The organism is Arthrobacter sp. Y3223166, from assembly GCF_059090935.1.
This window is the reverse complement of record NZ_JBNHGE010000005.1, coordinates 56171-112992: the sequence shown is the minus strand read 5'-3', so window position 1 is coordinate 112992 and position 56822 is coordinate 56171. Positions and strand designations below refer to the sequence as shown.

The following is a 56822-nucleotide window of genomic DNA, read 5'->3' as shown; positions in this document are numbered from 1 at the left end:
TCGCCCTCACCGATGACGACCACCCCGTTGAAGCTGACGGTGGACAGGAACGCGCGCATGGCGTCCACGGCGGCGCCGTCGGCACCGTTCTTGTCCCCGTAGCCGACCCAGTGGCCGCCGGCGATCGCCGCGGCTTCGGTGACGCGCACCAGTTCCAGCGCCAGGTTTCGGTCCGGCTCGTTGTCGCCGACGCGCATGGACGGCGGAAAGTTGGAAAAGGGGTCAGCCTGGGCTTCGTGGGACACTTCGACCTCATCTTCGAGTAGCTCTTCAGACAGCACCGGCTGCGGTGCCGTGATGGATGCATCTGCGGTGCGGACATCTTCCATTGCTTTCGATCATAGTCGTCGCCGCCCCGGGGGCCAGCGCGCGGACCGGCCGACCCGCGCTCCGGCGTCGCGGGCGTGTGCGCGCAGGGGCGGGCATCTGAGATCATGGAACCGTGAGTGAAGCGCTTCCCGAAGAATCGACCGAGTTGCCCGTCAAGCCAGTGCTGACGGCCAAGCAGGCCAACCGCGCGAAGGCTCCGGTGGTCGGCATGCTGATGGCCGTGGGGCTCTCCCTCGCCGTGCTGCTGCCGGTGATGTTCCTGAATCCGGGCAGCAAGCCCGGAGTCTACGAACGTAATATTGATGTCCCGGGGGTCGCCCTGCAGACCGAGTCCACGGCCGGTTACCTGCCGCTCGCCGTCGACCTCCCGGCGGGCTGGACGTCCAACTACGCCCGGTGGAATACCGGGGGAACCGCGCAGGTGGCGGCGTGGGAGGTCGGCTACATCACGCCGGGCGAGGAGTACATCGGACTGATCCAGACCGACAAAGCCAACCCCACCTGGGTCGGCCAGGCAACCGACAACGCGCCGGTCACCGGCGAGCGCGAAGCGGGTGCCACCTGGGAACTGCGCGACGCCGGCGCGGGCGAGCGCAGCCTCGTGCTGGAGCACGGCGGATTCACCGTCATCCTGACCGGCACCGCGGAGCTGGACGAATTCGATGTCCTGGCCACCGCGATCGTGGAAGACCTGGACAGCAAGTAAACCCGCCCCGACACGGAAACCGGTGCACGGGCAGGGACGCACGAAGCAGTAAGGTTGCTTCGTGCCCACCTCATTGACTCCCGCCCAGGCCTGGCAAAAACTCATCGACGGCAACGCCCGCTTTGTGGCAGGTACGTCAGTCCACCCGAACCAGGACGCCGCCCGGCGCAGTTCGCTGGTCAACGAGCAGCATCCGTTCGCCATCATCTTCGGCTGTTCCGACTCCCGGCTGGCCGCCGAGATCATTTTCGACCTGGGACTCGGCGATGCCTTCGTGGTCCGCACCGCCGGCCACGTCCTCGGTGACGCGGTGATCGGATCGCTCGAGTACGGCGTGGATGTGCTCAACGTTCCGTTGATTGTCATCCTGGGCCACGACAGCTGCGGGGCCGTGACGGCGGCAAAGAACACGATTGACACCGGCGAAATGCCGCGCGGCGGCCTGCGGGACCTCGTGGAACGGATCACCCCGTCGGTGCTGGCCGCCCGGCGTGCCGGCCTCGAGGACCTCAACGACATGGTGATCGAAAACGTCCGGCAGTCCTCCGAACGCCTGCTGGACAGTTCGCGGGCCATTTCCGAGGCGGTCGAGGCCGGCCGCACGGCCGTCGTCGGCGTGGCCTACCGGCTCGCGGACGGCCGCGCCGAGCTCGTCGCAGGGCACGGGGCCCTCTAGCCGCGCACCGGGGGCGGGACGCCCCGCCCCGGGGGCCGCAGGCCCGCTCGGCGCCGCCTCAACCAAGCCGCCGCCGTGCCGCAACACAATTCGGAACCGGTGCGCCGCAGGCATAAGCTTGGAGCCATGACTTCTGCTGATTCTGCTGAATACCGCATCGAACACGACACCATGGGCGAGGTCCGCGTTCCGGTCAACGCCCTCTACCGTGCGCAGACCCAGCGCGCCGTCGAGAACTTCCCGATCTCCGGCAAGACGCTGGAGCGCGCCCACATCGAGGCCCTGGCCCGGATCAAGAAGGCTGCGGCCACCGCGAACGCCGAACTGGGCGTGCTAGACGGCGAGCTGGCCAAGGCCATCGCCGCGGCGGCGGACGAAGTAGCCACAGGCAAGTACGACGGCGACTTCCCGATCGACGTTTTCCAGACCGGTTCCGGCACCTCGTCGAACATGAACACGAACGAGGTCCTGGCCGAACTGGCCACCCGTGCGCTGCGGGATGCCGGCAGCGACAAGACGGTTCACCCGAATGACCACGTCAACGCCTCGCAGTCCTCCAACGACGTCTTCCCGACCTCGGTGCACGTGGCCGCCACCTCGGCCTTGATCAACGAGCTGATCCCCGCGCTGGACTACCTGGCCGCGTCCCTGGAGCGCAAGGCCGAGGAGTTCAAGGATGTGGTGAAGTCCGGCCGCACCCACCTGATGGACGCGACGCCGGTCACCCTCGGGCAGGAATTCGGCGGCTACGCCGCCCAGGTGCGCTACGGCATCGAACGCATCGAGGCATCACTGCCGCGCGTGGCCGAGGTTCCGCTGGGCGGCACCGCCGTCGGCACCGGCATCAACACCCCGGCCGGCTTCCCGCAGCGCGTGATCGAACTGCTGGCCGCCGACACCGGCCTGCCGCTGACGGAGGCCCGCAACCACTTCGAGGCCCAGGCCAACCGCGACGGCCTGATCGAGGCCTCCGGGCAGCTGCGCAACATTGCCTACGCGTTCATGAAGATCAACAACGACCTGCGCTGGATGGGTTCGGGCCCGAACACCGGCCTGGGCGAGATCGCCATCCCCGACCTGCAGCCGGGTTCTTCGATCATGCCGGGCAAGGTCAACCCGGTCATCTGCGAGGCAGCCATCATGGTGGCCGCCCAGGTCGTCGGCAACGACACCACCATCGCCCTGTCCTCCACCAACGGCGCCTTCGAGCTGAACGTGGGCATCCCGGTGATGGCCGCCAACCTGCTCGAGTCCATCCGCCTGCTGGCGAACACCTCGCGCGTCATGGCGGACAAGATGATCGACGGGCTGACCGCCAACGTGGAGCGCGCCCGCTTCCTGGCCGAGGCCTCCCCCTCGATCGTGACCCCGCTGAACAAGTTCATCGGCTACGAAAACGCCGCCAAGATCGCCAAGCACTCGGTCCAGGAAGGCCTGACCGTGCGCGAGTCGGTTGTGGCCCTTGGCTTCCTGGAGCGCGGCGAACTGACCGAAGAGCAGCTGGATTCTGCGCTGGACGTGCTCTCGATGACCGTCCCGCCGCAGGCCAAATAGCAGGCGGGTCCATCGCGGATCCTGAAGGGCGCTCTTGCTTCGGCGGGGGCGCCCTTCAGCGTGCACGGCGTCCCGGTCGCCGCTCACCCGGGCCGGATCGGCGTCAGGGCGGGGCCCTGCTGCCTTTTTTGGCTCCGACCGGCTGAAACGATTGCCTGGAGCTTGAACCGTCGGCCTCCGGGACTAGGATGAGGCGCACACGTCCCCGTGGACGGCGGGTGAACGGCCCAGCCAGGGCCGCCGGCCGGCCCGTCGGGGACCCGGTGGAAGAGCGTCCAGGAGGTCTCCGTGATTGGCGATTCGCAGCCCCCGTCCCTGGCGACGGCCGACTATTCCGTGCCCGGGCAGCCGAAGACCACCGGACGCTTTATCGTCGTCTTTTACGGCCCATCCGACGAGTGTGCCGGCCTCCTGGCCGACGCCGCCGGCCTGTCGAATGTCGCGGACAGCCGCGATTTCGGCACCCGCGGGGTGGACCCGGACGCGGCCTCCGGCGCCGACGCAACGGTCTTCGCAAACCTGGGCATCGCCGTCGTCGCCGCCGGCCCGGACCAAATCAGCTCGCTCCAAGTCAGTACCGCTGCCCGGCACCGTGTCCTTTCGGTCTCGCCGGAACTCATCCACGACGTGCTCGGTCCGGCCGATGACTACGCCGTTGGCTACCGCGACGGCGTGACCGACCTGTCCGGCAGGCTCACCGCGCGACGGCACGAACGCTACGAAGCGGGCCCCGCACCGGCGGGCTTCGCCGACAACAACAATTTCACCTGGGGACAGCAGGCCACCAGGGCCGTCTCGTCGCCCTATTCGGGGCAAGGCGTGCGCGTAGCCGTGCTGGACACCGGGTTCGACGAGACGCATCCGGATTTCGCCGGACGCAGCATCACCAGCGCCTCCTTCATCCCGGGCGAGCCGCCGCAGGACGGACACGGCCACGGCACGCACTGCATCGGGACCGCGTGCGGCCCCAAGTCCCCCGGCACCGGCCCGCGCTACGGCGTGGCCCACGAAGCGGAGATCTTCGCCGGCAAGGTCCTCAGCAACGCCGGTTCGGGGACCGACGCCGGCATCCTTGCCGGGATCGACTGGGCCGTGGGCAACGGCTGTGCCGTCATCTCCATGTCCCTGGGAGCCGACGTCGCACAAATCCACCCGCCCTACACGGCCGCCGGGAGCCGGGCGCTGGAGCAGGGTTCCCTGATCATCGCCGCCGCGGGAAACAATGCCGACCGCCGGAAGGGCGAGTTCGGGTTCGTCGGCGCCCCGGCGAACAGCCCGTTCATCATGGGGGTGGCCGCGCTGGACCAGGCCCTGGAGGTCGCGTTCTTTTCCGCCCGCAGCCTCCCCCTGCGCGGCGGGCAGGTGGACTGTGCCGGTCCCGGGTTCCAGGTGTATTCGTCCTGGCCCATGCCGAAGCGTTACAACACCATCAGCGGCACCAGCATGGCGACGCCCCACGCCGCCGGCGTGGCGGCCCTGTGGTCAGAGGCTACCGGCCGGCGCGGCCTGGAACTGTGGGCCACGCTGGTGCAGGAAGCGGAGCGGCTGCCCGTGCCCTCCGTCGACGTCGGGGCGGGGCTGGTTCTTGCCCCGCAGTGACCCGCTTCCCCCGGGAGGGGCCGCCGGACCTATCATGGGGGTATGCAGATCACCGTGACGGTGCGCCACGACTACCTCTCCGATACCGGGCGGATTGCCGAGCAGTTGGCAGCCGGCGGCATGCGGGTGGAAAACGTGTTGTCATCCCTGGGCATGATTACGGGTTCATTGCCGGAGGGACAGCGTGCCGCTGTTGCCGGAATCGAGGGCGTCGAGTCCGTGGACGAAGACCGGCAGTTCGTCCTGCCCCCTCCCGACTCCGATATCCAATAGGCTCGGCGGACAAATTCCGGGACGCCGCGCGTCGTTGGCCCGCGCTTCGCGGCTACGTCGGCAGCAGCAGCGCCGCCCACGTGCCGGCGATCATGAACGGCCCGAATGGAATGTCGCTGTGCAGCGTTCCGCGCCGCAGTACTACCAGCAACACCCCGTACGCGCCGCCCAGCAGGAAGGCCGCGAACGTGCCCAGCAGCAGGTGTTCAAACCCCAGGTAGCCCAGGTACATCCCCAGCACCCCGGCCAGTTTGACGTCGCCGAATCCCATGCCGGCCGGATAAATAAGCCGGACGGCGAAATAGAAGACCCAGAGCAGAGCGCCGCCGGCCGGCACCCGCCAGAACATGCCGGCTTCGTAGCCTGCGAGGGAGGCCGCGAGCAGCAGCACTCCGGACACCGCGTAGGCCGGGAAAATGATGCGGTTCGGCAGCCGGTGCGTCCTCAGGTCGATCCAGCTGAGCCGGGTTCCGATTACCAGCAGATAGCCGCCGGCAACCAACAGCATCCAAAACGCGAATGCATGGCCGGGCCACAGCAGCGCCAGTTGCTCGACCATGGACCCAACCTACTGCACTCGCCTGATCCTCGGGAGCCGGCGGCTACACTGTGCATATGAACGGCGGGAGCGTGCTCAAGGCCGGCGACGCCGCCGGCAACGCGGAGACCTTCAGGTGCCTCTGCCGTTCTTCCCCGTGGAAGTGGGAATCGCTGCGGTTTGAGCTCCGGGCCGTCCACCCGGATGCGCCGGAGCCGGACGCTTCCGGCGGCATGCTGCGTGCGTGGACCCGGCGCCCCGGAGCGCTTCGGGTCGAGTCGGCCGACGGCAGGCTGCTGTACAGCACCACCGGCATTAACGACTCCCGGGACGGTTTCTACGTCAGCGCGACACGCAAGTCGTGGCTGTTGCCTCCGCATCTGGTCACTCCGGTATTCAACGACATCCATCTGGTGCGCCGCCGGCCCGAGGCCGCCTACGGTGAGCCGGTCTTCGGCAACGGGCGCTGGTCCGCGATGCTGGATCCGGTTGAGCTGGCCGGCAGCGCGCCGGTGGCCTATGAGGCGCCCTTCGCCAATCCCGTGGAGATCCATGAACTGCGGGAGGTCGAGCACCAGGGCCGGAAGGCGCTGGAGGCGGTCGTCTCGCCCAACCAGACGTATGTACCGTACGACGCCGGCCATCCGCTGCTTCCCGAGGGCCGCACCGAGGTGCGGGTCGACTGGCGGACCGGCGTCTGTGTTTCCGCGGTTGCCATGGACGGGCCTCAACAGGGCGGCGGTCATTCGTTGACCATCCTCGGAGTGGACGAATACATGCTCGACGACCTGTTCCTCGAGGTCAGCATGAACCTCACCGACGTGCGGGAGCACATACCCTGGCCGGTGCGCCCGCATCCCGCCTGAGGGCGCGGCGGAGCGCGCCGGTGTGCACCGGCGTCACCACGCCCGGCCGCCTGGGGTGCAGCACGCCCGGTGGCTCTCCGGTCGTCCGGACGGTGCAGGGCGCGCGGCCGGGCCCTGGCGTTGAGGGGTGGGGCCAGGGCCCGGCGGCGTGCGCCCGGCCGGCCGTGAGGTGCAGCGCCGAAGCCACCGGGGTCACGAGTCCAGAGTCCCCATTCATCCTTGGAAAAAGCCGGTGCCGTCCCGGTCCCCCTCACATTAGGGGTATCGGCACCCCTCAGGCGAGGCTGTCCCGCCGTCGGGGAGTCAGCGCACGATGGTAGTGCACTCATTGGGGGGTGCGTGCTGCGAGGGGGAATCGTGGAGCAATTGAGTGGATGGGCCATGCCCATGGCCGTGCAAATGATCGGAAACTTACGGATTCGTCGCGGCGGGACCGTGTTGACCGCCGACAAACTGGGTGGCCCGAAGCCGCGTCAGGTGCTGGAAATCCTGCTGTTGCACGTTGGTTCGCCGATGTCGAAGGACCGGCTGGTGCACCTGTTGTGGGGCGGCCGCGCCCCGGGTGAAGCGCTGGCCACGTTGGAGAGCTATGTCAGCATCCTGCGGCGCAACCTGCAGCCTGGCTGCGCAAAGACGGGGCCGCTGCGCACAGCCAACGGCGGTTACATGATCGACCGGGACATGGTCGACGTCGACCTGCACCGCTTCCAGGCCCTGGTGCGGGCCGCCGAGTTTGCCGAACCGCCGAGGGCCTACCCCTTGTTGGCCGAGGCGTTGTCACTCGCGTCGGAGCCGCTGCTGGGCGACGAGCTGACTCCCGATTGGGCGGAAGAGGCCCGTTCGGGCCATGCGGAAACGGTGCAGCACGCCCAACAATTGGCTGCGGAGGCCGCGCTGGCCTTGCATCGGCCCGACGACGCCGTGCTCTGGGCCCAGCGGTGCGTTGCTGCTTCTCCGCTGAATGAAGCGGCGTGGACAGTCCTGATCCGTGGCCTGGAGCTTTGCGGGCGGCATGCCGACGGGTTGCAGGCCTACGAACGGTGCCGGCGGTTGTTCGGCCGCGACCTCGGTTGTGCCCCCGGCCCGGCCCTTCAGGAGGTCCACGTGCGGCTGCTGAAGGCCACCGCTGACGCCCAGTCCGGCCTTTCGGAAGTCCTGGCGGCGCTGCTGCTGCTCAACGAACGGCTGACCCCGCCGGCAGCAAAGCACCGGAAGGAACATTTCACCGTCGACGCCCCGGCCGGACCCCAGTACATGGCGGCGGGAGACATCCTCAGCTCGTTCCTGCGCAAGGCGCTCGCAGCCAGCTGAGGCCGGGTGACCCCGCCGGCCCCGATATGTACTTCCCGGCGCGCGCCGTGCATACTCGAGGTGGGGTCAAGTCCTTTGTGTCTTGAGTTGGGGAACTGGAGTGAGCTCTTTGGGGGAGCAAAAACTACGCATCGCCGTCGTGGATGATCACACGACCTTCGCGGAGTTGCTGTCTGATGCGCTGGACCGGGAAGCGGATCTGGCCAATGTTGGCAGCGCCGCCGGTGTGACCGAGGCGGTTGCCTTGTGCCGCCGGGCCCGGCCCGACGTGGTCATCATGGACTACCACCTGCCCGACGGTGACGGGGTCGGCGCGGCCGAGCAAATCCTGCAGGCTGCCCCGGAGACACGGATTATCTTGTTGACCGGCAACCCGTCGCTGAATGTACTGGCGCGCGCCGCCGCCTCGGGTCTTTGCGGCTTCCTGCCCAAAGACGGTTCCCTGTCAACGCTGCTCGAGACGGTCCGGAACGCCAGGAGCGGCAGCATGTCGGTCTACCCGTCCGCGCTCACTCGATACGTCACCGCTCCACCGGCCACGGCAGTGGACAGGCCTGCCCTGACCAAACGCGAGCACCAGGTATTGGCCCTCATGGCAGCAGGCAACGACGTCCGCACGAATTCCCGGAGGCTGGGAATATCCCCGCACACGTGCCGGGGCTACGTGAAGTCGATCCTGGCCAAGCTAGGCGCACATTCACAGCTGGAAGCCGTCGCCACCGCCCAGCGGCTGGAACTGCTGGACGGCGGGCATGGTCGTTGACGTGGCTGCGCAGGACCGGCGCAGCATCCTCGCTGAAACACCCTCTGGGTCCCGCCGCCGGAAGCCCTCGGAAATGCAGGCGGCCCTGCGCCGCTTCGCGCTGTCGGGGCTTGCGGCACTGATCATCGTCACGGTGCCGGTGATCATGGTCGCCCGCTCGCTGGCTGCCGACCATGCCCTCCTCCACGCCGCGGAACGCACGACACAAATCGTCGACCACCAATTCGCCCAGGACGTCACGGAGGCGGCGCTGGCCGGGGTTCCGGAGGCCTTGGCCGAATTGGACAGCGAAGTGGACCCGATGATCGACGACGGCCACATTCTGCGGGTCACTGTCCGGGATCTCGACGGCTCGATTGTCTATTCCGACGTCGATGCACTGATCGGACAGCAGATCGACCTGCCGGCCCAACTTCTGGCCCGGTTGCAGGAGGATGCCCCCGTCAGCGTCGTCGAAGATCCCCCCGGCGACAACATCTTCGGGCTGGGCCGCGCCGAGCTGGTCAACGTGTATGTGCGGGCACAGGCCGGAGATGGAAATGACTACATCTTCGAACTGTCTCACCCGGCGAACGAAATCAACCGCATGCAGGACGAGATGCTGGGCATCCTGCCCGTCATCCTCGTCGCGTTGGCCGTGCTGCAGTTTCTCCAGCTTGGACCGGCCCTTCGAATGGCGCGCCGCATGCGGAAGGCCAGTGAAATCCGGCGTGGACTGCTGCAGAAATCGATCGCGGCCTCGGAAGAGGAACGCCGGCGTTTGGCCCGGACCCTCCACGACGGCGTCATCCAGGAGCTGGCGGGGCTGGCCTACAGCCTGGAAGCGCGCGAACAGCAGCAGACCGCTTCGGACAGCGACTTCCATGCGCTGGCACGGGATATTGTGAAGGGCAGCATCGACGACTTGCGCCGTATCACGCTGACGTTGTACCCGCCGGACCTGTCGGCCGAGGGCCTCCCGGCCGCGCTCGACGGATTGGGTGTGCTGGTCCGCCAACGGGGAGCGGGCTGGCAACTGGAGATCGACTTCCCCGAGCCCGCCGCCCTCGCCTGCCCCGATTTGCTCTACCGGGCGGCACGTGAAGCCGTGACCAATGCTTCCAAGCATGCGTCCGCCCGGCTGGTCAAGGTTTCGCTGAGGCAGTCCGACAAGGCAGTGGTGCTGGAGGTCGTCGACGACGGCGTCGGCTTTACTCCTGAGGCCGCCCGGCGGGCCGAACACTTCGGCCTCCGGATCATGCGCGACACCGTCCGCGAGGCCGACGGTACGCTGCACGTTGAATCCGCCCCCGGCGCGGGCACCCGGATCGTCATGGCCTTTCCTGCCGGGCAATAGTTGCATGGCGCCTGCCGGGGCGCAGCCGGCGGCAACCCCCGGTGCGGTGAGGCGGCGATCGGCCGGCTGCCTTCGGCGGAAAGCGGGCCACGCTGCGGCAGCCCGCTTCCCGCCCCTGGACGCGAAGGCCGCAGGCTAGATATCGGCGCCCTCCAGCAGCTCCGTGACCAGGGCCGCGATGGGCGAGCGCTCGGACCGTGTCAGCGTCACGTGGCCGAAGAGCGGGTGTCCCTTGAGCGTTTCCACGACGGCGGCGATGCCATCGTGGCGCCCGACCCGCAGGTTGTCACGCTGGGCCACGTCGTGGGTGAGGACGATCTTGGAGTTCTGGCCGATCCGGCTCATCACCGTCAGCAGCACGTTCTTCTCCAGCGATTGCGCCTCATCCACCACCACAAACGAGTCGTGCAGCGAGCGGCCGCGGATGTGGGTCAGCGGCAGCACTTCCAGCATGCCGCGGTCCATGACTTCCTCGACCACCTCGGTCGAAACCAAGGCGCCGAGCGTGTCGAACACCGCCTGGGCCCACGGATTCATTTTTTCGGCTTCCGAGCCCGGCAGGTACCCGAGTTCCTGGCCGCCAACGGCGTACAGCGGCCGGAACACCACCACCTTCCGGTGCTCGCGCCGCTCCAACACCGCCTCCAGCCCGGCACACAGCGCCAGGGCGGACTTGCCGGTACCGGCCCGTCCGCCGAGGGAGACTATCCCTACCTCCGGGTCCATCAGCAGGTCGATGGCCAGCCGCTGTTCCGCGGAGCGTCCGTGCAAACCGAACACGTCGCGGTCGCCCTTGACCAGGCGCACCTGTTTGTCGGCCCCCACCCGGCCGAGGGCCGACCCGCGGGTGGACAGCAGCACCAGTCCCGTGTTGGCGGGCAACTCCGCCGCCTCCGGGATGAACACCGGCTCGTGTCCATACAGCGCGGTCACGTCGTCGTCGGCCACGTCCAGCTCGGCCACGCCGGTCCAGCCGGAGTCTTTGACAAGTTCGTTGCGGTACTCGTCCGCGCGAAGCCCCAGCGCCGACGCTTTCACCCGCAGGGGCAGGTCCTTGGAGACCACGGTGACGTTGCGGCCCTCGACGGCCAGGTTCTTGGCCACGGCCAGGATTCTGCTGTCGTTGTCGCCGCCGCGGAATCCGGCCGGCAGCACGTCGGACGAAACATGGTTGAGCTCGACCCGCAGGGTGCCGCCCTCCGCCCCCAGCGGTATGGCCTGGTCCAGGCCGCCGTGCTGTACGCGCAGGTCGTCCAGCAGGCGCAGTGCCTGGCGGGCAAAGTAGCCCAGCTCCGGGTCGTGCCGCTTTCCTTCCAACTCGGTGATCACCACCACCGGCAGGATCACCTCGTGCTCGGCGAAGCGCAGCAGTGCCCGCGGATCGGACAGCAGCACGGAGGTGTCCAGGACATACGACGCCCGGGTTGTTTCCGCTTCCCCGGCGGAAACAGAACGACCGGACGAGGTGGCAGCGGCGGGCTGCTTCCCGGGTCCGGTCGTGGCGGCTGGGTGCGGATTCTTGGTGGCGGTCATGCTTGCTCCCGTCCGGAGCGCGACGGCTCCGACTGTGTGAAGCGGGGCGTGGACGGTAGGGCCACCAGGCCGGAACCGGCCTCCCCCGATGCGGCTTTCGCTGTGCGCATCAAACTGGTGGCCTCCCGATCAATCTGCGGTTTTGCCGACTGATAGTCCTAAATTACGCGGATGTAATTCACTAAGACAAGGGCCCGGAAGAAATCGTTTCAATGAATTCTGCGTAACAGGAACGACGCTGGCCCGCCGCCCGCTCCGCCGGCCGCGTCAGGCGCCGAAACGGCGCTGGCGGCTGGCGTAGTCGCGGAGCGCGCGCAGGAAGTCCAGGCGCCGGAAATCCGGCCACAGGGCCTCGCAGAAGTAGTATTCGCTGTAGGCGCTTTGCCACATCAGGAAGCCGGAGAGCCGCTGTTCACCCGAGGTCCTGATGACCAGGTCCGGGTCCGGCTGGCCGCTGGTGTAGAGATAGCCGGAGATGTCCTCGACCGCCAGCGTATCCGCGACGTCGGCCAGGCTCTTGCCTTCGGCGTCGGCATGGCGGAGCAGGCCCTTGACCGCGTCAACGATTTCCCGGCGGCCGCCGTAGCCCACGGCCACGTTCACGTGGACGCCGTTAACCCCCGCGGTCTGCTCCCCCAGATCGCTGAGTTTGGCCGCGAGGTCGGCCGGGAGCGTCTCCAGCGCGCCGACGGGATGGACGCGCACGTTCTTGCCTTCGCCCAACCGGTCCAAGGTGTTGCCGATGACACCCAGCAGTTCGCGCAACTCGTCTTCCGAGCGGCCCATGTTGTCCGTGGACAGCATGTAGAGCGTGACCACCTTGATGCCCAGGTCGCCGCACCAACCCAGGAACTCCAGGATCTTGTCGGCTCCGGCCTGGTGCCCTTCCCGGGTGGGCGCCCCGGCCAGCCTGGCCCAGCGCCGATTACCGTCGACCACCACACCGATGTGGCCCGGGATACGGTCGGGCGCCAGCGAACGCTGCAGCCGCCGCTCATACAGGCGGTACAGGACGCCGGGAAGAGACACCGCACCCCGCCTTCCTGATCGCCCGTTCACGACTTAGAATTCTATCCCCCCGCCTGGCCGGTTCCGCGCCACTCCTTGTTACCGGCCGGTAACAAGGAGTGGCGGCGGCCGTTAGAATAACCGCATGAGTGAACACGGCGCCGCCTCCGGGCCCTCCGGTTACCGGGGCGGCTACGAGGATTCCGCCGCCCGGCGGGAGTCGACGGACGGCCCCATCGAGCGGGCCGTGGAGCAGGTAGCCGACGCGCTCAACATCAAGCCGAAGTTCCGCGGCTGGCTGCATGCAGGGGCCACCCCGCTGGCCCTGGTGGCCGGGATTGTCCTGGTGGCGCTGGCGCCAACGGCAGCGGCCAAATGGGCCTGCGCGGTCTACGCCGTCACGGGCTTGCTGCTCTTCGGGGTCAGCGCCGTCTACCACCGCGGCAACTGGAGCCCGCACGTCAAGCTGGTGCTCAAGCGCCTGGACCACACCAACATCATGCTGGTCATCGCCGGAACGTACACGCCGCTGGCCTGGTCACTGTTGGAACCGGCGAAGGCCACGTTGCTGCTGTGGCTGATCTGGGCCGGCGCCATCGCCGGCGTCGGGTTCCGGGTGTTGTGGCCCCACGCCCCGCGTTGGCTCTACGTCCCGGTTTATTGCGCACTCGGGCTGGCCGCGCTGTTCTACCTGCCCGACTTCTTCGCTGCCAGCGTGCCCGCGGCGGTCCTGATCTGCGCGGGAGGGGTCCTCTACATCGGCGGTGCGGTGGTGTACGGGATCAAGCGGCCGAATTTCTCTCCCACCTGGTTCGGCTTCCACGAGCTGTTCCATGCCTGCACCGTGGTGGCTTTCGCCTGCCATTACCTCGCCATCTTGATCGCGGTGCTCGGCAACTCCGGTTGACTCTCACCACGGGCGTCCGGAAAAGTGCCGCACTCAGCCTGCTCCCGCGCCCAGCTCGGCCAGCAGGCCGTCGACGGTTGCCACCGGCCGCCGGCACACCATCCCGCGGCACACGTAAGCCAGCGCACCTTCCGTCGGGGCGGGCTTATCAGCCAGCAGCGGCGGCGTCCCCTCCGGCGGCCGGGCCTCTCCGGAACGCGCGACAACCAGGCCCGGGCTGCCGGTTGCGCGCGCCGCGGCTATGAGTTCGGCGGCCGCGCCCGGAGCCCCCGTGACCGCCAGCTCTACCGGCCCCGCCGCCAGTGCCTGCGCAGCGGCCAGGCCCCACCCGGCGGCACGCGGGGCGCGCACGGCAATCCGCTCCAGGTAACCCAGCAGCCGGCCCGCCAACTCCCGGTGCCGGGCGGAGCCGCTGTAGGCGGCATAGGTGGCCAACGCGCCGGCCAACAGGCCGGTGCCGCTGGGAGTGGCGCTCTCGAGCGGATCCGCGGGCGGAACGGATCCGGCGGCGGCAGCCACCTGGGCGGCGGGGGCCGCCTGGTCGCTCAGCTGTCCCGCCTCCAGGAACACCTCCTCCGCGCGCAGCACCAGCGCTTCCGCGGCGGCATACCAGCGGGGCTCCCCGGTGGCCGCATACAGCGAGAACAGCCCCTCCGCGCAGCCGGCGTAGTCCTCCAGCAAGCCTTCGAAGTGCTGGGCAGTGCCGTTGTGCGACACCCGGGCAAGCCGGCCGGAGCCGTCCAGGTGCACGGCCAGCAGGTAGTCCGCGGCGGCCACCGCGGCGGCGCTCAGCTCGGGCCGCCCCAGCAACTCGCCGGCTTCGGCCAGCCCGGCCACGGCCAGGCCGTTCCACCCGGCGACGACTTTTTCATCCCGCTCCGGCTGCGGCCGTTCCTGCCGGGCGGCCAGCAGCACCGGACGCAGCCCTTCCCACCGCCGCCGCTCGTCCGGTTCCAGCAGTCGTCCCGGGTGCAAGGTCGAGCCGGTGGCGGTGACGTTGCCCCGCTCGCGCACGCCCATCACGGAGGCAACCCAGCCGCCGTCGTCGGCGCCGAGCAGCTCCCGCAGCTCTGCCGGGGACCACAGGTAGGTTGCGCCTTCGTGGTGGACACCGTCGACGACGGTGTCGGCGTCGAGCGAGGACGCAAACCCGCCGTGCGCCAACCGCAGCCGGCCCACCATCCAGTCCGCCGTGCCGGCCGTGACCGCGCGCCCCAGGTCCCTCTCGGCCCGGGCCGAAGACTGGAAGGCCCATTGCGCATACACGCGCAGCAGCTGGACATTGTCGTAGAGCATTTTTTCGAAGTGCGGCACGGACCACTGACGGTCCACCGCGTAGCGGGCAAAGCCGCCCTCCACCTGGTCGTACAACGCGGACCCGGCCATGGCCTGCAGCGTCCGGGACGATAGTGCGGCGGCCTGGCCCGCCGTGTCGGACCGCGAGGCCGCGGCATGCCGGAGCAGGAAGTGCAGCACGGCCGACGGCGGAAATTTGGGTGCCGCGCCAAACCCGCCGAAGACGGTGTCCTCCTGCCGCGCCAGGACCTCGACGGCCTGCTCGAGGACCGGGCGGCCCGCACCCCAGCCGCCGGTGGACACCTGCACGGGTCCCTGCCCCGGATCGCGCGACCGATCGGCGGCGTCGTCAGGCCCCTGAGTGAGGTCCCCGAGGAGCTCACGGTTGGCTTCCCCCGCCTGCGCGAGGGCCTCGGCCAGCGAGGCGGCAGTGGTTTCAACGGCGTCCCGGCGCTGCTCCCAGGCTTCATGGACCGCCTGGAGCACCTGGCGGAAGGATGGCTGGTTCGGCAGCGGCTGCGGCGGGAAGTAGGTGCCGGCGTAGAAGGCCCGGCCGTCGGGCAGGGTAAAGACGCTCATCGGCCAGCCGCCCTGGCCGGTCATCAGCTGCGTGGCCGCCATGTAGACGTTGTCCACGTCCGGGCGTTCCTCCCGGTCCACCTTGACCGGAATGAAATGCTCGTTCAGGTACCGGGCCGTGGCCTCGTCCTCGAAGGACTCACCGGCCATCACATGGCACCAGTGGCACGCCGCATAGCCGACCGAAACGAAAACAGGCACGTCGCGCAGACGTGCCTGTTCAAAGGCCTGGTCACCGAACGGCCACCAGTCCACCGGGTTCCCGGCATGCTGGCGCAAGTAGGCCGAAGCCTCCGAGCGCAGTCTGCCGGCCATGGTTACTCCCGGCGGTCCGGGCGGCCCGAGCGGCCGCTGCGTTCGTTAGTGCTCCCCGTTTCGGTGCCGCTGCCGTCGGCGTACCCGCCCCCGCCGGCGGGGCCCGCCTGCCTGGACGCTTCAGGCCCGGCCGCGGTCGAATCCTGGCCGCCGCTCTCCTCCACCTGGGCGCGGTAGCGCACCCGCCGGATGCGCCGGCTCATGTCCCAGATCAGGAAAACCACCACGGCCGCGAGGCCGAAGGTGAAGAAGAAGCCCCAGGGGCCGGGCGAAACCTGGTCAGCGTCCAGGCCGGGCCGGAGACTGGGTTCGCCGGCACCGGCGGCGACGGCGGCAAGGATCTGGATCAGGGGCAAGTTTCAGTCTCTTTCTGGCTGCGTCCCGGAAAATTCGGCTCCGGTGCTGGTTGGCTGCAAGGTCTATCTTATGCCCGCAAAAAAATCCGTTTCCGGCACGCTGGTCTCCACCCGGGCGTGGATCAGCGAGAAATCCTCCCACGGCCAGACGGTCCGCTGCATCTCCTCGGAGACCGCGAAGAAGAACCCGGTGGGCTCCACCTGGGTTCGATGCGCTAGCAGCGCGCGGTCGCGGTGGCGGAAAAAGTCGCCGCAGTCGATCTGCGTGGTGGTGCGGTGGTTCGGCATCGGCGGCTGATGCCCCTCGGCGTCGGCCTCCAGCCACGCCGCGAGGCGTGCGGCGTAGGGCGACTGCAGCCCGGCTTCCTCCAGGGCGTAGTGCAGTGCCCGGAACCGTTCCGGGTTGAACGCGCGGTCATAGTAAAGCTTGAGCGGCTCCCAGGGACTGCCCGCGTCCGGGTAGCGCTCCGGATCACCGGCAGCGTGGTAGGCCTCCACCGCCACCTTGTGGGCCATGATGTGGTCCGGGTGCGGGTAGCCGCCGTTCTCGTCGTAGCTGATCACCACATGCGGGCGGAACTCGCGGACCAGCCTCACCAGCGGAGCCGCCGCCCGCTCGAGGGGCTGGGTGGCGAAGCTGCCGAACGGCAGCGGCGGCAGCGGATCCCCTTCCGGCAGGCCCGAATCTGCGAACCCCAGCCAGCGATGCTGCACGCCCAGCTCCGCCGCCGCCCGGGCCATCTCCACCCGCCGCAAACCGGCCAGGTCCCGGTGCGCCTGCGGATCGGACGCGGCCTCCGCGTTGAGGATGTCTCCGCGTTCACCGCCGGTGCAGGTGGCGACGAGCACCTGGACGCCTTCGGCGGCATAACGCGCCATGGACGCGGCGCCCTTGCTGGATTCGTCGTCCGGATGGGCGTGGACCGCCAGCAGGCGCAGTCCCTCACTCTGCGCCCGCTGGGCTGCATCGAAGCTCACGTGGCTGCTCCTGGGAAATCTTGCGTGGGTGGGTGGGAAGCTAAACTTGAGGGCGTGAGCACCTCCGGCCCCCGAACCCCTCAGACTCCCCCCAGCTTAACGGTTTCCGAACGTTACGGCACACCGCGGCGGACGCTGTCCCGCCGCAGCAAACTGGCACTGGCCGGCGGGGCTTTGGGCGTGGCCATCATCGGCGCCGGTTTCTTTGCCCTGGGCCAGGACGGGCCGCAGATCGAGAGCAAGGACGTTGGCTTTGCCGTGGCCGATGCCGGCCACATCACCGTGGACTTCCAAGTCACCAAGGATCCCGAGGCCACCGTCCAGTGCGCCGTTCAGGCCCTCAGTGAGAACTACGCCGTCGTCGGCTGGAAGGTCGCCACGATCGGGCCCGCCGCCGAAGGGGCTACCGCCCAGACCACGGCGCACCGCGTCCAGCTCCGGACCGAATCCCTGGCCGTTTCCGGCGGCGTGGACAGCTGCTGGCCCGCCGGCACCGGCGGCTGACCCTCCCGCCGGGCGCACCCGCGGCGTGCCTTTCCAGGCTGCCGCGGTTCTTTTGCCATCGAGTTATTGGGAAAACCGGCGGCGGCTGACTACAATTGAGCAAATACATTGCCCCGCCCCCCGGTGAACTGGGAACTCCCAGAACGAATGATTCACCTTCACGGCGGGGTCTTTGCATGGAGTGGCCGCCACCTTGGCGGCCTTTTGTGCAAAGAGCCACCGTGCCGGCCCGCCTCCAGCGGTACCGGCAGCAATTAAGGAGAACTACGTGTCCACTTCCAGCGCACCCGTCGCCTGGCTCACTCAGGAAGCCTACGACCGCCTGAAGGCTGAACTGGATCACCTTTCGGGCCCCGGCCGGGCAGAAATTGTCGACCGCATCGAACAGGCCCGCTCGGAGGGGGATCTCAAGGAAAACGGCGGTTACCACGCCGCCAAGGAAGAACAGGGCAAGGCCGAGGCCCGGATCCGTCAGCTCACCGACTTGCTGCGCAACGCCCACGTGGGCGAGGCACCCGCCGACGACGGCATCGTGGAGCCGGGCATGGTCATCGAAGCGAAGATCGCAGGCGACACCGAGCGCTTCCTGTTGGGCAGCCGCGAGGTCGCCGGCGAATCCGAACTGGACGTGTACAGCGAAAAGTCTCCGCTGGGTGCGGCCATCCACGGCCTGCGGGCGGGAGAATCCACCACCTATGCCGCGCCTAACGGCAAGCAGATCAGTGTGGAGATCATTTCCGCCAAGCCTTACGCCGGCTGATTACGCACCATCATCGTCGAAGGCGGGCTCCTGCGGGAGCCCGCCTTCGGCGTATGCGGCAGCAGGCGTCGGCCGGCGCACGCCGGGAACGGGTTCAGCGCAGGCCCCGCCTGCGGCGCAGCAGCACGGCGGCGGCGACTCCCCCGGCCGCCCCGAACAGGTGCGCCTGCCAGGAGATCCCGGGCAGCGCCGTCGGCAGGACTCCCCACAACACCGAACCGTAGAAAAGAAAGATGACCGCGGCCAGCAGGATCTGGCGCCAGCTGTGATTGTAGAAGCCACGTACCAACAAGTAGGCCAACAGCCCGAAGACCAGGCCCGAGGCGCCGATGGTCAGGCCCGCACCGGTCAGCCAGACCCCTAGCCCGGAGGCCAGCCAGCTGCAGGCGAGCACCACGCAAAACCGCCGGATTCCTTCCAGCAGCGTCAGGAACGCGAGTACCAGCAGCGGGACCGTGTTGCTCAACAGGTGGCCGGTGTCGGCGTGCAGCAGCGGCGCGAACACCACACCGTCAAGCCCGTCGAGCCGCCGTGGCGCGATGCCCAGCAGCAGGCTGAAGTACCCGCCGGCGAAGATGTTGACCAGGAAGACCACCCAGAGCAGTGCCGCCAGTGCCCCGGCACCGGCCAGCGCCGGGGCGGGGCGCAGTCCACGGCTTCCGGCGGCCACGGTCAGTGGACGACGATGGGCTGGAAGCCAGCGGCGCGGAGGCTGCCGAGCACCAGTTCGCAATGCTCGTGGCCCTTTGTCTCGATGTCGATGGTGATGGCAACATCGCCCATGCTGATGGACCCGCCGATGCGGGTATGGTCCACGCGCGTGACGTTGGCGTCCGATTCGGCGATGATGCGCGAGATCGTGGCCAGCGAGCCGGGTCGGTCGTCGAGCATGATCCGCACGGACATGAACCGGCCGGAAGCGTACAGCCCCCGCTGGATCACCTTCAGCATCAGCATCGGATCTATGTTTCCGCCGGAGAGGATCACCGCCGTAGTGCCCGGGTCCGGGATGACACCCTCCATGAGCGCGGCGACGCCGACGGCACCGGCGGGTTCGACCACCAGCTTGGACCGTTCCACCAGGAAGATCAGTGCGCGGGCCAGGGCGTCCTCGCTGACCGTGACCACGTCGTCGACCAGTTCCCGGATGATGGAGAACGGCAACTGCCCGGGACGGCCGACGGCGATGCCGTCGGCCATGGTGGAGACCTTCTGCAGCGGCACCAGCGCATCGGCGGCCAGTGAGGGAGGGTAGGCGGCCGCATTCTCAGCCTGCACTCCGATTACCCTGATCTCGCGGCCCAGCTCCTTCGCCCTGGCCTTGACGGCCGTGGCGACGCCGGCCAGCAGTCCCCCGCCGCCTACGCCCATGACGATGGTCTCGACGTTGGGGACCTGCTCCAGGATCTCGAGCCCCAGCGTGCCCTGCCCGGCGATGATGTCCGGGTTGTCGAACGGATGCACGAAGACCGCTCCGGTCTCGTCCGCGTAGCGCTGCGCCTCGGCGAGTGCCTCGTCCACATTGTGGCCGTGCAACACCACTTCGGCGCCGTGGCCCCGGGTGGCCGCCAGCTTCGGCAGGGCGACGCCGAGCGGCATGAAAATGCGGGCCTTGATGCCCAGGCGGGCCGCCGCCACCGCCACGCCTTGCGCGTGGTTGCCGGCGGAGGCAGCCACGACGCCGCGTGCCTTCTCCGCATCGGACAGTCCGGCCATCCGCACGTAGGCACCCCGGACCTTGAACGACCCGGCCCGCTGCAGGTTCTCGCATTTGAAGAACACGTCGGAGCCGACCATCCGGCCCAGGGCGCGCGATTGTTCGATCGGCGTCTTGGCGATGATGCCGTCGAGGGTTTTCCGGGCGGCCTGGATATCGTCGAGCGTGACGGGAAGCTGGGCGGTGACTGTCACTTGTCGGTCTCTTTTCTGTGCAGCAGGACGCGGCGTCGGCGGGAGGGTTCCCGGTCTGAGGGCTCGGGCGGATTTCCGGGACCCGGCGAAGCCAGTGCCGGTTCCGGCGCCCGGTAGGGCTCTTCCGCCGGTGGCGGCGCGCCCAGGGCCGGGTCGGTTTCCCACCCGCGGGCGGCGATGTACTTCACGACCGCGTTGAGGATCGCCAGCAGGGGGACGGCAAAGAGTGCGCCGGCGACGCCCGCGACCATCGAGCCGCCGGCCACGGCCAGCACGACGGCCAGCGGATGCAGCGAGACTGCCTTGCCCATGATCAGCGGCTGGAGCACGTGGCCCTCCAGCTGCTGAACCCCCAGCACGATGGCGAGCATGATCAGCGCGTTGACCCAGCCGTTGGCCACCAGTGCCAGGAGGACGGCGACGAACCCGGTGAGCAGGGCGCCGACGATCGGGACGAAGGAGCCAAGGAATACCAGGACGCCCAGCGGAAGTGCCAGTGGCACGCCGATGATGGCGGCGCCCGCGCCGATGCCGACGGCGTCGACGAAAGCGACGAACATCTGCACCCGGATGTAGTGGACCATGGAGGTCCACCCCTGGCGGCCGGCGCCGTAGCCGGCCGCCCTCGCCTTTTTGGGCAGCAGGCCGACCATGAAACGCCAGATCCGGTCGCCGTCGTAAAGGAAGAAAATCAGCGCGAAGATGGTCAGCAGCAGTCCGGTGACCAGGTGCCCGGCGGTGGACCCGACGCTCAGGGCGCTGGAGAAGATCGCGCTGCTGTTGTTCTGCAGCTGGTCCAGGCCTTCGTTCAGGTAGTCGTTGAGTTGTTCGTTGGTCAGGCGGAGCGGCCCGTCCGTCAGCCAGCCCTGGACCTGGCCGATGCCTTGCATCACCTGGTCCCACAGCTCGCTGAAGCCGATGTAGAGCTGCCGGCCGACCAAGGAGAGCGCCCCGCCAATCAGCCCCAGGAAGCCCAGGATGGTGATGACGACGGCCAGGCTCTTGGGAACCTTGGCCTTGAGCAGGAAACGGACGACGGGGGAAATCAAGGCGGCGATCAGGGCCGCGACCATCAACGGGATGATCAGCAGCGAGACGAAACTGAGCAGCCAGACCAGCAGTCCGCCCACCACCAGGATCAACCCCACCCGCCACGCCCAGGCCGCACTGATCCGCAGCGCATAGGGAACGTCCTCGCGGACGTGGTGTTGGCCGTCAACTCCGGCCAAACGTCCGGCCGGCAGCGGACGGTTTTCGGGGAAGGACCGGTTCATACACCCAATAGTTTCATACTGTGACCCAGCCGTGCGTTCAGTGAAGCTGCGCCGTAATGCCCCAGCTCCCGCCGACCGTTGCACCGGGCTCCAGCCATTGAAGCCCCAGGCCGGAATTGAAGCTGTTGGCGGGTGCCGTCATCGGTTCCACCGCGACGGCGCGGTCCCGGCCCGGATATTTTGTGGTCACCAGGACATGGACGTAGGGGAAGGTTTCGTCCTGCCACAGCGCGACCGCCGACCCGCTCTCCGAGGCGAGCGTGGTCACCGCGCGGCCACCCGGGCCGGCGGACAGGGCGGTGTAGCCGTGATCGAGGTCCAGCTCCGCCAGCCGGCTTCCGCCGCGCAGGTCGCACTGGCCGGTGACCGGCACATCCGCCGTCGGAATCATGGTGTGCCGATCCGTCGGAAAGTACCGCGCCGCCGGCACGGTCAAGGTCAGCCGGTCGGCGGGTTCGTCTCCGAGCCGGATGAAGGGATGCGCGCCCAGTGCGACCGGTGCGGCGGCCGCGGACAGGTTTTGCAGTTCCTGCCGGACGGTCAGGTCGCCGACCTGGTCCAGGGAGTATTCGGCAATGTGGCTGAGCCGGAAGGGGTAGCCGTGCTGGGGGAAGATCTCTGCCTGCAGCACCACCGCTGACCCGCTGCGGTCGACCAGCCGGTAGCCGGTGTTGCGCAGCAGCCCGTGGATGGCGTGGCCGCGGCCCGGTTCGGTGATGTCCAGTTGCTGGACGGCGCCGTCGAGTTCCCAACGGCCTCCGTCCACCCGGTTGGGCCAGGGCGCCAGCAGGATGCCCGAGGCCGAGGGTGGGATGCGGTCGTCGCCGAAGGTCTCGGTCAGCTGCACGCCCTGTTTTTCGAAGAGCCGGAGGCAGCCCGCCAGTTCGGTGACCACGGCCCGCGATCCCGCACGCCGCAGTTCAAACTGCTCGCCGGTTGCTGCCCGGCTGCGCTGGCCCGTCATGGTTCCACCGTAGCGGGTCGCCGCTTAAACAGCCGACCCCGGCGCACTGGCCGGGGTCGGTGGGTGAGGATGGGCCGCTTACTCGTCGCCGCGGAGGATGGCGAGCAGGCGCAGGATCTCCACGTAGAGCCAGACCAGGGTCACGGTCAGGCCGAAGGCGGCGGTCCAGGAGTACTTGCGGTCCACGCCCTGCCGGACGCCCTGCTCGATCGAGGTGAAGTCGACGATCAGGGAGAACGCGGCCAGGCCGATGGCCAGCAGGCCGATGATGACACCCAGCGGGATGTCGATGCCCATGATGGGGATCACCGCGCCGCGCATGCCCCACTGGTTGTCCAGCACGCCGAACCACATCAGGCCCAGGTTGACCAGCGAGAAGAGCGCGTAGCCGATCAGCGCGATCATGAAGAAGCGCATGGCCTTGGGGGTGGCGCGCACCTTGCCGCTCTTGAACAGGGCCAGCGTGACGGCGAAGACGCACACGGTGCCCAGCACGGCCTGCGGGGCCACGCCGGCGTACATCGAGTCGATGACCATGGACAGGGCGCCGACGAACAGGCCCTCGGCGGCGGCGTAGGCCAGGATGAGGCCCTTGGACGGCTCCCGCTTGAAGGCGTTGACCAGCCCGAGCACCAGGCCGGCGATCATGCCCGGAATCAGCAGGATCGGGAACATCCAGCCGATCGCACCGCCGACGACCACCAGGGACAGGCATGCCAGGGTCTTGAGGATGACGTCGTCATAGGTCATCCTGCCGGTCTGGGCGGGGCCCGCCGACGGCTGGTTGTACAGATCCTGCAGCTGCTGGCTGGAAAGCTGGGTCTGGCCGGCGAGCACGGCGGAGCCGGCTCCGGCAGGGCCCGCGGGCGAGCCGCGGAACGCCTTCGGGTTGTTGAAAACCGGATTTCCTCCGATTGCCATCTTGTTGTCCTCCATCGTCAGGGGGCGAGCTATTGCTTAGACTACCAATCCCAACGAACAACACGGCAGAAAATTCCTTGACCGGCCGCTGAACCCGGGTCGGGCCCCGGCGCCGCCCTCCGGCGGCCTTCCTGGGCAGTAAACCTGCGTCGGCAGCAGCGCCGCCCTGCGGCAGCATCGCGGCCGACGCGCCTGCAGCCCCGCGTCCGGGCCCGCCTGCCCGGGTAGAATGCTGGAGTGACGTCCCGCAGTCCTTCCAACGCGCCCCGCTCCTCCGCCCGCGCCAAGCTGCCCCTGCGCATGCTCCATGACCGCATCCTCGTGGCTCCGGACCAGGACAGCAGCGAGCGCCGTTCGTCCTCGGGAATCGTCATTCCGGCCACCGCCGTCATGGGCAAGCGCCTCGCGTGGGCCGAGGTAGTCGCCGCCGGCCCGCACGTGCGCCAGGTAGCGGTCGGCGATCGCGTGCTCTTCGACCCCGAGGACCGCGCGGAAGTCGAAGTCAACGCCGCCGACTACACCCTGCTCCGCGAGCGCGACGTCCATGCCGTCTCCCAGCCCGAGGAAGCGGACAGCGGCACGGGGCTCTACCTGTAGATCTCTGCCTTCAATTCCGCGGCCCTTCCTGCCGTTCCCGGGCGCCCTGCCTGAAGCTTCCCGCAGGGACCCCTCTGGTTTTCCGCGGGGTTGCCGGCATCCGGTAGCCCGCCTGTTCCCAGAGGCCGATACGTTTCATCGATGCTAAACGACGGCTTCACAGTTGTTACCTGATCGCGACAGAACGCACCTTCCCGCCGCCCGTGACGCAGGTAACATAAACGACACGTCCGTGATTTCCGTCACAGACGCTGTCAGCGCCTGCCGGTGATCCGGCGGACCACACCCCCCACTGTGGAGGTTCATATCTTGATCGCGATGCCGAAGCTCGTTCGGCCATTGGGGACACTGCTCGCCTTACTGGCGATCATCGCGGGCATTATCTTGTCCGCGCCCCCCTCACTGGCTTCGACCACCTCACCTGAACCCACGCCCGGCGCGACGACGACGGGGACCGCGCCGGCGGAACCCTTCCGCGACACGATCAGCGGCGTCCTGCGCAATGCCGACGGCCCCGTCGTGGGGGTGCGGATCACGGCGACGGGCGAAGGATTCACCGGCGAGGCGACCACCGGCGAAAACGGGTCTTGGTCGATCGGTGTCCCGAAACGTGGAACGTACCAAGTCGAAGTGGACGTCTCGACCTTCCCGGAGGGAGTGGAGCTCGCCGAAGGCACGCCGAATCCGCGTGAAGTCACCTTCACGAACACTTCCAACGCCGCGGCCATCTTTCCGCTCGGTGAAGGCATTGTGCTCCAGGGCGCCGGTTTCGGGGAGATCTTCGTCGAGCGCCTCATTGCGGGCCTGAGCTTCGGCCTGCTGCTGGCCCTGGCCTCGGTGGGGTTGTCTCTTATCTACGGCACCACCGGCCTCACCAACTTCGCGCACGGCGAGATGGTCACCGCCGGCGCGGTGCTGATGTTCGGCTTCGCGCTTGTCGGCCTTCCGGTGTGGCTGGCAATGCTGTTGGCCATTGTCCTGGGCGGCGCGTTCGGCTGGGCACAGGACGCCTGGCTGTGGAAGCCGCTGCGTCATCGGGGTACCGGGCTGATCCCCATGATGATCATCAGCATCGGCCTGGCCCTGGCTGCCCGCTATGTCATCCAGTTCAACTTCGGCGGCGCCACGCAGCAGCTGCCGCAGGCCCGAAGCCCCATCCTGGAATTTGGCGAGATTTCGATCAGCCGCAACACGCTGCTCTCATTGATCGTCAGCCTGATAGTGATCATCCTGATTGCCATGCTGTTGCTGAAGACCCGGCTGGGCAAGGCCACCCGGGCGGTCGCGGACAACCCCGCGCTGGCGGCGGCCTCCGGTATCGATGTTGACGGCGTCATCCGCATCGTCTGGACGGTCGGCGGGGTGCTGGCCGCGCTGGGCGGCATCCTCTGGGCGTATTACCGCCCCGGCGTCACGTTCAACATGGGCCAGCAGATCCTGCTGCTCGTCTTTGCCGGCGTCATCCTCGGCGGCCTGGGCACCGTGTTCGGCGCCCTGGTCGGCTCGGTGATCGTCGGCATGTTCGTCGAACTGTCGACGCTCTGGCTGGAAGCGGACCTGAAATACGTGGGCGCCCTGCTGATCATGATCGTCGTCCTGCTGTTCCGGCCACAGGGCATCCTGGGCCGTCGAGAGCGCGTGGGTTAGGAGGCAACACCATGGATTTCCTGAATATATTCACCAACGCCCTGGGCGAAATCATCAGCCCGACGACGGCCGCCTACGCCCTGGCGGCACTCGGGCTGGCCGTCCACTTCGGCTATTCCGGCCTGCTGAACTTCGGCCAAGCCGGTTTCATGGCTATCGGTGCCTACGGCTTCGCCATCCCCACTCTCGAATGGGGCGTGCCGTTCTTTGTCGGCGTCTTGATAGCCCTGATCGGCTCGGTGATTTTTGCGCTCCTGCTGGGCATCCCCACGCTTCGGCTCCGGGCGGATTATCTGGCCATCGTCACGATCGCCGCGGCGGAGATCATCCGGTACGTGGTCACCACCAACGACCTGACGGACATCACCGGTTCGGCCAACGGCCTGGCTGCCTTCGAAGGCGGGTTCTTCGCCCTGAACCCGTTCCCGCAGGGCGCCTACAATTTCGGCCTGGTGACCCTGAACGAACGCGGCCTCTGGATCCGCGTCGTCGGCTGGGGCCTGGTGGTCATCTGCTGCCTGCTGGTCTTCCTGCTGATGCGCAGCCCGTGGGGCCGGATCCTGAAAGGCATCCGCGAGGACGAGAACGCGGTGCGGGCCTTGGGCAAGAACGTGTACTCGTACAAGATGCAGGCCCTCATCATCGGAGGCCTGTTCGGAACAATGGCCGGCATGGTGTTCACGCTTCCCCGCGGAGCGGTGCAACCAGCCAACTACCAGACGGAGCTGACGTTTTTCCTCTGGACCTGCGTGCTGCTGGGCGGCATGGCCACCGTCCTCGGCCCGGTTATCGGCGCCATGCTCTTCTGGGTAGTCCTCTCGCTGACCCAGGGACTGCTCTACGGTGCCATCGAGGCGGACTACATCACCTTCCTGACAACCACGCAGGCAGGACAGCTCCGCTACATCCTTGTTGGCATCGCCTTGATGCTGCTGATGATCTTCAGGCCCCAAGGCGTGCTGGGCAATAAGAAAGAACTGGCATTCACATGAGCGAACAAGACCGCACCACCGCTGCCGGGGCCGCCGCCGTCCCGGAACAGGCAGACCAGCCGGTCACGGACTACATGACGGACACGCGTCCCATTGCTGCCGACGAACCGGGCCCGGGCTGCCGGAAACGGGATCCCATCCTCGTCGCCAAAAACGTGACCCGGCAATTCGGCGGCGTCAACGCCGTGGACGTGGAATATCTCGAGATCCCGCGGCACCAAATTACGGCGCTGATCGGACCCAACGGGGCGGGCAAGACCACCCTGTTCAATTTGCTCACCGGGTTCGATATCCCCCAGAGCGGCGAGTGGTCCTTCGAGGGGCATTCCCTCGCCGGTGTGCCGTCCTACAAGGTGGCCCGCATGGGCATGGTGCGCACATTCCAGTTGACCAAGGTTATGGGAAAGCTCTCCGTCATGGAGAACATGCGCCTGGGTGCCACCGGGCAGTCCGGCGAGAACCTCTTCAAGGCCCTCTTCAAGAACATCTGGGGGCCCAAGGAACGGGAGATCACGGATCAGGCCGACGTCTTGCTGGCCAAGTTCAAGCTCGACACCAAACGGGACGACTACGCGGCATCGCTCTCGGGCGGCCAGCGCAAGCTGCTGGAAATGGCCCGCGCCCTGATGGTCCGGCCCAAGCTGGTCATGCTCGATGAGCCGATGGCCGGCGTCAATCCCGCCCTGACGCAGTCGCTGCTGGAGCATGTCAGAAACCTGAAGGCCGAGGGCATGACCGTGCTGTTCGTCGAACACGACATGCACATGGTCCGCCACATTGCCGACTGGGTGGTGGTCATGGCCGAAGGCCGGATCGTGGCGGAAGGTCCGCCCGGCGTCGTCATGAAGGATCCCGCTGTGATCGACGCGTACCTGGGCGCCCATCACGACGTCGACCTGGGCGACGCCGAAGGCGTCGAAGCGCTGGAGGAAGAGCTGGCGCAGGACGCGGAGTCGGTCGTGGGCACGGATGCCGAGGGCGTCCTGGGCCGCCACATCAGCGAGCAGGATTCCAGCGCGGAAGAAGCAGGCAACGCCGACCGCGGAACCAGAAGGAAGGACCGGCCATGAATGCGCGCCGCATGGAAACGACCCCGAAAGCCGTGGCGCCGGGGGAACCGGTGGTCACCGTGACGGATTTGGTGGCCGGCTATCTGCCCGGCGTCAATATCCTCAACGGCTGCAGCATCGAGGCCCGCCAGGGCGAATTGATCGGCATCATCGGCCCGAACGGTGCCGGCAAGTCAACCCTGCTCAAGGCGATGTTCGGCCTGGTCAAGGTCCATTCCGGCACCGTAGTGGTGCGCGGCCAGGACCTGACCGGGCTGAAAGCGAACAAGCTCGTCAGCCGCGGCATCGGGTTCGTCCCGCAGAACAACAACGTCTTTTCGACGCTGACCATCGAAGAAAACATGGAAATGGGCATGTTCCAACGGCCCAAGGACTTCAGGAAACGCTTCGATTTCGTGGCGGGTATCTTCCCGGAACTGGCCAAGCGCCGTGCGCAGCGGGCGGGCTCGCTCTCCGGCGGTGAACGCCAAATGGTGGCGATGGGACGGGCCCTGATGATGGACCCGGCGGTGCTGCTCCTGGACGAGCCTTCCGCCGGCCTCTCTCCGGTCAAGCAGGACGAGACGTTCCTGCGGGTGCACGAAATTAACCGGGCCGGTGTTTCCGTGATCATGGTGGAACAGAACGCGCGCCGCTGCCTGCAGATCTGCGACCGCGGCTACGTCCTGGACCAGGGCAAGGACGCCTACACCGGAACCGGCCGCGAACTGCTGAAGGATCCGAAGGTCATCCAGCTCTACCTGGGCACGCTCGCGGACACCGCCTGAGACCCAGCCTCACCGCGACGGCGGCGCCTGTCCCCAGGGGCGGGCGCCGCCTTCGTGTTTGCCCACTGGCCTCAGGGCGCCGCCCGCTGCGCCCAAGCCGGGTGTCCCCGCCGCGTGTGCTGCCCCCTGGCGGGCCCAGGCGGCATGCTCGTCCCCCAACGCCCCGCCCGGCCCGGTCCCAGCGGACCTCTCATGCCGGCACCGCCTTCGCATCCCGCTCCGGAACGTCCGGCCCGGGAGCACGGCAGAGGGCCCCGACCGGCGGCCGGGACCCTCTGCAGTGCTACCCGTGGTGCTGGATCAGCCTTACAGCTGGCCGAACTCCTCGCGCTTCGGCTGCGGTACGTTGGTGTCGTCGTACTCGTAGATGCCGATGTAGGCCTCGGTCGGATCACCGTTCTCGTCGAACGAGATCGGGCCGGAGATGCCGTCGTAATCGATGTCCTTGCCGTCGCGCAGCAGCGTGACACAGCCGGCGAAGTCGAAGCACTTTTCGCCGTCCGCGGACACGCCCTGCATTTCCTTGGCGATGTCCTCGCCCTTGGTGCTTCCGGCAGCCTCGGCTGCCAGGGCCACCAGGTTCACCGCATCGTAGGACTCACCTGCGTAGGAGTAGGAATTGAGGTTGTCGTCCATTTTCGCCAGCGCCGCCTGGAAATCTTCCTTGGCGAACGTTCCGGGGATCGTGCCCTGGGCTCCGGCCATGGCACCCGGATCGAGGTCCGCGCTCAGGTCCGAGGTGTTGCCGTCCACCAGGAACATCTGGTCGGGGGTGACTCCCTTGGACAGCAGCAGCGGTGCGATCGACTTGATCTGGTCGAAGGTGATCAGCGCGATCGCGTCGGGCTTGGCGTTGACCACGGCGTCCACCTGCGAGCTGAACTGGGAGTCACCCTCGTTGAACATCTCGGTGGCCACAACCTGGCCGCCGGCGCCTTCAAACGCCTGCTTGACGTTCTCCGCCAGGCCGGTGCCATAGGCGTCGTTCAGCACGATCATGCCCAGCGTCTGGGCGCCGCAGGACACCATGTAGCTGCCCAGCGTGCGGCCCTGCAGCACATCCGACGGCGCGGTGCGCCAGTAGAGGTTGTTGTCGTCCCAGGTGGTGAAATCCGGCGAGGTGTTCGCAGGGGAAATCTGCACCACCCCTGCGCCCGTAATCTGGTTGATCACGGTCTTGGATACGCCCGAGGACGCTGCGCCAACGACGGCGCTGACATCCTCGCTCAGCAGTTCGGTCACGGACTGGGTAGCGATGTCGGTGGTGGTATCGCCGGAGTCTCGCTGGATGGTTTCCACGTCCTTGCCCAGTACGCCGCCGGCCTCGTTGATCCGCTCAACGGCCAGCTCGACGCCCGCAACTTCCGGCGGGCCCAGGAAGGCCAGCGAGCCGGTGGCGGGCAGCAGCGTGCCGATTTTCAGCGGGGTATCAGTGGAGCCCTTCGTCTCGGGAACGGCGGAGGGGTCACCCGTCGCGCCTGCCGTGGGACCCCCGCCCTCCCCCGCGTCGGGACACACCAAACCGGATGCCCCCGCCGGTGCCGATGTGCCGGCTCCCCCGCCGGTCTCCGAAGGCGTTGACGTGCCCCCGCCGCAAGCCGAGGCAAACAAAGCGATCCCCAAACCGAGCGCGGCCACCCTTCCCGCGCGTGCGGAGTTGCCGCCGGTGCCGAAAAGCACTGCATTGCGTGTTGCAGTCATGTATGTTTTCTCCTCGATCGAAAGGTCCGCGAACCTTTGATGCGATCACCAGGTATTCCTGATTACAGAGAAAACTAGTCCAATTCGTTGTTGAAAATAAGCGTTTTGGGTTACATCCTTGTAACGCTCGTCACACTTAATCCGTACCCCCGGTGGGACTCGAACCCACACTGGACCGATTTTAAGTCGGTTGTCTCTGCCATTGGACTACGGGGGCCAGCACTCCGGCACCTACCTAGGGTACTTGATGGGCCCGCGCCGGTTCACAATCGCCCGAAGGGTTCGGCGTAGCGGAAAACACCCGCCGGCACCGGCCGGCCGGCCAGCGGGAGGGCCATGAAGTTGGCGTCCCACGACGGATCCGGGGCACCGATGCCCAGTTCGCTGGCTGGCCGATAACCAAACCGCGGATAGTAGCCGGTGCTTCCCAGCAGCACGATCACGCTCTCCCCGGCCGCCTCGGCGCGATGCCGCGTTTCCTGCAGCAGGGCCGCCCCGATCCCTGCACGCTGATGGTTCGGCTCCACGGCAAGGGGCCCCAACCCCAGCGCGGGCTCATCGCCGATCCAGCCGCGGGTGCTGATGACATGGCCAATGACGGCGCCCCCTTCTTCGGCGACGAGCGAAAACTCCGGCAGGAAGCCGTCGCAGCCGTACAACTCGGCCAGCAGCCGGGCTTCCACCGGTTCATCGCCGTCGTCGGTGGCGAAGGCGCGTGACACTAGCCGGAGCACGGCCGACCGGTCGTCCCGCTGTTCCGTCCTGATCCTCACCGCAGCATTCTATGCGGCCCCCCCCACCGGGATCTCGTTAAATGCAGTAAAGCCCGGGCACCGCCACAGCGGTACCCGGGCCTGATGCCGGTGCGCCTAGCGGCCGGTGGAGGCGAGCTCCTTGTCCGCCCCGGTGCCCTTGGCATCCCCTGCCGGCTTGGGGGCCTCGGCGGCCTGCGGGCGCGGCTTGGGGGAAGCCGCCTCGCGGAACTGGCGGTACGGGGTCTGCAGGTCGGCAAGGCGCGTGGTGTCGCGGCCCAGGAAGATTGTCCAGAACCAGTTCGAGATCACGCGGATCTTGCGCTCCACCGTCGGCATGGCCATCCCGTGGTAGCCGCGGTGAGCCATCCATGCCGGCCAGCCCTTGAGCTTGATGCCCATAATCTTGGCGACGCCCTTGTTCAGGCCGAAGCCGGCGACTGCGCCCAGATTCTTGTGCTTGTACTCGGTGACGGTGCCCACGCCCCAGCGGGCGGCGTAGATGTTCTTGGCGAGACGCTTCGCCTGGCGGATGGCGTGCTGGGCGTTGGGAACGCAGAACCCTCCCACGCCGCCGCCGGTCAGGTCCGGCACGGCGGCGACGTCGCCGGCGGTCCAGGCTCCCTCGATCGGGCCGTTCTCGTCGATGATCTGGAGCGTGGCGTCGGCCTTGATCCGGCCGCGCTCGTCCTGCGGGAAGCCGAAGTTGCGCGCCACCGGGTTCGCCTGCACTCCGGCGGTCCACAGCAGGGTATCGGCCTCGAAGGTTTCGGCGGGAGTCTTGTCCGGCATGTTGATCAGCTCCAGCACGCCGCCTTCTGCCTTGGCCAGCGAGGTGTTGAGCATGACCTCGATGCCGCGCGAGCGCATGTGCTCCACGACCCATTCGGCCTGGTCTTCGGTAACCTCGGGCATGATCCGGCCCATTGCCTCGACCAGGACGAAGCGCAGGTCTTCCTGGCGCAGCCGCCCGTTCTTCTTGACGGCGGCGCGGGCCAGGTCCTCGATCTCGGTCATGGCTTCAATGCCGGCGAAGCCTCCGCCGACGCCGACGAAGGTCAGCGCGCGGGTCCGCTCCGGCCCCTCCGGGAGCAACGAACCGGTTTCGATCCGCTCGAGGACCTTGTTGCGCAGTTCCACGGCTTCTTCCACCGTCTTCAGGCCGATGCCGGCTTCGGCCAGTCCCGGGATCGGGAAGGTGCGGGTAATGGCACCGGCGGCAACGACGACGTCGCGGTAGTCCAGCTCGAAGGCCTCGCCGGCGGCGGGGGTGATCACGGCCTTCTTCGCGGCATGGTCGATCGACGTCACCTTGCCGGTGATGAGTTCGGTGTCCCGCAGGTGCTGCCGGTGGTTGACCACCACATGGCGGGCTTCGATGCTGCCGGAGGCGACCTCGGGCAGGAACGGCTGGTAGGTCATGTACGGCAGCGGGTCCACCAGGGTAACGATGCCGCCGTGCCGCTTGACCTTCTTCTGGAGGTTCAGCGCGACGTAAAGACCAACGTAACCGCCGCCGACCACCAGGACGCGCGGACGATCGGACAGAGCAGGAGTGAGTGCCATGCCCTCAGTATAGTCGCTTTTGTGAAACTTTTCACGAAGTACGGACGGCGGGCATAACAGCCCTGGGGCCAGGCAGAATCAGCTCTTGGCCGGTTTCCGGATCTCTTCCCGGATCGGCGGGATGAAGTCCGTGTTTGCTTCCTCGACCGCCGACGTGCCCTGCCGCACGGCCTTGCGCGTGCGCAGGGTCTGGACGGCGCCCAATATTAGGACGGCGGCGATCAGTCCGCCGAACGAAAACACGAGGACGGCCGGCAGCACCGAGTCTTCGCTGTTCGGGGGAACCGCCACGGGCGAAGTGGGTTCCGGAATATCCGGCGCCTCGGCCTTGGACTGCACCGGAGCCTCCGACTGGGGGGCGGCGGCTTCACCGCGGCGGTGCACCGTAATCCAATGCGCGATGGAGCCGAGCGGGTTGCCGGCGACCTCCGGCACGTCCGCGTTCAGGGCTGCCTCCGCGTCGAGTACGCCGTAGCCGTAGATCGGATCATGGCCCGGAACACCTGCGTCCTTGGCCGTGCTGACGATGCGGTTGATCACCTGGGCCGCGCTCATGTCCGGGTATTTGGAGCGGATCAGTGCGGCCACACCCGAGACCAGCGGCGTGGCACCGGAGGTGCCGGACCAGTCGGCATAGAGGCCGCCGGGCAGTCCGCCGACCAGGTTTTCGGCCGGTGCCGCAACACCGATGACGATGCTCTGGGCCGAGGCCTCCTGGCTCGCCTCGCCGTCGCGGTTCAATCCCGCCACGGTCAGCACGCCGGGGATGGTAGCAGGGGCGCCGGACTGTTCCGTGCCGCCCGCGCGGTTGCCCGCGGCGGCGACGACCACCACGTCATGCTGTTCGGCGTAGAGGAACGCCGCGTCCCAGCTCTCCGGCCAGGAGGTGCTGGAGCTGGTCAGTGACATGTTGATGACCTGCGCGCCATTGTCCACGGCCCAGCGGACGGCCGCCGGAATCTGCTCGTCGACGCCGATGCCCGAGGGGTTGGGCGTGCCGAGCCAGGTAGACGCCGTCAGGATCTGTGCCTTCGGTGCCACCCCGATCACGCCGTCCGTGCCGGCGCCGATCCCCTCGTCCTTGTGCTTGGACTTGGACTTGGACTCTTTGTCGTTCTTCTTTTTGGCGTCCTTCTTGTCTTTCTCCGGTGCATGGCCGCGTCCGGCCAGCAGGGTGGCAACCAAGGTGCCGTGCTCCGGCGTTTGCCCGATGCCCCGCTGGCCATCGGGATCACCGGAACCGGATACGTCGGTACCGCCCACCACGGCACCCTTGAGGTCCGGGTGCGTCGCGTCAACGCCGCTGTCGATCACTGCTACCTTGACGCCTTCGCCCTGCGATTCGTCCCAGGCGGCGCGAATCCCATAGGCGTCCAGCCAGTATTCCTTGTCGCGGGTGTCGTCCGCCTGGGCCGGGCCGGCAAGCACCAACGAGGCGAGCACCGCGATCGCCGTTCCCAGCGAGAAGGCCTTCGACGCGGCCGCGCGTCTGGCCGGCCATTCACTGTCGCGCTGGCGCATGGATGTCCCTTCGTTGGCAAAGCGGTTTGGTCCCCGGAACCCGGGAAGCTCAGTGCGGCAGCCGGGTGGCCGCACTCAGGGCGATTCCGTCAAGAATATCGTGTTCGCTGGCTGTCGCACCGTCCACGCGGCCGCCGGTCAGTGCGGCCAGCCGTCGGGAAACGGTCCGCCAGATGAGCGCGCCGGCGCCGATGACATCGACCCGTCCAGGATGCATGTAGGGCAACGCGGCCCGCTGTTGCCGCGTCATCTTCAGGAGGGAGGTGCACGCAGCATCCAGCCGGGCACCGTCCAGATGCGCCCCGTGGATGCTTTCCGGACGATACTCGGCCAGCTGCAAGGCGTGGGCGGTGACCGTGGTGACGGACCCCGCCACTCCGACCAAGCGGTCGACGTCGGCCAGCGGCACCTCGTCGAGCACGTGCGCCAGGTGTTCTTCGGCGCCCGCCACGGCGTGGGCGATCTCGGCGGCGGTTGGCGGATCCGAGAGCAGGTGCCGCTCGGTAAAGCGGACGCACCCCATGTCGGTGCTGAGCGCGGCCAGCACCCCGTCGGCGGTTCCCAGCACGAACTCGGTGCTGCCGCCGCCCAGGTCCACCACCAGCACCTTCTCCCCCGGTTGCGGTGCCAGGACGTTGGCGGCGCCCGTGAAGGACAGCTCAGCCTCTTCCCGGCCACTGATCACTTCTGGTTCCACGCCGAGGCGCTGGCGGATGCCGTCGACGAAGACCTGGCGGTTGGCGGCGTCGCGGGTGGCGGAGGTGGCGACAAAGCGCAGGGTTTCGGCACCGTGGCTGCGCAGCTGGCCGGCATAGTCCTCCGCCGCCGCGAAGGTCCGCTCCAACGCTTCCGGCGCGAGCGCCCCGGTGGCGTCGACGCCCTGCCCCAGCCGCACGACTCTCATCTCGCGGACCACGTCGGTGAGCCCGCCGTCCTGGACATCGGCGATCAGCAGGCGGATCGAGTTGGTTCCGCAATCGATCGCTCCGACGCGTGCCACTAGGACTCGCCTCCGTCTGCCTGGCCGGACGTGGGGCCATCGACGGTGCCGCCGTCGTCGTCCGCCGCCTCCCTGCCGCCGGCTCGCCGGGCCTTCTTCGCGGCCAGCTCTTCGGCCGTCAGTCCCTGCGTCCGGGTGTGCCGGCTTAGATCCCGGGCCGGAGCGATGCCGTCCACATCCCAGGCTCCGGGGCAGTAGCAGCGGTCCGCGGTCCACCATTCCGCGATACGTTCGATCGCTTCGTCGCCCAGCGGATTTACGCCGGGACCTGCGGCCAGCGAATGACCCACCAGGACGTGCAGGCATTTGACCCGCGTGGGCATGCCGCCGGCGGAGACACCCGCGATTTCGGGCACGTCGCCGATGCCGGCCCGGCTGCCGACCTCGTCGCGGGCCGCCAGGTACTCCTCGTGCGCGCGGTGGTAGGCCGCGGCCAATTCCGGATCCTGCTCCAGCCGTTCGGTCATCTCCGTCATGACCCCTGCGGCCTCCAGCCGGGATACCGCCGACGTGATGACCGGGTGGGTCAGGTAGTACGTGGTCGGGAAAGGGATTCCGTTCCCTAGCCGCGGCGCCGTCGTGGCGACCAGCGGGTTTCCGCAGACGCATCGTGCGCCGATCTCCACGACGTCGCGCACGGGCCTGCCGAGCTGGCGGCTCAGGGTGTCGAGATCGTCGGGGGTGGGGGTGCGCTGAGCGTCGTTCATGGCTCAGTCCTTTCCTGGCGCTGCGGCCCGTGGGGCAGGGCCGTGTGATTCGGCAGGCTCTGCCGGGAGGTCAGTCTGCTGCGGGCGAGTCTGTGGCCGCGCGGGTCACCGAGTTCCACAGGGCGTCGACCCACGGCAGGTCCTCGGGTGCGGTGGCGGAGGCATGTTTGTTGGACTCGCGCAGTCCCTCCGCGCCGGTGACCATGTACCGCTTCTCCCCCGGCATTACATAGAATATGCGATCCCGGGCCTGCTGCTTGATGTAGGCGGGATCGTCCCAGCGGGCCAGTTCCTTGGTCAACTGTTCATTGGAGTCTTTCTTGGCGGCGATGTCCGCCTGCAGCGCGGAGAGTTCCGCCCGCTGTTCAATGAAGATCCGCACCGACGGGGCCAGCAGCACGGTGATTGATACCAGCACCAGGGCCAGCGCCAGCAGGCGCCCGGAGAACGCTTTCGCCGGGACCGGCACGGCGTCGGCCGGGGTTTCCCTGGCCGGTGGCCGGGGCTTTTGGCCGGCAGCCGGTGCGGCCGGCTGCCGGATGGCCTCGGACAGCTGCCGGCGTTCGGCCGCGCGGGCTTCCGACGGCGAGGGCTTGGGTTTCGCCGGCGGCTTCGGCTTTCGCTGCTGGCCGGCGTCCGGCGCGCGGGGGGTGCGGGCATCCGGCTGCGGAGCGGAGCTGGTCGGGGGCCGGCCGAAGTCGGCCCGGATCACCTGTCCGGTCTCCGGTTCCCGCGCGTCGGTGTCCTTGCCGTCCACGCCGCCCGAGGCAGGCCCGCTGCCGGCCGGGCGGCCGGCCCGGGGCATGTTGGGGCGTCGGGTGGACATTCGCGGCTCCTCACCGTGGTCGTCGTGCGGGGCTCCGGCTTTGCCGCCGGGCCCCGCTTAAGACATTACCGAGGGTCGGGCCGAACTACGCCGTGAAACGCGGGAAGGCGCCGCGACCGGCGTAGCGGGCTGCGTCGTCGAGCTCCTCTTCGATGCGCAGCAGCTGGTTGTACTTGGCCACGCGCTCCGAACGGGCCGGGGCGCCGGTCTTGATCTGGCCGGCGTTGGTGGCCACGGCGATGTCCGCGATCGTGGTGTCCTCGGTCTCGCCGGAGCGGTGCGAGGTGATCGTGGTGTAGCCGTTGCGCTGGGCCAGGGCCACGGCCTCCAGGGTTTCGGTCAGCGAACCGATCTGGTTGACCTTGACCAACAGGGAGTTGGCGGTCTTGGCATCGATGCCCTGCTGCAGTCGCTCGGGGTTGGTGACGAACAGGTCGTCGCCGACCAACTGCACCTTGTCGCCCAACTCGGCCGTCAGCGCGGCCCAGCCCTCCCAGTCGGATTCGTCCAGCGGATCCTCGATGGAGACCAGCGGGAAGTCGGCCACCAGCTGGGCGTAGTAGGCGCTCATTTCCGCCGCCGTCAGGGACTTGCCCTCGAACTGGTAGGCGCCGTCCTGGTAAAACTCGGAGGACGCCACGTCCAGGGCCAGGGCGATGTCCTTGCCCGGGGCGTAGCCGGCACGGGTGATCGCCTCGGTGATCAGGTCCAGCGCGGCCCGGTTGCTGGGCAGGTTCGGGGCGAAGCCGCCCTCGTCGCCCAGCCCCGTGGACAGGCCCTTCTCCTTCAGCACGGTCTTGAGGCTGTGGTAGACCTCCACGCCCCAGCGCAGCCCCTCGGAGAACGTGGCGGCGCCCAGCGGCACCACCATGAATTCCTGGATGTCCACGTCGGAGTCGGCGTGCGATCCGCCGTTGAGGATATTCATCAGCGGGACCGGCAGCACGTGCGCGTTGGGGCCGCCCAAGTACTTGTACAGCGGGAGGTTGGCGGATTCGGCGGCGGCCGAGGCCACGGCCAGCGACACACCGAGGATGGCGTTGGCGCCCAGATCGGATTTGTTGGAGGTGCCGTCCAGATCCAGCATGGTCTGGTCGATCAGCCGCTGGTCGGTGGCGTCGAGGCCCGCCAGCGCCGGCTGGATGGTGTCCACCACGGCGGCCACGGCTTGGCCGACGCCCTTGCCCAGGTAGCGGTCCTTCTCGCCGTCGCGGCGTTCCACCGCCTCGAACGCCCCGGTGGAGGCGCCGGACGGAACCGCGGCCCGGCCCATCGAGCCGTCGGAGAGCAGCACCTCAACTTCTACGGTGGGGTTGCCGCGGGAATCAAGGATTTCGCGCGCGTGGATGGCATCGATCAGCGCCATGGAGTAGCTCCTGTTCGTTGGAACGAAAGATGGAATGTCTGCAGGCGAGGCCGGGGCCGGCTGCAAGGTCCGGCTTAAGACTAATCGAGATCACCCGCCGCGGTTTTCTTCCGTTACGCGCTGCTGGAATCTGCGGACGGCCCCCCGCAGGGCCTGCTCGGGATCCACGCCCGCCTCGACTGCCCGGCGGACGACGGCGAACAGCTCCTCGCCGACGTCGCGTTCTGCCCGGGCAGCACCGGCCGCGCCGGTGCCCCCCGCCGCGCTGCCCGCCCGGGCCGCGCGGTCCAGCGATTTCGCTGCCAACGCCAGCGCCGGCAGCGAGTGCGGAAGCCCGTCGAACGGCGTGGTCCGCTCCGGGTTTTCCGCCGCCTTGACCGCGTCGTAGCCGGCCACGATCTCGGCGATGGTCTCCGGAAACTTGTCCTGCAGGGACCCGTCCGGCCGGAAGACATGCCGGTTCCGTCGGATGAGTTTGGCTGTCAGTTCGGCGGCCACGGCGTCGAAATCAAAGTGTCCCCGCTCTTCCTGCAGGCGGGCATGCAGCACTACCTGGTAGAGCACATCGGCCAGTTCGCCCTTGAGTTCGGCAACGTCGGCCCGGCCGGTGTGGCCGGTTTCGATGGCTTCGGCCAGTTCGTGGGCTTCCTCCACGAGGTACTCGACCAGCGACTCGTGGGTCAGCGCCGCGGTCCACAGGCAGTGTTCGCGCAGTTGTGCCACGACGTCCAGCAGCCTGGCGAGCGCCTCCCCCCGGCCGGGCTCAGCGGGGGCGTCCGGGAGCTCCCCCCGGCCGGACTCGGCGGGGGCGTCCGGGAGCGGCCCCCGCTCATACGAGTGTCCGGCGTGCGGCATCGCGGCGTCAGCCCAGCTGGCTGTTGAAGCCCTCGCCGATGAACTCGATGAGCGCCTCACGCTCTTCCAGCGGCAGGAAAGCGGCCTCGGCCGCGTTGAGGGTGATCTCCAGCAGGTCGTCCAGGTCGTAGTCGAAGGTTTCCACCAGCAACTCGTATTCGTCGGAGAGCGTGACTCCGCTCATCAGCCGGTTGTCGGTGTTGATCGTGACCTTGAACCCGGTCTGGTAGAGCAGGTCGAACGGATGGGACTGGATACCCTCGCCGAAGACGGCGATCGCGCCCGTCTGCAGGTTCGATGACGGGCTGCACTCGAGCGGGATGCCGCGGTCGCGGACCCACGAGGCGACCCGGCCCAGCGTGACCATGCCAACCTCTTCGCCGTCCTCGTCGTCGGGCCCGAAGTCCACCTGGATGTCCTCGGCGATCCGGACGCCGTGGCCCAGCCGCAGCGCGCGGCCGCTGACCAGCGCGTCCACGATGCTGTCCACTCCGGCCGCCTCGCCGGCGTGGATTGTCACCGGGAACTGTTGTTCGGCCAGGTAGGTGAAGGCGTCCTTGAAGCGCGAGGGCGGGAAGCCGTCCTCGGCTCCGGCGATGTCGAATCCGACCACGCCCCGGTCACGGTGGCGCACGGCGAGTTCTGCGATCTCCTGCGAGCGGTCGGCATGCCGCATGGCGGTGACCAGCTGGCCCACCTGGATGGGGCGGCCGCTGGCTTCCACGGCGTCCACGCCGGCTTCCAGGCCTGCCTGGACGGCCTCTACCGCCTCGTCCAGGGTCAGGCCCTTGGTTAGGTGCTGTTCGGGCGCCCAGCGGACCTCGCCGTAGACCACGCCGTCGTCGGCCAGGTCCTCCACGAATTCGCGGGCCACGCGGAACAGGCCTTCCTTGGTCTGCATCACGGCGATGGTGTGGTCAAAGGTTTCCAAGTAGCGGACCAGCGAGCCGGAATCCGCCGACGCGCGGAACCACTCCCCGAGCGCCACCGGGTCGGTGGAGGGCAACTCGTGGCCCTCGGCGGCGGCAAGTTCAATGATGGTGGCCGGGCGCAGTCCGCCGTCCAGGTGGTCGTGCAGCGAAACCTTCGGCAGGCTGCGGATGTCGACGTCGAGGTCGGCTGCGGTGTCTTCGGAGTATTCAGGCTCAGTCACAGGCACCACCTTACGCGAGCACCGGGCACGCCTGAACCGGCGCGGATCCCCTCGCCGGGTTCAGTCGTCGAGTCCGGCGGCGGAACGGTTGCGGGAGGGCACGGCCAGGGGAACGTACGGTTCGAAGCGGACGGTCCGCGAACCCGTTGCCGGCAGCTGGTCGGCGGGATCGCGCCGTGCCGCCACTGCTGCGTCCCGGCGCTCGGCGGCCGCGCCGGCATCGCCTGCCGCCACCGAGAGGCCGGCTTCTGCCGCCGGCCCGGATTCCGCCGTCGACCCGGCATCCGCTGCCGTCCCCGCTTCGGCGGCCGGCTCCGCTCCGCGGTATCCGGCCGGGGCAGCCGCGCGCAGCCGCGCGGCACGGCGCCGGTTGGCCAATTTCATGCCGTGGTCCAGTGCCAGGCCCAGCAGCAGCGCCAGGATGATCGCCAGGCCCGCGGCCAGGAGGCTGTTGTCGTGGAACCATCGCCCGGCCAGCGCCCCGATGGCTACCGAGTACAAGGACCAGGAGATGCCGGCGGCCACGGAAAAGAGGACGAACTTGCGGTGGTTGTATCCGGTGGCGCCGGCGGTCATGTTGACGGCCACCCGGCCCACCGGGATGTAGCGTGCGCTCAGGATCAGCAGCGCGCCGCGCCGGTCCAGTTCCCTGCGGGCCCAGGCGAAGGCCGCAGCAACCCGGGGACGCTGCATCCAGCGGAAACGGTCTGCGCCGATCCGGCGCCCGATCAGGTAGGCGATGTTGTCCCCCGCTATCGCGCCGACGGCAGCAACGGCGGCCACCAGCCAGATATTCGGGGCTCCGGCGGATACCGCGATCGCAGCCAGTGCCACGACCACCGATTCGCTGGGTACCGGCGGGAAGATCCCGTCGATCAGGCAGAGAGCCAGAAGCAGTGGGTAAATCCACCATTGCGCTGCCGCGTCGATGATGAAGACGCTGAGCGCGTCCATGAAAGTCTGCACGAAGTGTTCCTGTCCGCTGGATACCTAGTCCAACGATGCCATGCCGCATCTTGTGCCGCTATCGGGTAGATCCCTGACCGGGCCCCCATCGCTCAACGCCGCAGACCCCGCGGTGCGCCGGGGCATCCCCCGCTCCGGCCGCACGATTTCATCGTAGCGGGGCCGGGGGAACGCCGGGAAGAGCTTGCCCCGGTGGATATATATCCGTGCTGCCCCAGTTGTTTTCAGCTGGGGTCCTGGGCGGCGTCAGGCTACCCGGTCGATGATCAGCCGCCGGGCCGGCCGGCTCCCCTCCGGGGCAATAACGACGGCGCCGCGCAGCGCCTCCTTGGCGCGGTCGAACCTTTCGGGGGTATCGGTCAGCAGCGTCATCAGCGGTTCGCCGGCGCGGACCACCGCCCCGGGCTTGGCGTGCATCCGCACGCCGGCCCCGGCCTGCACGGCGTCTTCCTTGCGGGCGCGTCCGGCACCGAGCCGCCAGGCGGCGACGCCGACGGCCAGGGCGTCCAGTTGCATCAGCACGCCGTCGGCCTCGGCGTAGACGACTTCCGACTCCCTGGCCACCGGCAGCCTGGCGTCGGGATCCCCGCCCTGGGCGCGGATCATGGATTTCCAGACGTCCATGGCGCGGCCGTCCCGCAGCGCGGCAGCAGGGTCGGCATCCGTCACGCCGGCGGCGTGCAGCATCTCCTCGGCCAGCCTCACGGTCAGCTCCACGACGTCCTCGGGGCCGCCGCCCGCCAGCACCTCCACGGATTCCTCGACCTCGATGGCGTTGCCGGCGGTCAGCCCGAGCGGCGTGCTCATATCGGTCAGCAGTGCCACGGTGTTCACGCCCGCGTCCTGGCCCAGGGCGACCATGGTTTCGGCCAGTTCCCGGGCGTTGCGCTCGTCCTTCATGAAGGCCCCGCTGCCGACCTTCACGTCCAGCACCAGTGAGCCGGTGCCTTCGGCAATCTTCTTGCTCATGATCGAGGAGGCGATCAGGGGGATCGCCTCGACCGTGCCGGTCACGTCGCGCAGCGCGTAGAGCTTCTTGTCCGCGGGAGCCAGACCGGCCCCCGCCGCGCAGATCACGGCGCCGATCTCGGCCAGTTGGCTCATCATCTCGTCATTGCTGAGCAGGGCCCGCCAGCCCGGAATCGACTCGAGCTTGTCCAGGGTGCCGCCGGTGTGGCCGAGGCCGCGGCCGGACAACTGGGGCACCGCCACGCCGAAGACTGCCACCAGCGGGGCCAGCGGGAGGGTGATCTTGTCCCCCACGCCGCCGGTGGAATGTTTGTCGGCGGTCGGCTTGCCGAGCGAGGAGAAGTCCATCCGCTCGCCGGAGGCGATCATCGCCGTCGTCCAGTGCGCGATCTCTTCCCGGTCCATGCCGTTGAGCAGGATGGCCATGTTCAGCGCGGACATCTGCTCGTCGGCGATGGTCCCGCGGGTGTAGGCGTCGATGGTCCAGGCGATCTGCTCCGGGCTGAGCGTTCCCTTGTCCCGCTTGGTCCGGATGATGTCCACGGCGTCGAATGTTTCGGTCATGTCCTGCTCCTTAGGTGATGCGTTCCGCCCGTCAGGCCAGGTGCTGCGGTCCGAAGGCGTCGGGCAGCACCTGGTCCATGGTCCTGATGCCGGCCGGCGTCATCAGCAGCATGCCGGGCGCGCGGAACTCGTACAGCAGCTGACGGCACCGGCCGCACGGCATCAGGGCGTTGCCCTCCCCGTCCACGCAGCTGAAGGCGGCCAGTTTCCCGCCGCCCGTCATGTTCAGCTGGCTCACCAGCGAACATTCCGCGCACAGGGTCAAGCCGTAGGAGGCGTTTTCCACGTTGCAGCCGGAGACGATCCGGCCGTCGTCGGTCAGCGCGGCGGCGCCGACCGGGAAGCCCGAGTACGGCACGTAGGCCAGCCGCATGGCGGCTTCCGCGGCCTGCTGGAGGGCGTGCCAGTCCACCTGGGCCGTCGTTGGTGCTTCCACGGTCATCCCTTGATGTATGGCACGCCGCTGGCGGCCGGGGGTCGGGCGCGGCCCACCAGGCCGGCGACGGCGAAGATGGTCACCACGTAAGGCAGCATGGCCAGGAACTGGTTCGGCACCGTGGAGCCCAGGGCGCTGAGCACGTACTGGAGGTTGGTCGCGAAGCCAAACAGCAGCGCCGCGAAGAACGCGTACAGCGGGTTCCAGCGGCCGAAGATCAGCGCCGCCAGGGCGATGTAGCCCTGCCCGGCGGTCATGTCGCGGCCGAAGCTGGAAACAAGGACCAGGGTGAAGAAGGCGCCGCCGAAACCGGCGACGACGCCGGCCAGCAGCACGTTCATGAACCGCATCCGGTTGACCTTTACGCCCAGGGTGTCCGCAGCCTTCGGGTGCTCCCCGACGGCACGGGTGCGCAGGCCCCACTTGGTGTGGAACAGGCCGAAGTAAATCACGGCCACCGCGACGTACATCAGGTAGCCGACCACCGACTGTTCGAACAGGATGGGGCCGATGATCGGGATGTCGGACAGCACCGGAATGCTGATGATCGGCAGCCGCGGCGGAGAGTTCCAGGTGGCCGAGTCGGCCGAGAGGACGGTGGAGAACAGGAAACCGGTCAGGCCGGAAACCAGCACGTTGAGCACCACCCCGACGATCACCTGGTTGACGATGTACTTGATGCTGAACACCGCCAGTACCGCCGAGACGAGCACGCCGCCGACGGCCGCTGCGGCCAGGCCGATGAACGCGTTGCCGGAGAGCGATCCGGCGACCGCGGCGGAGAAGGCACCGAACAGCAGCTGTCCTTCGATGGCGATGTTGACGACGCCGGAGCGCTCGCACAGCACGCCGGAGAGGGAGCCGAAAATCAGCGGCACGGCCAGCGTGACCGAACCGGCCAGCAGTCCGTAGAGGGCCACGTTGGGGGTCCGGGCGCTGCCGACCACCCAAGTGAGGAATCCGACCACGAACAGCACGGCAAAGACGGCCACCAGCCAGCCGGGGACCTTTCGTCCGGACCGGACCAGCATGAACGACCAGACGGCGGCGGCGAGCATCAGGACGGCCGTGACCCAGCCGGTGACGACGGCCGAGAGCACCACCGACGGCAGCACCACCGGGTCGTTGGGGTCCGACAGCCGGAAGGTCACCGAGTTGTCCGGTGCCCCGACCGCGAAAACCAGGACGGCCGCGAAGGCCAGGACGGCCAGGATGACCGGCGTCTTCCAGTTCCGCACGGTGTCCGCGGCGGCTGGGCTTTGCTGCGGGGCGGTGGCGGTAACCGTGCTCATGCTGCACCTCCGGTGCTTGCGGTCTTACGGGGTTTTGCCGTCAGCTTGCCCGGCTCGGGGAGCCGGAAGATCGCGCGCACGAGCGGCGGCGCCGCGATGAACAGCACGATCATGGACTGGACCACCAGCACGATGTCGATGCCGGTGCCGGTGTTGGTCTGCATGGTCACCCCGCCGGCGCGGAAGGCGCCGAACAGCAGGCCGGCCGCAAAGGTGCCCCACGGCGTCGAACGTCCCAGCAGTGCAACGGTGATGGCGTCGAACCCGAAACTGGCAGCGACGCCCGCGGTCAGAACGCGTTCGGTGCCGGCCACCTGCGCGACGCCGGCCAGGCCGGCGAGGGCGCCCGCCAGCACCATCACCACGACGTAGCCCTTGGTGACGCTGATGCCGGCGGTGCGCGCGGCGTGCGGATTGGAGCCGACCGCGCGCAGCTCGAAGCCGATGGTGGAGCGGTTGAGCAGCCACCAGCAGAAAACGGTGGCCAGAATGGCTACCACGAAGCCCCAGTGCAGCCGGAAGGTGTCGCCAAAGAGCGGCGGATACATGGCCGTGGCATCCAGCTGCGGGCTAATCGGGTTGGTGGAGCCCGGTCGCTGGAACGCGGGCATGGTCAGCAGGTACAGCACCAGGTTGATGGCCACGTAGTTGAGCATGATCGACAGGATCACTTCGTGGGCACCGGTCTTGGCCTTCAGCAGGCCGACGAGGCCGCCCCACAACGCGCCGCCGATGATGCCGGCGATGATGACCAGGAGCAGGTGCAGGCCCACCGGAAGGTGCCAGCTGAAACCGACCCAGGCGGCCAGGGTGGCGCCGATGATGATCTGGCCCTGCGCGCCGATGTTGAACAGTCCCGCACGGAACGCCAGCGCCACGCCCAGGCCTGCGCAGATGAGCGGCGTGGCCACGGTCAGCGTCTGGGTCAACGGGTAGATCATCCGGGCGAACGAGGCGCCCTCGAAGTTGAAGATCGAGCCCTGGAACAGGGCGGCGTAGGCGTTGGCGGCGGCCGTCCAGCCGGCAGCCAGCATGTCCTGCGGGCGGGCGAAGAAGTAGCTGGAGGTCCGGGCGACTTCCTCGTTCGTCAACGCGATCAGGATGCCGCCGGCGATCAGGGACAGCAGAATGGCGAGGACAGCCACCAGCGCGTTGCCGGAGACGATCCGCTGCATGATGGTCTGATGCGCGCGCAACTCGGGGTGCAGGCTCTCCCCCGTGGGTAACACGGCCGGCGGCGCCTGGGTGCCGTCGCCGAGGGCGGCAGCCGCCTCGAGCCGCTGCTCGTCGCCCTCCGCCGCGGGCGTTCCCGCGTGTTTCGACCGCTTCCCGTGCTTGCCGGACTCGTCCGCGCTCATTCCTCGCCTCCTTCGGCGTCTGTCTGCTGTACTTCGGCGTCCGTCCGGTGTGCCTGTGCTTCCTCGGCGCTCATGCCGGCCATCATCAGGCCCAGCTCGCCGCGCGAGGTGCCGGCGGGGACGATGCCCATCAGCCGGCCCTGGTAGAGCACGGCGATCCGGTCGGCAAGTTCCAGCACCTCGTCCAGTTCGGTGGAAACGATCATCACCGGCGTGCCGACGTCGCGCTCGGCGACGATCCGCTTGTGCAGGAATTCGATGGAGCCTACGTCCACGCCGCGGGTGGGTTGGGAAGCGATAAAGAGCTTCAACGGCCTGGACAGTTCCCGGGCCATGACCACCTTTTGCTGGTTTCCGCCGGAGAGGGTACCGGCCGCCGCCGCCGCAGACTGGGTGCGGACGTCGAACTCCGAAATGTATTGCTCGGCGTTCCGGGCGACCAGGGCCGGCTTCATGGCCAGGCCGCGGGCAAACGGCGGCTGGTCGTAGCGGTTGAGGATGAGGTTTTCGGCCACCGAGAAGGTACCGACCAGGCCCTCGACGCTGCGGTCCTCCGGCACGAAACCGACGCCGGCCTCGATGATGTCCTTGACCTTGCGCCCCACCAGTTCGCGGCCTTCGAGCCTGATGGAGCCGGACACGTGGTCCTGCAGCCCCAGGATCGCCTCGGTCAGTTCGGTCTGCCCGTTGCCTTGGACGCCGGCCACCGCGAGGATTTCGCCGCGCGCTATGCCGAAACTGATGCCGTCCACCACGCGCTGGCCCGTGGCCGAACGCACGGTGAGGTTGTTGACGGTGAACGTTTCTTCGCCCGGCCGGGCCGGTTCCTTGTTGAGGGTCAGGCTGACGGCGCGGCCCACCATCATTTCCGCCAACTCGGTCGTGGAGGCCGAGGGCGGCGCGTCGCCGATGACCTTGCCACGGCGAATGACCGTGATGATGTCCGAAACCGCCTTGACTTCACGCAGCTTGTGGGAGATGAAGACGATGGCCTTGCCGTCGGCCTTGAGTTGGCCCATGATGCCCAGCAGCTCATCCGTTTCCTTGGGCGTCAGGACGGCGGTCGGCTCGTCCAGGATCAGCACTTCGGCGTCCCGGACCAGGGCCTTGATGATCTCGACCCGCTGCTGCACCCCGACCGGCAGGTCCTCGACCACCGCGTCGGGGTCCACCTCGAAACCGTATTGGTCGGAGATCTCCCTGATCCGGGCCCGGGTCTCCTCCAGATTGAGTTGGCCGCCGGCCTTGGTCGCCTCATTGCCGAGCGCCACGTTCTCGGCCACGGTGAACACCGGGACCAGCATGAAGTGCTGGTGCACCATGCCGATGCCGGCCGCCATGGCGTCCCCGGGGCCGTCGAAGGTCACGGGCTTGTCGTCGACCAGGATCTGGCCTTCGCTGGGCTCGTAAAGCCCGTAGAGGACGTTCATCAGCGTCGATTTCCCGGCGCCGTTTTCGCCCAGCAGGCTGTGCACCTGTCCCGGCTGCACCACCAGGTCAATGTGGTCGTTGGCAACCAGGGAGCCGAATCGCTTGGTGATTCCCTTGAGCTCGAGTTTCAACCCCAACCCACCTGTTCTTTGTCCGTAGGTACGACGGTCGTCATCCAGCGGCGCGGTGCCGGACGGTGCTGCTGCCCGGACGCTGTGCCTAGCCTAAACCGGTTCGGCCGATTACAGCGCGAACCGCCGCCCTCGGCACCGGTGTCCGGTACGGAGGGCGGCGGTCCGCTGCGTGCTTACTGCTGCGGGCTGGCCTTGGATTCGACCTTGATCTCGCCCGAGATGATCGACTCCTTGATGGTTTCCAGTTCCGCCTTGGTCTCGTCGGAAACCGCTGCGTCGAGGTCATGGAACGGGGCCAGTGCCACGCCGCCGTTCTCCAGGGTTCCGACATACGGCGAGCTGTCGAAGTTGCCCTCGGCGTCGGTCTTGACGACTTCCTCGACCGCGTTGCCCATCAGCTTCATCACCGAGGTGAGGATGAATTCCTCGGCCTTGCCGGCGGTCTCGTAGCCGTCGGAGTCGACCCATACGACCTTGGCATCCTTGCCGTCGGCATTGGCTTCGAGCACGGCGTCCAGCGTGCCCAGGCCCACCGGGCCTGCCACCGGCATGATGATGTCGGCGCCCTCGTTGATGAAGTTCAGGGTGTTGGTCTTGCCCTTGCCCTGATCCTCGAAGTTGCCGACGAAGGTGCCGTTCTGGGCTTCCTTGTTCCAGCCGAGCAGTTCGACGTTGGCGTCCTTCTGCTCGTTGTAGTAGTCGACGCCGTCGGCGAAGCCGTCCATGAAGATGGTGACGGTGGGGATGTTCATGCCGCCGTAGGTGGCCACCTTGCCGGTCTCGCTGGTTGCGGCCGCCACGTAGCCGGCCAGGAACGCCGCCTGCGCCGTGTCATAGATGATCGGCTTGACGTTGTCGCTGAACTCCGGGTCGTTGTAGTCGACGATCGCGAAGTTGGTCTCAGGGTTGGCCGCCGCCGCCTCCTTGGTCACGTCGCCCAGCAGGAAGCCGACCGTCAGGACCATGTTGCAGTTGGCCTGCACCATGGCATCCACGTTGGGACCGAAATCGGTCTCGGCCTGGGACTCGGCCTCGCGGATCTTGATGCCCAGCTCTTCCTCGGCCATCTTCAGGCCTTCGTAGCTCGACTGGTTGAACGAGCGGTCGTCGAATCCACCGGAGTCGGAGACGATGCAGCCGAGGTAGTCGGTGCCTTCCGCTGCCGGGCTGCCGCTGGCGCCGCCCTCTTGGGCCGGCGGTGCGCCGCACGCGGTCAGAACCAGTGCGGACGCGCCCAGCACCGCGGCGGAGAGGCCGGTGCCGCGCTTAATCTTGCGCAGTGAAGTCTTCAATGTTCCTCCATAAAAGAATGTCTGCCCCGCCACAGTTCAATGGTCGCTTCACAAGAAGTGCGGCGTTTGACTTGTACTCCGCGTGGCACAGCACCTGTCCTGCAGGTGCACAGTTGATGACCCTACAGTAGTTCCCGCGCGCCCCACCGGCGAAGCAATCGCTACCGGCGCGCGCAGATTGTTCAAAAGTTGTTACTTTTGGGTAGCACCGGCTGCCGTGTCCCGGTGACGCCGGGCGGCCAGCACGGCGGCCTTGGCCATGACGCGCACGCCCACGCCGATGGCGTGCTCGTCGGGAACGTAGTCGCCGCGGTGCAGGTCGAAGGTTTCGCCGCCCGGGCTCCGGGTGCCCAGCCGCATCATGGCGCCGGGCACTTCCTGGGTCATCCAGGCGAAGTCCTCCCCGCCCATCGACTGCGGCGTGAGGGTCACCGCGTCCTCCCCCAGCTCGCTCCGGGCCGCCGCCTCGAGCAGCGTGGTTTCCCGCTCGGTGTTGATCACGGGAGGCACGCCGCGGATGTGTTCGAGCTTGACGTCCACGCCGAACGGTGCGGCCACCTGGTTGACCACCTCGTCCACCAGCTCACCGGCGGCCTGCCAGGCTTCCCCGTCCAGGCAGCGCATGGTGCCGGCCATGTAGCCGACGGCCGGGATCGCGTTGGGGGCGGCGCCCGCCTGGATTTGCCCCCACACGAGCGAGACGGCGCTGCGGACATCGATCCGCCGGTTGATGACGGCCGGGACGCTGACGGCGATCTCGGCCAGCGCGAACACCAGGTCCTCCGTCAGGTGCGGGCGGGACGTGTGGCCGCCGCGCCCGCGCAGTTCAATCCGGATGGTGTCCGAGGCGGAGGTGATGGCTCCGATCCGCGTGCCGACCAGGCCGACGTCGATGCGCGGGTCGCAGTGCAGTGCCAGGATCCGCGGCAGCCCTTCCAGCACGCCCTGCTCGATGACGGCCAACGCGCCGCCGGGCATGGTCTCCTCGGCAGGCTGGAAGATGACCCGCACGCGGGCGGGCAGTTCGCCTTCCAGATCCAGTTTGCGCAGGACCAGCGCGACGCCGAGCATCACCGTGGTGTGGATGTCGTGTCCGCAGGCATGGCTGATGCCGGTGTTAACCGAGGCGTAGTCGAGGCCGGTTTCTTCCATGATCGGCAGGGCGTCGATGTCCGCGCGCAGCCCGATGGCCAGCGGGCCCTCCCCGATGTCGACGAACAGCCCGGTGCCGTCCAGCAGTTGCGGCTCGAGTCCTGCGGCCGTCAGCCGCTCGGCCAGCTTCCGGGTGGTGAGGAATTCCTTGTGCGACAGCTCGGGATGCTGGTGCAGGTCCCGCCGGAACCGCCGGAGTTCATCCAGCAGTGGCGATGCCCAGACGCCGATATTGAGATTGGCCAGCGGAGTTTCTGAAATCTTCTGCACACCTGCACTCTATCGATTTGAGCGACGTTCCGAGGACGGTCGCCGGCCTTGCACACGATCAGGCTTTCGCCGCCGGTCCCGGGTGCCTTGCGGCTTTAGAGGACGTCGGTGTCGCCGCTGGCCCTGAGGTGTTCGACGGCGGACTTCACCTTCTGCGCGTGTTCCTTAGTGGTCACCAGCAGCGCGTCCGGGGTGTCGACCACGACGACGTCGTCGATGCCGATCAGCGCGATCACGCGTTTGGTGTCGGAGACCACGACGCCGGTGGCCGACTCCGCGAAGACCCTCGCCCCTTCGCCGAGGACCGTGAGCCCGGAGGTTTCGCTGGCGGTATTCAGCCGCCCGATCGCGGCGAAGTCGCCCACATCGTCCCAGGAGAAGGAACCGGGAATCATCGCCACGTCCCCGGCGGCCGCCGCGGGTTCGGCCACCGCGTAGTCGATGGCCGTCTTGGGCAGGTCCGGCCAGATCCTGCGCATCACCGCGCCGCGGGCCGGGGTGTCCCAGGCCTCGGCGATCTCGGTCAGGCCGGCAAAGAGTTCGGGTTCGTTGGTTTCCAGATGCTTCAGCAGCAGGTCAACCGGCGCCACGAACATGCCGGCGTTCCAGGAATATTCCCCCGTCGCCAGGTAGCCGCGGGCCACCTGCTCGTCGGGTTTCTCCACGAACTCGGCCACCGCCTGCGCGGAGGGCGCGCCGGGGACCTGCAGCGCCCCGGCGGAACGGATGTACCCGAAGCCGGTGGCCGGATGCGTCGGGGTGATCCCGATCGTGACGATGTAGCCCTCGGCCGCGGTGTACACCGCCTCGCGGACCGCCTGCTGGAACTCCTCCGCCGGGGTGATCACCTGGTCCGCGGCGAAGGAGCCCATGATGATCCGCGGGTCCCGCCGGTACAGGATCGCCGCGGCGAGACCGATCGCCGCCGCAGAGTCCTTCGGTTCCGGCTCCAGCACCAGGTTCGCATCCTGAAGTTCGGGCAGCTGCGCGCACACCGCATGTCGGTGCACCTTGCCGGTCACCACCAGGGTCCGCCCCTGGCACAGCGGCTCAAGACGGGAATAGGTGGCGCGGATGAGTGTGGACCCGGAACCGGTCAGGTCGTGCAGGAACTTCGGGGCCGCCGCGCGGGACAGCGGCCACAACCGCGTCCCGGTCCCGCCGGCCGGTATAACGGCATGAAAACGGTCCAGCACGGCGTCGTCGTCGGCCGCACCCCGGCCTGCTGCTTGAGTGTTCACGCTCTCCACGGTAATCCAGCCTCGTGGGTACCGCCTTCATCCTGGAGGCCGATTTCTCCCATCGGGGTGGTTTGCCGGTGCCGTATCGGCGCCAACTGGCGCCGCGTCAAAATCCAGGTCCTGCGGGGGCGTAAACCGGCCTCATCCGCCCCGTGGAAGCCGGTACAGCACGGGCGGTTAAGCCCCTGCTGTTAAAAAGGTCACACCCTGCCGTACCTAAATTGAATAAGCCCTCAGCGAAGCCTAGATTAGTCTTGAGCTATAGAGCGCTCTCGCACCGGCGTCAACTCTTGCGTGGAAGCCACGCTGCGCCTCTGCGATGCAGGGAGGGTAATTCAGTGTCGAAGACACCAGCAGGGACCTTATACCGCGGCCGTGAAGGCATGTGGTCTTGGGTAGGACACCGCATCACGGGCGTCGCAATCTTTTTCTTTCTCTTGGTTCACGTGCTCGATACCGCGCTGGTCCGGGTATCCCCGGGCGCCTACGACGCCGTCATGGCCACGTACAAGAACCCGATCATGGCCATTCTGGAAGCCGGCCTGGTAGCGGCCATCGTCTACCACGCCTTTAACGGGCTTCGCGTCATCCTCATCGACTTCTGGAAGAAGGGGCCCAAGTACCAGGCCAAGCTTCTGTGGGGGGTTGTCGGCCTCTGGGTCGTCGTCATGGTTCCGTTCCTCATCCGCCACCTCACGCTCGCTTTCACCGGGGGTCACTAACTCATGTCGGTCAACTCTGAAATCCAGGCTCCCCGCAGCGCCCGCATCGCTCCCGAGTACATGCGCAACAAGGGGCGCAAGGGCAACTTCGAACTGTACGCATGGCTGTTCATGCGGCTCTCCGGCCTCATCCTGGTGGTGCTGGTCTTTGGACACCTGTTCGTCAACCTGATGGTGGGCGAAGGCGTCCACGCCATCGACTTCGGCTTTGTGGCCGGCAAGTGGGCCGACCCGTTCTGGCAGATCTGGGACCTGGCCATGCTGTGGCTGGCCATGCTGCACGGCACCAACGGCGTGCGGACCATCATCGAGGACTATGCGGAAAAGGACATCACCCGCTTCTGGTTCAAGATGGTCCTCTACGTGGCCTCTGCCGTCATCATCGTGCTCGGCACCCTGGTGATCTTCACCTTCGATCCGTGCCCGGCGAACGCCACCGCCGATCTGCTGCCGTCGTTCTGCCCGGCACCCTAACCGTCCCCGCGACAGACCGCGGCGCCGTTGCCCGTCGTGAACCCCACACGGCGAAGAAAACCCAGTTTCAACAGAAAGAGCATCCAGTATGCAGGTCCATAAGTACGACGTCGTCATTGTCGGTGCCGGTGGCGCCGGTATGCGCGCCGCGATCGAATCAGGCCAGCGCGCGCACACCGCAGTACTGACCAAGCTGTACCCCACCCGTTCCCACACCGGCGCGGCCCAGGGCGGCATGTGCGCCGCACTGGCGAACGTCGAAGAGGACAACTGGGAATGGCACACCTTTGACACAATCAAGGGCGGCGACTACCTGGTTGACCAGGATGCCGCCGAAGTGATGGCCAAGGAAGCCATCGACGCGGTGCTGGACCTGGAAAAGATGGGCCTGCCGTTCAACCGGACGCCCGAGGGCAAGATCGACCAGCGTCGCTTCGGTGGACACACCCGCGACCACGGCAAGGCCCCCGTGCGCCGCGCCTGCTACGCCGCCGACCGCACCGGACACATGATCCTGCAGACCCTTTACCAAAACTGCGTCAAGCACAACGTTGAGTTCTACAACGAGTACTACGTGCTGGACCTGCTGTTGGTCGAGGAAGACGCCACCCGCGCGGACGGCACCCCCTACAAGCAGAAGCGCGTCGCCGGCGTCGTCAGCTACGACCTGGCCTCCGGCGAGCTCCACGTCTTCCAGGCAAAGTCCGTCATCTTCGCTTCGGGCGGCGTGGGCAAGGTCTTCAAGACCACCTCCAACGCGCACACCCTTACCGGCGACGGCATGGGCATCGCGTTCCGCCGCGGCCTCCCGCTGGAGGACATGGAGTTCGTCCAGTTCCACCCGACCGGCCTGGCCGGCCTGGGCATCCTGCTCTCCGAGGCCGCCCGCGGCGAAGGCGGCATCCTTCGCAACGCCGACGGTGAGCGCTTCATGGAGCGCTACGCCCCCACCATCAAGGACCTGGCGCCGCGTGACATCGTGGCCCGTTCCATGGCCCTTGAGGTCCGGGAAGGCCGCGGCTGCGGCCCGAACAAGGACTACGTGCTGCTGGACCTGACCCACCTGGAGCCGGCGCACATTGACGCGAAGCTGCCGGACATCACGGAGTTCGCACGCACCTACCTCGGCGTCGAGCCCTACACCGAGCCGGTGCCCGTGTTCCCCACCGCCCACTACGCCATGGGTGGCATTCCCACCAACATCAAGGCCGAGGTGCTGCAGGACAACGACACCGTGGTGCCGGGCCTGTACGCCGCCGGCGAGGTGGCCTGCGTTTCCGTCCACGGCTCGAACCGTCTGGGAACCAACTCCCTGCTGGACATCAACGTCTTCGGCAAGCGCTCCGGCATCAACGCCGCCGAGTACGCCAAGACCGCGGACTTTGTCGAGCTGCCGGAGAACCCGGAGCTGTACACGATGGAGCTGCTCGAGACGGTGCGCGGCGGTACCGGTACCGAGCGGGTCGCCCAGATCCGCAAGGAACTGCAGGACATCATGGATGCCAACGTGCAGGTGTTCCGCGACGAGAAGTCCCTGACCGAGGCGCTGAACGTGATCGCTTCGCTGCGCGAGCGCTACAAGAACATCAGCGTCCAGGACAAGGGCAAGCGCTTCAACCTGGACCTGCTGGAGGCCGTGGAACTCGGCTTCCTGCTGGACATGGCCCAGGTGATGACCGTGGCGGCGCTGCACCGCACGGAGTCCCGCGGCGGACACTTCCGCGAGGACTACCCGGACCGCGACGACGAGAACTTCATGAAGCACTCGATGTGCTACCTGGACGTCGACGCCGTGACCGATCAGACGGCCGGCATCCGCATGGATACCAAACCCGTGGTATTCACGCGCTACGAACCGATGGTGAGGAAATACTGATGAGCACCGCGACCGAAATTCCCGAAGGACCGTCCAAGGTCGAGCTGGCTCCCGGGGTCGGCGGCGGCGGCGAAATCCCCAGCTTTGACATTACGCTGAAGGTCCGCCGCTACGATCCGGAGGTTTCCGAGGAAGCCCGCTGGGACGAATTCAAGCTCACCATGTACGGCACCGACCGCGTGCTGGATGCCCTGCACAAGGTCAAGTGGGAGCATGACGGTTCCGTTTCCTTCCGCCGGTCCTGCGCCCACGGCGTCTGTGGCTCGGATGCGATGCGCATCAACGGCCGCAACCGCCTGGCCTGCAAGACGCTGCTGAAGGACCTGGACACGGCCAAGCCCATCACGGTGGAGCCGATCAAGGGCCTGCCGGTGGAGAAGGACCTGATCGTGGACATGGAGCCGTTCTTCCAGTCCTACCGCGAGATCATGCCGTTCCTGATCAACAACGGCCACGCGCCGACCCGCGAGCGGCTGCAGTCGCAGGAGGACCGCGAGCGGTTCGACGACACCACCAAGTGCATCCTCTGCGCCGCCTGCACCTCCTCCTGCCCGGTGTTCTGGACCGACGGCCAGTACTTCGGGCCGGCGGCGATCGTGAACGCGCACCGCTTCATCTTCGATTCCCGCGACGATGCCGGCGACATGCGCCTGGAGGTCCTCAACGACAAGGAAGGCGTGTGGCGTTGCCGCACCACCTTCAACTGCAGCGAGGCTTGCCCCCGCGGCATCCAGGTGACCAAGGCGATCACCGAGGTGCGCCAGGCCATCCTGCACCGCTCCGTCTAGCCCATCGCGGCGGTCCCCTTCGGGACTGCGCGGTCCTGGTGGCGCCGATTCCTTCCGGGAGTCGGCGCCACCGGTGTTTAAGGTTCCGGCAGGGGCCTCCGCCGGCGCAGGCTCCACGCCCGCTGCCGCAGCGACCGGCCTCCCCCGGCCGCCTGCCGGGCCAGCGCGTCCGCCGTGCCGACCGCTCCCCAGGCGGTGGCGATCAGGTAGACCTGGCTCAGCAGGTAGAACCACACGAACAGACCCAGGATGACGGCGTAAGAAGCCAGCAACGGGTTGCTGCCCGCGTTGCCCAGGAGCGTCGAGGAGAAGTACCTGAGGACCGTACTGCCGACGCCGGCTAGCAAGGCGGACTGGAGCATCACCGGGCGTGGCATCCGGATCCCTGACGCCACGCGGAAAAGGACCACGGCAACCGCCGTATCCAGCAACAGCATGACCACGATGCCGGCAATCCGGGTCAGCGGAACCACGGCATCGCCTTCGATACGGAGCAATTCCACGATCAGGTCCAACGCGGTATTGGCTACGGCCGCTACGAGCGACGTCACGATCAAGGCCACGCCCACGATCAGCAGCGTGCCGGTGTCCTTGAGCTTGACCAGGACGACGTTCGTATCCAGCGGGGGCAGGTCGAAGATGCCGCGCATCCCCGTCCGCAGCCCGGCGATCCAGCCCAACGAGGTCCAGATCATGACTACGGTAGAGATGATCAGGCTGACCCCGAATGCCTCGCTGCGGGAGAAGAGCTCTTGGGGTGTGGCCAGGCCCCCGTCTCCGGTGTCAATTAGTCCCGGGATGAAGTCGTTCACCACCCGGATGATGGCCATCTGCAGGTCGCGGTTGCCGGAAACCACCAGGCCAAGGATGGAGAAACCGGCCACCAGCATCGCGGCCACGGAGAAGAACATCTTGTAGGCACACCCGGCCGCCAGCAACGACCCGTGCCTCAGGGCGTAGAGATTCATGACCCGCATCAGGCGCCGGGAGTTGAGCGTTGCCAGCCTGTACTTGGCCGCGGCCAGGACGCTTTGCAGTGTGCCTTCTTCGCGCTTGGCACGGCCTGCTTCCCGCCGCTGCCTTACGGCGGCGAGCAGCAGTTGCTGCCGTTCCAGCGGATCCGGCGTTGCCTCAGCCTGCTCCTGCTGGTCCGGCGCCAAAGGTCAACTCTTCCCGTAGTATCCACACACCAGTCTCGTCGTGCTCGTAGAGCCCCATGCTACTGACCCGGAATGCGGCGTCATAATCAGCGAGCTTGCTTTCGGCCGAGTCCATGCTGGCTTCGCTGACGTCGTGCGCCACGGTCACGTGCGGGTGGAAGCCGAACTCGAGGTCGCGTTCCAGCGGCCCGGACTGGAGTTTTTGGTGCAGCGCGACGCACTCGTCGAAGCCCTCGTCGATGCTCAGGTAGACCACGGGCGAAACGGGGCGGAAACTGCCCGTGCCGCGCAGGGAGAGGGTGAACGGGGACTGCGAACTGGCCACGGCCCGGACGTGCTGGACGGCCTCGTCCCAGTCGAGCACCGGAGTGGTGGTGACCAGGGTGATGTGCGGCGGTATCACCGAGGCCAGCGGGTCTCCGAACGAGGCCCGCCAGCCCTGCAGCTCACTGGCCATCGGCTCCGGGACCCCGATAACCACGCCGACGCAACCGACCGCCGTCCGGGCACCGCGGCCAGCACCGCCGTCGTGTTCCACACGGGCGATGCTGTCCTGGTCCTGCTGGCGCATGGCTAGCGCCCGCCTCCGGCGGGCAGGAAACCTACCTTGGAGTACACATCAGCGAGTGTAGCCGATGCGATTGAACGGGCCCTGTGGGCCCCGCGCGCCAGCAGCCGGTCCAGTTCGGCCGGATCGTCCAGCAGCTCCTGGGCCCGCGCCTGCACCGGGGCGAGCGTTTCGACGACCACCTCGGCCAGATCGACCTTCAGGTGACCGTACATCTTGCCCTGGTACTCCTGCTCAAGCTGCCCGACGGTCTTGCCCGACAGCGTGGAGTAGATGGTGAGCAGATTGGAGATGCCCGGCTTGGCCTCGCGGTCGAAGCGGATTTCCGTACCGTCGTCGGTGACGGCAGAC

The 56822-nt window shown here is 67.7% G+C and carries 55 protein-coding genes and 1 tRNA gene (2 of these 56 running past the window's edge); 21 read left to right on the top strand and 35 right to left on the bottom strand.

Annotation, left to right across the window (positions count from 1 at the left end; translation table 11 throughout):
• Positions 1-197, bottom strand: the beginning of a protein-coding gene (gene glpX, locus AC5RUH_RS04780) for a class II fructose-bisphosphatase (protein ID WP_494014393.1). It extends 793 nt beyond the left edge of the window; 197 of the gene's 990 nt are visible here — the first part of the coding sequence; its start codon is at positions 195-197; its stop codon lies off the left edge, out of view.
• Between the two features lie 245 nt (positions 198-442).
• Here glpX and AC5RUH_RS04775 point away from each other — a divergent pair, with 245 nt between their 5' ends.
• The 5 genes from AC5RUH_RS04775 (at position 443) to AC5RUH_RS04755 (ending at position 5138) form a co-directional block, all read left to right on the top strand.
• Positions 443-1036 (top strand): DUF4245 domain-containing protein, encoded by a 594-nt coding sequence (locus AC5RUH_RS04775; RefSeq protein ID WP_494128035.1) that lies wholly within the window; start codon positions 443-445, stop codon positions 1034-1036.
• Between the two features lie 61 nt (positions 1037-1097).
• Positions 1098-1712, top strand: coding sequence for a carbonic anhydrase (locus AC5RUH_RS04770; RefSeq protein WP_493978642.1), 615 nt, complete (start codon positions 1098-1100; stop codon positions 1710-1712).
• Positions 1713-1838: 126 nt separating this feature from the next.
• A complete protein-coding gene (locus AC5RUH_RS04765; RefSeq protein WP_494014364.1) occupies positions 1839-3266 on the top strand; it encodes a class II fumarate hydratase in 1428 nt (475 codons plus the stop codon).
• A gap of 288 nt (positions 3267-3554) precedes the next feature.
• Positions 3555-4865, top strand: coding sequence for a S8 family peptidase (locus AC5RUH_RS04760; protein ID WP_494073581.1), 1311 nt, complete (start codon positions 3555-3557; stop codon positions 4863-4865).
• Positions 4866-4907: 42 nt separating this feature from the next.
• Entirely contained in the window at positions 4908-5138 is a 231-nt protein-coding gene (locus tag AC5RUH_RS04755) for a hypothetical protein (RefSeq protein WP_494001455.1), read from the top strand.
• Between the two features lie 52 nt (positions 5139-5190).
• Here AC5RUH_RS04755 and AC5RUH_RS04750 read toward each other — a convergent pair whose 3' ends face one another.
• Positions 5191-5697, bottom strand: coding sequence for a prepilin peptidase (locus tag AC5RUH_RS04750; RefSeq protein ID WP_494128034.1), 507 nt, complete (start codon positions 5695-5697; stop codon positions 5191-5193).
• A 56-nt stretch (positions 5698-5753) separates the two neighbouring features.
• On the opposite strand from AC5RUH_RS04750, the gene AC5RUH_RS04745 reads away from it, so the two are divergent.
• The 4 genes from AC5RUH_RS04745 (at position 5754) to AC5RUH_RS04730 (ending at position 9952) form a co-directional block, all read left to right on the top strand.
• Positions 5754-6542, top strand: coding sequence for a hypothetical protein (locus AC5RUH_RS04745; protein WP_494014367.1), 789 nt, complete (start codon positions 5754-5756; stop codon positions 6540-6542).
• Positions 6543-6941: 399 nt separating this feature from the next.
• On the top strand, positions 6942-7853 hold the full coding sequence (locus tag AC5RUH_RS04740; protein WP_494128033.1) for an AfsR/SARP family transcriptional regulator: 912 nt from the start codon (positions 6942-6944) through the stop codon (positions 7851-7853).
• 100 nt (positions 7854-7953) lie between these two features.
• Positions 7954-8616, top strand: a complete 663-nt coding sequence (locus AC5RUH_RS04735; protein WP_494128032.1) for a response regulator — start codon at positions 7954-7956, stop codon at positions 8614-8616.
• On the top strand, positions 8606-9952 hold the full coding sequence (locus tag AC5RUH_RS04730; RefSeq protein WP_494128031.1) for a sensor histidine kinase: 1347 nt from the start codon (positions 8606-8608) through the stop codon (positions 9950-9952). Before AC5RUH_RS04735 ends, AC5RUH_RS04730 begins: the two co-directional genes overlap by 11 nt.
• A 135-nt stretch (positions 9953-10087) precedes the next feature.
• On the opposite strand, the gene phoH2 is transcribed toward AC5RUH_RS04730, so the two are convergent.
• Positions 10088-11485: an RNA 5'-3' helicase PhoH2 gene (gene phoH2 / locus AC5RUH_RS04725; RefSeq protein ID WP_494128030.1), complete on the bottom strand. Its 1398-nt coding sequence runs from the start codon at positions 11483-11485 to the stop codon at positions 10088-10090.
• A 267-nt stretch (positions 11486-11752) separates the two neighbouring features.
• Complete coding sequence (locus tag AC5RUH_RS04720; RefSeq protein ID WP_494001462.1) at positions 11753-12514, bottom strand: isoprenyl transferase; 762 nt, start codon at positions 12512-12514, stop codon at positions 11753-11755.
• Between the two features lie 124 nt (positions 12515-12638).
• Between AC5RUH_RS04720 and trhA the strand changes: the two genes are divergently transcribed.
• Entirely contained in the window at positions 12639-13400 is a 762-nt protein-coding gene (gene trhA / locus AC5RUH_RS04715; protein ID WP_494128029.1) for a PAQR family membrane homeostasis protein TrhA, read from the top strand.
• Between the two features lie 33 nt (positions 13401-13433).
• Here the strand turns inward: trhA and AC5RUH_RS04710 are convergent, their stop codons facing one another.
• The 3 genes from AC5RUH_RS04710 to mca all read right to left on the bottom strand — a co-directional run bounded on the left by AC5RUH_RS04710 (position 13434) and on the right by mca (position 16924).
• The gene (locus AC5RUH_RS04710) at positions 13434-15590 is read right to left on the bottom strand and encodes a thioredoxin domain-containing protein (RefSeq protein WP_494128028.1); all 2157 of its coding nucleotides are present in this window, start codon (positions 15588-15590) and stop codon (positions 13434-13436) included.
• A gap of 2 nt (positions 15591-15592) precedes the next feature.
• Positions 15593-15946 (bottom strand): hypothetical protein, encoded by a 354-nt coding sequence (locus tag AC5RUH_RS04705; RefSeq protein ID WP_494128027.1) that lies wholly within the window; start codon positions 15944-15946, stop codon positions 15593-15595.
• 63 nt (positions 15947-16009) lie between these two features.
• Positions 16010-16924: a mycothiol conjugate amidase Mca gene (mca, locus tag AC5RUH_RS04700; RefSeq protein WP_494128026.1), complete on the bottom strand. Its 915-nt coding sequence runs from the start codon at positions 16922-16924 to the stop codon at positions 16010-16012.
• Between the two features lie 54 nt (positions 16925-16978).
• Between mca and AC5RUH_RS04695 the strand changes: the two genes are divergently transcribed.
• Positions 16979-17428: a DUF4307 domain-containing protein gene (locus AC5RUH_RS04695; protein WP_494128025.1), complete on the top strand. Its 450-nt coding sequence runs from the start codon at positions 16979-16981 to the stop codon at positions 17426-17428.
• Between the two features lie 268 nt (positions 17429-17696).
• The gene (gene greA / locus AC5RUH_RS04690) at positions 17697-18188 is read left to right on the top strand and encodes a transcription elongation factor GreA (protein WP_494001468.1); all 492 of its coding nucleotides are present in this window, start codon (positions 17697-17699) and stop codon (positions 18186-18188) included.
• 94 nt (positions 18189-18282) lie between these two features.
• On the opposite strand, the gene AC5RUH_RS04685 is transcribed toward greA, so the two are convergent.
• From AC5RUH_RS04685 to AC5RUH_RS04665, 5 genes are all read right to left on the bottom strand, one after another.
• A complete protein-coding gene (locus AC5RUH_RS04685; RefSeq protein WP_494014377.1) occupies positions 18283-18858 on the bottom strand; it encodes a rhomboid family intramembrane serine protease in 576 nt (191 codons plus the stop codon).
• A 2-nt stretch (positions 18859-18860) separates the two neighbouring features.
• Entirely contained in the window at positions 18861-20099 is a 1239-nt protein-coding gene (ilvA, locus tag AC5RUH_RS04680; protein WP_494001470.1) for a threonine ammonia-lyase, read from the bottom strand.
• Complete coding sequence (locus AC5RUH_RS04675) at positions 20096-21373, bottom strand: AI-2E family transporter (RefSeq protein ID WP_494023641.1); 1278 nt, start codon at positions 21371-21373, stop codon at positions 20096-20098. The genes ilvA and AC5RUH_RS04675 overlap by 4 nt, the downstream gene beginning before the upstream one ends.
• A 37-nt stretch (positions 21374-21410) precedes the next feature.
• Positions 21411-22337 (bottom strand): aldose 1-epimerase family protein, encoded by a 927-nt coding sequence (locus AC5RUH_RS04670; RefSeq protein ID WP_494128024.1) that lies wholly within the window; start codon positions 22335-22337, stop codon positions 21411-21413.
• Between the two features lie 78 nt (positions 22338-22415).
• Positions 22416-23258: a Bax inhibitor-1/YccA family protein gene (locus AC5RUH_RS04665; RefSeq protein ID WP_494101031.1), complete on the bottom strand. Its 843-nt coding sequence runs from the start codon at positions 23256-23258 to the stop codon at positions 22416-22418.
• Between the two features lie 300 nt (positions 23259-23558).
• Between AC5RUH_RS04665 and AC5RUH_RS04660 the strand changes: the two genes are divergently transcribed.
• The 5 genes from AC5RUH_RS04660 to AC5RUH_RS04640 all read left to right on the top strand — a co-directional run bounded on the left by AC5RUH_RS04660 (position 23559) and on the right by AC5RUH_RS04640 (position 28331).
• Positions 23559-23855: a GroES family chaperonin gene (locus AC5RUH_RS04660; RefSeq protein ID WP_493978707.1), complete on the top strand. Its 297-nt coding sequence runs from the start codon at positions 23559-23561 to the stop codon at positions 23853-23855.
• A 318-nt stretch (positions 23856-24173) separates the two neighbouring features.
• Positions 24174-25502 (top strand): branched-chain amino acid ABC transporter permease, encoded by a 1329-nt coding sequence (locus AC5RUH_RS04655; protein WP_494014380.1) that lies wholly within the window; start codon positions 24174-24176, stop codon positions 25500-25502.
• Positions 25503-25513: 11 nt separating this feature from the next.
• Positions 25514-26494, top strand: a complete 981-nt coding sequence (locus AC5RUH_RS04650) for a branched-chain amino acid ABC transporter permease (RefSeq protein ID WP_494001474.1) — start codon at positions 25514-25516, stop codon at positions 26492-26494.
• Positions 26495-26568: 74 nt separating this feature from the next.
• Complete coding sequence (locus tag AC5RUH_RS04645) at positions 26569-27564, top strand: ABC transporter ATP-binding protein (protein ID WP_494001870.1); 996 nt, start codon at positions 26569-26571, stop codon at positions 27562-27564.
• A gap of 11 nt (positions 27565-27575) precedes the next feature.
• A complete protein-coding gene (locus AC5RUH_RS04640) occupies positions 27576-28331 on the top strand; it encodes an ABC transporter ATP-binding protein (RefSeq protein ID WP_494076255.1) in 756 nt (251 codons plus the stop codon).
• Between the two features lie 306 nt (positions 28332-28637).
• Here the strand turns inward: AC5RUH_RS04640 and AC5RUH_RS04635 are convergent, their stop codons facing one another.
• From AC5RUH_RS04635 to AC5RUH_RS04540, 20 genes are all read right to left on the bottom strand, one after another.
• Positions 28638-30032 (bottom strand): ABC transporter substrate-binding protein, encoded by a 1395-nt coding sequence (locus AC5RUH_RS04635; RefSeq protein ID WP_494073570.1) that lies wholly within the window; start codon positions 30030-30032, stop codon positions 28638-28640.
• 144 nt (positions 30033-30176) lie between these two features.
• Positions 30177-30249, bottom strand: a tRNA-Leu gene (locus AC5RUH_RS04630).
• Between the two features lie 46 nt (positions 30250-30295).
• A complete protein-coding gene (locus AC5RUH_RS04625) occupies positions 30296-30805 on the bottom strand; it encodes a GNAT family N-acetyltransferase (protein ID WP_494128023.1) in 510 nt (169 codons plus the stop codon).
• 96 nt (positions 30806-30901) lie between these two features.
• Entirely contained in the window at positions 30902-32350 is a 1449-nt protein-coding gene (locus AC5RUH_RS04620; RefSeq protein WP_494128022.1) for an NAD(P)/FAD-dependent oxidoreductase, read from the bottom strand.
• Between the two features lie 78 nt (positions 32351-32428).
• On the bottom strand, positions 32429-33871 hold the full coding sequence (locus AC5RUH_RS04615) for a S8 family serine peptidase (RefSeq protein WP_494128021.1): 1443 nt from the start codon (positions 33869-33871) through the stop codon (positions 32429-32431).
• A 49-nt stretch (positions 33872-33920) separates the two neighbouring features.
• Complete coding sequence (locus tag AC5RUH_RS04610; protein WP_494128020.1) at positions 33921-34871, bottom strand: Ppx/GppA phosphatase family protein; 951 nt, start codon at positions 34869-34871, stop codon at positions 33921-33923.
• Positions 34871-35578, bottom strand: a complete 708-nt coding sequence (locus AC5RUH_RS04605; protein WP_494128019.1) for a DUF501 domain-containing protein — start codon at positions 35576-35578, stop codon at positions 34871-34873. The genes AC5RUH_RS04610 and AC5RUH_RS04605 overlap by 1 nt, the downstream gene beginning before the upstream one ends.
• 70 nt (positions 35579-35648) lie before the next feature.
• Positions 35649-36404 carry an FtsB family cell division protein gene (locus AC5RUH_RS04600; RefSeq protein ID WP_494001482.1) on the bottom strand — a complete coding sequence of 252 codons (756 nt, stop codon included), beginning with the start codon at positions 36402-36404 and terminating at the stop codon, positions 35649-35651.
• 85 nt (positions 36405-36489) lie between these two features.
• Positions 36490-37770 (bottom strand): phosphopyruvate hydratase, encoded by a 1281-nt coding sequence (gene eno / locus AC5RUH_RS04595; RefSeq protein WP_494001483.1) that lies wholly within the window; start codon positions 37768-37770, stop codon positions 36490-36492.
• Positions 37771-37860: 90 nt separating this feature from the next.
• A complete protein-coding gene (locus AC5RUH_RS04590) occupies positions 37861-38625 on the bottom strand; it encodes a MazG nucleotide pyrophosphohydrolase domain-containing protein (RefSeq protein ID WP_494128018.1) in 765 nt (254 codons plus the stop codon).
• A 7-nt stretch (positions 38626-38632) separates the two neighbouring features.
• Complete coding sequence (locus tag AC5RUH_RS04585; RefSeq protein ID WP_494026095.1) at positions 38633-39778, bottom strand: adenosine deaminase; 1146 nt, start codon at positions 39776-39778, stop codon at positions 38633-38635.
• A 60-nt stretch (positions 39779-39838) separates the two neighbouring features.
• On the bottom strand, positions 39839-40744 hold the full coding sequence (locus AC5RUH_RS04580) for a DedA family protein (protein WP_494128017.1): 906 nt from the start codon (positions 40742-40744) through the stop codon (positions 39839-39841).
• A gap of 246 nt (positions 40745-40990) precedes the next feature.
• Positions 40991-42277, bottom strand: coding sequence for a thymidine phosphorylase (locus AC5RUH_RS04575; RefSeq protein WP_494014404.1), 1287 nt, complete (start codon positions 42275-42277; stop codon positions 40991-40993).
• 31 nt (positions 42278-42308) lie between these two features.
• On the bottom strand, positions 42309-42713 hold the full coding sequence (locus tag AC5RUH_RS04570; protein WP_494073564.1) for a cytidine deaminase: 405 nt from the start codon (positions 42711-42713) through the stop codon (positions 42309-42311).
• Positions 42714-42715: 2 nt separating this feature from the next.
• Complete coding sequence (locus AC5RUH_RS04565; RefSeq protein ID WP_494014406.1) at positions 42716-44005, bottom strand: ABC transporter permease; 1290 nt, start codon at positions 44003-44005, stop codon at positions 42716-42718.
• A complete protein-coding gene (locus AC5RUH_RS04560) occupies positions 44002-45363 on the bottom strand; it encodes an ABC transporter permease (RefSeq protein ID WP_494128016.1) in 1362 nt (453 codons plus the stop codon). The genes AC5RUH_RS04565 and AC5RUH_RS04560 overlap by 4 nt, the downstream gene beginning before the upstream one ends.
• Positions 45360-46925, bottom strand: a complete 1566-nt coding sequence (locus AC5RUH_RS04555) for an ABC transporter ATP-binding protein (RefSeq protein ID WP_494001871.1) — start codon at positions 46923-46925, stop codon at positions 45360-45362. Before AC5RUH_RS04555 ends, AC5RUH_RS04560 begins: the two co-directional genes overlap by 4 nt.
• 176 nt (positions 46926-47101) lie before the next feature.
• The gene (locus AC5RUH_RS04550) at positions 47102-48220 is read right to left on the bottom strand and encodes a BMP family lipoprotein (RefSeq protein WP_494073562.1); all 1119 of its coding nucleotides are present in this window, start codon (positions 48218-48220) and stop codon (positions 47102-47104) included.
• Positions 48221-48412: 192 nt separating this feature from the next.
• On the bottom strand, positions 48413-49642 hold the full coding sequence (locus AC5RUH_RS04545; RefSeq protein ID WP_494128015.1) for an amidohydrolase: 1230 nt from the start codon (positions 49640-49642) through the stop codon (positions 48413-48415).
• 95 nt (positions 49643-49737) lie between these two features.
• Complete coding sequence (locus AC5RUH_RS04540; protein WP_494073561.1) at positions 49738-50883, bottom strand: mannose-1-phosphate guanylyltransferase; 1146 nt, start codon at positions 50881-50883, stop codon at positions 49738-49740.
• A gap of 338 nt (positions 50884-51221) precedes the next feature.
• Here AC5RUH_RS04540 and sdhC point away from each other — a divergent pair, with 338 nt between their 5' ends.
• The 4 genes from sdhC to AC5RUH_RS04520 all read left to right on the top strand — a co-directional run bounded on the left by sdhC (position 51222) and on the right by AC5RUH_RS04520 (position 54743).
• The gene (gene sdhC / locus AC5RUH_RS04535) at positions 51222-51605 is read left to right on the top strand and encodes a succinate dehydrogenase, cytochrome b556 subunit (protein ID WP_493987889.1); all 384 of its coding nucleotides are present in this window, start codon (positions 51222-51224) and stop codon (positions 51603-51605) included.
• A gap of 3 nt (positions 51606-51608) precedes the next feature.
• The gene (locus tag AC5RUH_RS04530) at positions 51609-52079 is read left to right on the top strand and encodes a succinate dehydrogenase hydrophobic membrane anchor subunit (protein WP_494001494.1); all 471 of its coding nucleotides are present in this window, start codon (positions 51609-51611) and stop codon (positions 52077-52079) included.
• A gap of 88 nt (positions 52080-52167) precedes the next feature.
• The gene (sdhA, locus tag AC5RUH_RS04525; RefSeq protein ID WP_493978599.1) at positions 52168-53955 is read left to right on the top strand and encodes a succinate dehydrogenase flavoprotein subunit; all 1788 of its coding nucleotides are present in this window, start codon (positions 52168-52170) and stop codon (positions 53953-53955) included.
• Positions 53955-54743, top strand: coding sequence for a succinate dehydrogenase iron-sulfur subunit (locus AC5RUH_RS04520; RefSeq protein ID WP_494001495.1), 789 nt, complete (start codon positions 53955-53957; stop codon positions 54741-54743). The genes sdhA and AC5RUH_RS04520 overlap by 1 nt, the downstream gene beginning before the upstream one ends.
• A gap of 77 nt (positions 54744-54820) precedes the next feature.
• Here the strand turns inward: AC5RUH_RS04520 and AC5RUH_RS04515 are convergent, their stop codons facing one another.
• The 3 genes in view from AC5RUH_RS04515 to trpS are tightly spaced (at most 2 nt apart) and all read right to left on the bottom strand, a layout consistent with a single transcriptional unit that may run on beyond the window.
• Positions 54821-55903 carry a YihY/virulence factor BrkB family protein gene (locus AC5RUH_RS04515; RefSeq protein WP_494128014.1) on the bottom strand — a complete coding sequence of 361 codons (1083 nt, stop codon included), beginning with the start codon at positions 55901-55903 and terminating at the stop codon, positions 54821-54823.
• Positions 55875-56474 carry a 2'-5' RNA ligase family protein gene (locus tag AC5RUH_RS04510; RefSeq protein WP_494128013.1) on the bottom strand — a complete coding sequence of 200 codons (600 nt, stop codon included), beginning with the start codon at positions 56472-56474 and terminating at the stop codon, positions 55875-55877. The genes AC5RUH_RS04515 and AC5RUH_RS04510 overlap by 29 nt, the downstream gene beginning before the upstream one ends.
• 2 nt (positions 56475-56476) lie before the next feature.
• Positions 56477-56822 carry the end of a tryptophan--tRNA ligase gene (gene trpS, locus AC5RUH_RS04505; RefSeq protein WP_494128012.1) on the bottom strand. 737 nt of this gene lie beyond the right edge of the window, so 346 of the gene's 1083 nt are visible here — the last part of the coding sequence; its start codon lies off the right edge, out of view — the gene reads right to left on this strand; it ends in the stop codon at positions 56477-56479.

Excerpts from the sequence above, each read along its gene's own strand:
- AC5RUH_RS04765 (WP_494014364.1), top strand. The coding sequence starts at position 1,839 with ATGACTTCTGCTGATTCTGCTGAATACCGCATCGAACACGACACCATG.
- AC5RUH_RS04755 (WP_494001455.1), top strand. The coding sequence starts at position 4,908 with ATGCAGATCACCGTGACGGTGCGCCACGACTACCTCTCCGATACCGGG.
- AC5RUH_RS04750 (WP_494128034.1), bottom strand. The coding sequence starts at position 5,697 with ATGGTCGAGCAACTGGCGCTGCTGTGGCCCGGCCATGCATTCGCGTTT.
- AC5RUH_RS04745 (WP_494014367.1), top strand. The coding sequence starts at position 5,754 with ATGAACGGCGGGAGCGTGCTCAAGGCCGGCGACGCCGCCGGCAACGCG.
- AC5RUH_RS04740 (WP_494128033.1), top strand. The coding sequence starts at position 6,942 with ATGATCGGAAACTTACGGATTCGTCGCGGCGGGACCGTGTTGACCGCC.
- AC5RUH_RS04730 (WP_494128031.1), top strand. The coding sequence starts at position 8,606 with ATGGTCGTTGACGTGGCTGCGCAGGACCGGCGCAGCATCCTCGCTGAA.
- phoH2 (WP_494128030.1), bottom strand. The coding sequence starts at position 11,485 with ATGACCGCCACCAAGAATCCGCACCCAGCCGCCACGACCGGACCCGGG.
- trhA (WP_494128029.1), top strand. The coding sequence starts at position 12,639 with ATGAGTGAACACGGCGCCGCCTCCGGGCCCTCCGGTTACCGGGGCGGC.
- AC5RUH_RS04710 (WP_494128028.1), bottom strand. The coding sequence starts at position 15,590 with ATGGCCGGCAGACTGCGCTCGGAGGCTTCGGCCTACTTGCGCCAGCAT.
- AC5RUH_RS04675 (WP_494023641.1), bottom strand. The coding sequence starts at position 21,373 with ATGAACCGGTCCTTCCCCGAAAACCGTCCGCTGCCGGCCGGACGTTTG.
- AC5RUH_RS04670 (WP_494128024.1), bottom strand. The coding sequence starts at position 22,337 with ATGACGGGCCAGCGCAGCCGGGCAGCAACCGGCGAGCAGTTTGAACTG.
- AC5RUH_RS04665 (WP_494101031.1), bottom strand. The coding sequence starts at position 23,258 with ATGGCAATCGGAGGAAATCCGGTTTTCAACAACCCGAAGGCGTTCCGC.
- AC5RUH_RS04660 (WP_493978707.1), top strand. The coding sequence starts at position 23,559 with ATGCTCCATGACCGCATCCTCGTGGCTCCGGACCAGGACAGCAGCGAG.
- AC5RUH_RS04655 (WP_494014380.1), top strand. The coding sequence starts at position 24,174 with ATGCCGAAGCTCGTTCGGCCATTGGGGACACTGCTCGCCTTACTGGCG.
- AC5RUH_RS04650 (WP_494001474.1), top strand. The coding sequence starts at position 25,514 with ATGGATTTCCTGAATATATTCACCAACGCCCTGGGCGAAATCATCAGC.
- AC5RUH_RS04645 (WP_494001870.1), top strand. The coding sequence starts at position 26,569 with ATGACGGACACGCGTCCCATTGCTGCCGACGAACCGGGCCCGGGCTGC.
- AC5RUH_RS04640 (WP_494076255.1), top strand. The coding sequence starts at position 27,576 with ATGGAAACGACCCCGAAAGCCGTGGCGCCGGGGGAACCGGTGGTCACC.
- AC5RUH_RS04635 (WP_494073570.1), bottom strand. The coding sequence starts at position 30,032 with ATGACTGCAACACGCAATGCAGTGCTTTTCGGCACCGGCGGCAACTCC.
- AC5RUH_RS04620 (WP_494128022.1), bottom strand. The coding sequence starts at position 32,350 with ATGGCACTCACTCCTGCTCTGTCCGATCGTCCGCGCGTCCTGGTGGTC.
- AC5RUH_RS04615 (WP_494128021.1), bottom strand. The coding sequence starts at position 33,871 with ATGCGCCAGCGCGACAGTGAATGGCCGGCCAGACGCGCGGCCGCGTCG.
- AC5RUH_RS04605 (WP_494128019.1), bottom strand. The coding sequence starts at position 35,578 with ATGAACGACGCTCAGCGCACCCCCACCCCCGACGATCTCGACACCCTG.
- AC5RUH_RS04600 (WP_494001482.1), bottom strand. The coding sequence starts at position 36,404 with ATGTCCACCCGACGCCCCAACATGCCCCGGGCCGGCCGCCCGGCCGGC.
- eno (WP_494001483.1), bottom strand. The coding sequence starts at position 37,770 with ATGGCGCTGATCGATGCCATCCACGCGCGCGAAATCCTTGATTCCCGC.
- AC5RUH_RS04590 (WP_494128018.1), bottom strand. The coding sequence starts at position 38,625 with ATGCCGCACGCCGGACACTCGTATGAGCGGGGGCCGCTCCCGGACGCC.
- AC5RUH_RS04575 (WP_494014404.1), bottom strand. The coding sequence starts at position 42,277 with ATGACCGAAACATTCGACGCCGTGGACATCATCCGGACCAAGCGGGAC.
- AC5RUH_RS04565 (WP_494014406.1), bottom strand. The coding sequence starts at position 44,005 with ATGAGCACGGTTACCGCCACCGCCCCGCAGCAAAGCCCAGCCGCCGCG.
- AC5RUH_RS04560 (WP_494128016.1), bottom strand. The coding sequence starts at position 45,363 with ATGAGCGCGGACGAGTCCGGCAAGCACGGGAAGCGGTCGAAACACGCG.
- AC5RUH_RS04530 (WP_494001494.1), top strand. The coding sequence starts at position 51,609 with ATGTCGGTCAACTCTGAAATCCAGGCTCCCCGCAGCGCCCGCATCGCT.
- sdhA (WP_493978599.1), top strand. The coding sequence starts at position 52,168 with ATGCAGGTCCATAAGTACGACGTCGTCATTGTCGGTGCCGGTGGCGCC.
- AC5RUH_RS04520 (WP_494001495.1), top strand. The coding sequence starts at position 53,955 with ATGAGCACCGCGACCGAAATTCCCGAAGGACCGTCCAAGGTCGAGCTG.
- AC5RUH_RS04510 (WP_494128013.1), bottom strand. The coding sequence starts at position 56,474 with ATGCGCCAGCAGGACCAGGACAGCATCGCCCGTGTGGAACACGACGGC.